This window comes from Actinokineospora auranticolor, assembly GCF_002934265.1.
Lineage (GTDB): Bacteria > Actinomycetota > Actinomycetes > Mycobacteriales > Pseudonocardiaceae > Actinokineospora > Actinokineospora auranticolor.
Window position 1 is genome coordinate 1 of sequence record NZ_PTIX01000013.1, and the last position, 57,671, is coordinate 57,671.

Here is a 57,671-nt window from a genome sequence, read left to right on the forward strand (position 1 = left end):
TGAAATAGAAGACCAACCGAGCAGGCAATGCGCGGGTCCGCTGTTCCCGACGCCAATACTGGTCAATGACCCGATCGACCAACTCCACCGGAAACATCCGAGTCAGCACACCAACCGCAGCTCGGTCGGCCAGACCGCCGCCCTCGCGCACACCCAACCCAAGATCCACCACCGCAGGCTACAGCCCCGCCATAACCTAACCGACCGGCATTGCGCCTAGTCCCACAGGCCGAGGATGTCCCCCAGGAACGCGCGCGCCTCCGGCAGCGTCGTGAACCGCCGACCCTGACGAACGCTCACCGGGACGCCGCGGTCGATCAGCACGGTCGCGTCCGGACGGCGGCAAGCGAACTTCACGAACATCGTCACCACCGGCACGCCGATGGGCACGACCCGGCGCGGCACCCGCGCGTCGGTCGCGTACCCGCTACCGCGGGCGACGCGGTACGCGCCGATCCCGCGCGCGGAGGCGGTGCCGACGTGGTCGAGCAGGTAGGGCTCGGCGAAGGTCGCGGGCAGGCGGTCGGTGTAGCGGTCCGCCGCCGTGCCCTGCACGATCTCGTACAGCTCGACCACCAGCGAGCCCGTGCACGACGGTGGAGACGAAGTCGAACCGGTGGTCGTGGATGTCCTCGCGCTCCCCCAGCGGCTCCGGCCAGTAGTTCATCCGGATCTGGAACGCCGCGTTCGACATGACCAGCACCTTCAGGAACCCGAGCGGGTGCCACTGCGACCGCCGCGCGCACCGGGCGAGCAACCGGTCGTCGGCCACCACCGCCTCGACCATGTCCCGCGCCGCGCCACGCACCGGGCCCTTGATCAGTTCGGTCAACTCGAATGCCCGTGGGAGCGGGTCATCGCCGAGGAACGGCTCGAGGAGGTCGCGCTGCGGGCCAGGGTCGCCTCGGCCGGCCAGGGCAGGGTCCGGGACCGGAAGTAGGAGGCCGTGTGGGCGCGGACGCGCCACTCGCGCGCGGTGGCCGCCTCGGCGCGGATCAACGGCTCGATCTCGCGCGGCTCCACGACGTCGGACTCCGGGACGCGGTCGTCCGCGGGCAGCAACCACACCAGCAGGGCAGCGATGAACGTCCCGGCCACCGTCGCGGCGATCAGCGACTCCAGGATCTGCGCGGTCACGCTCCGCGCCGGTGAGCCCGTACCCGGAACCACCACCTCACCGACCACGAAGAACCTCAGCACGAGCAGGAGCAGGAGCGCAGCGAGCAAACCCGGAAGTACCACCGCCGCAGGTAGCGCGTCTTCGCCGGGTGCGTGACCACTCCCTCACGTCCAACCGACCGGGCGTGTCGCCCTTGGCAGATCGGCGAGTGCGAACCAAGGGTGGATCACGCGGCCACCCCGCGACAGCCCGAAGGCCCCGCACGAGGTGTGCGGGGCCTTCGGGTGACTGCGTGCTAGGAGCTAGCCGACGATCAGACGCCGCCGGAGAGCTTCTCGCGGAGGGCGGCCAGCTGCTCGTCGCTGGCCAGGGTGCCACCGCTCTGGGCGGGCTTGTCGCCGCCGCCGGTGGACGAGTAGTTCTGCTCCCCGCCGCCCGCGGCACCGGCCGCGGCACCCTCGGCCTCGGCGGCCGCGTCGGCCTCCGCTGCCTTGGCGATCTGCTTCATGTGCTGCTCGTAGCGGGTGAGCGCCTCCGCGTACTGGCGCTCCCACTCCTCGCGCTGCTTCTCGAAGCCTTCCTGCCATTCCTGGGTGTCCGGGTCGAAGCCCTCGGGGTAGATGTAGTTCCCCTCGGTGTCGTACTCGGCGGCCATGCCGTACTGGGTCGGGTCGAACTCGGTCTCCGTGGTGAAGCCCTCGTTCGCCTGCTTCAGCGACAGCGAGATCCGGCGCCGGTCGAGGTCGATGTCGATGACCTTGACCATGACGTCGTTGCCGACCTGCACGACCTGCTCCGGGATCTCCACGTGGCGCTCGGCCAGCTCGGAGATGTGGACCAGGCCCTCGATGCCCTCGTCCACCCGGACGAACGCGCCGAACGGAACCAGCTTGGTGACCTTGCCCGGCACGATCTGGCCGATCGCGTGGGTGCGGGCGAACTGGCGCCACGGGTCTTCCTGGGTCGCCTTCAGCGACAGGGAGACGCGCTCGCGCTCCATGTCGACGTCGAGGACCTCGACCGTGACCTCCTGGCCGACCTCGACGACCTCGGAGGGGTGGTCGATGTGCTTCCAGGACAGCTCGGAGACGTGCACCAGGCCGTCGACGCCACCCAGGTCCACGAAGGCACCGAAGTTGACGATGGAGGACACGACGCCCTTGCGGACCTGGCCCTTCTGCAGCTGGTTGAGGAACTCGCTGCGGACCTCGGACTGGGTCTGCTCCAGCCAGGCGCGCCGGGAGAGAACCACGTTGTTGCGGTTCTTGTCCAGCTCTATGATCTTGGCCTCGAGCTCGCGGCCCACGTACGGCTGCAGGTCGCGCACGCGGCGCATCTCGACCAGCGAGGCGGGGAGGAAGCCGCGCAGACCGATGTCCAGGATGAGACCACCCTTGACAACCTCGATGACCGTGCCCTTGACCGGCTCGTCCGACTCCTTGAGTGCCTCGATCGTGCCCCAGGCCCGCTCGTACTGAGCGCGCTTCTTGGACAGGATCAGGCGGCCCTCCTTGTCCTCCTTCTGCAGGACGAGGGCCTCGACCTCGTCACCGACGCTGACCACGTCGGCGGGGTCGACATCGTGCTTGATCGACAGCTCACGCGAGGGGATGACGCCCTCGGTCTTGTAGCCGATGTCGAGCAGGACCTCGTCCCGGTCGACCTTGACGATCGTGCCCTCAACGATGTCACCGTCGTTGAAGTACTTGATCGTCGCGTCGATCGCGGCGAGGAACTCCTCCTCCGTCCCGATGTCGTTGATGGCGACCTGCTGCTTCGGCGCGGTTGCAGCCGGGACAATGGTGGTGTCGGTGGACATTAGGTAGGTGGCTCCGGTACGGATTGGGGGTCGTTGGGTTCAGTTCTCGGGCGCGGCGGGATCGTGTCGCCGACGGACACCCGAACGAACAGGAACCAACACCGCCAACGCCGCGCGGCCCCCGGGCATTCCCGGTGGTCAGAAACCTGGGGCAGCGCGATACCACTGCGCGGATGTATCCTACGCGGCCCCGCGAGAACCGGGCAAACCCGGGGGTACCCTCCCGGCGCCGGGCGCGCCACCGGGGCTGCCAGGATGGTCCGCGTGAGCGACAGCACGAGCGCTGAGCGGGTCCTCGGCGCGGCGGCGGTGGCGCGGGTCGAGGTCGGGTCCCGGGAGTCGGTGGCGGCGAACATCGCCTGGTGGGACGCCGACGCGGACGACTACCACCGCGAGCACGGCGACTTCCTGGGCGTCAGCGACTTCATGTGGTGCCCGGAGGCGCTGCGCGAGGCGGACGCCGGTCTGCTGGGCGAGGTGGCGGGCAAGGACGTCCTCGAGGTGGGCTGCGGGTCGGCGCCGTGCGCGCGCTGGCTGGCCGACCAAGGCGCGCGGGTCGTCGGGCTGGACCTGTCGACCGGGATGCTGCGGTACGCGGCGGCGGCCAACACCGCGACGGGCACGCCCGTGCCGCTGGTGCGGGCGAACGCGGAGCGGCTGCCGTTCGCGTCGGGCTCGTTCGACCTGGCCTGCTCGGCGTTCGGCGCGGTGCCGTTCGTGGCGGACGTCGGCGCGGTGTTCACCGAGGTGGCGCGGGTGCTGCGGCCGGGCGGGACGTGGACGTTCGCGGTGACCCACCCGATGCGCTGGATCTTCCCGGACGACCCGGGCCCGGACGGGCTGGTCGTGACGGGCTCGTACTTCGACCGGACCCCGTACGTGGAGGTCGACGCGGACGGGACTCCCACGTACGTGGAGCACCACCGCACCCTGGGTGACTACGTGCGCGCGCTGTCCACGGCCGGGTTCACCCTGTTCGACCTGGTGGAGCCGGAGTGGCCGGACGGCCACACGCAGGAGTGGGGGCAGTGGAGCCCGTTGCGCGGTGAGCGCTTCCCGGGCACCGCGATCTTCCGCTGCCGCCGGTGACGGGCCCGCTGGTCCGCGCCCAGTCGGCGCGGTTCGCGGAACTGGACCCCCTGCTGCCCGCCGCGGTGGCACCGCCCCCGGGCGAGGTGCTGGCCGCGGCGCTGCCCGACGGCGAGCGGGTCGCGGGCGTGCTGACGCGGTCGGTGCTGGACCCGGGGACGCCGCAGACGCTGTGGTCGGCGGCGGAGGTGTGGGAGCTGCACCCGCTGGTCGGCGCGACGGGCGGGCTGGGTGTGGAGGCCCTGCTGCGGCGGTGGGCGCGGGCCCGCGTGTCGCCGAGCCGGGACTCGGCGTGCCTGGTCCAGTGGCCCAGCCGGGACGCGGAGGCGTCGGCGGCGTTCCTGGCGCACGGGTTCGTACCGCTGGCGGTGCTGGCGGTGCGGACGACCCCGTTCACGGCGGGTGAGGTCGCGGGGACGCACGTGCGCCGTGCGGGGATGGGCGACCTGGACGCGCTGGTCGAGTCGGCGATGGCGGAGGTCGAGTACTCGGCCCTGGTGGGGGGCGCGATCGTGCGCGCGGGTGCGGCGGGCATCAAGCGGGACGCGCTGCGGCGGCACCTGGCCCAGGGCGACCCGGTGTGGCTGGCCGAGCGCGACGGCATCGCGGTGGGGCACGTCGAGGGGTGGCACACGGCGTCGGGCCCGGGGACGTGGGCGGAGACGCGGGTGCGGCACGGGCGGTGGGGGTATGTGAACTGCCTGTCGGTGCTGCCCTCGGCGCGCGGGGGTGGGGTGGGGCGGGCGTTGATGGAGGTGGCGCACGGAGCTCTGCTGGATCGGGGGACGGTGGGGTCTTTCCTCTACTACAACCCGCCGAACCCGCTTTCCCCTGTCTTCTGGGCCCGCCAGGGCTATCGCCCACTGTGGACGGTCTGGGAAATCCGCCCGGCCAGCGCCTTGCGCTGAAGATCACCTCTTCGCGGATCCCCCCGCCCCAGGACGGCCCTGCCCTTCCCTGCCGGTGGCACACGATCCCCGCCACCCACCCGAAGATCGTCTTTCGAAAACACCCCCGCCGCGCGCAGAGCAGGCCGCCGATGAGCAGTTTGAGCTGTCTGGTCGCGGTCACGGCTCTCGGATGGCGCCCGGTGCCGTCCGGTTCCCGCCGGTAAGACCGGATTCGCTCGATCGGGTTGTGGGGATCACTCCATGTCCCGTTGCGGGTCGACCCGAACAGGCGCACTATTTGAACTGACCAGTCAGTTCAAAGGAGGGCGCATGGAGGTCATGGCCGAGCAGGTCGCGGTGACGGGCGCGCACGGGCCGCTGCTGGCGCCGACCTCGCTGCGCGTGCGGGCGGGTGAGGTGGCCGTAGTGGCCGGTGAGCCCAACGACGGCCACACCGCGTTCGGGCTGGCCCTGACCGGCCGGATAACCCCCTCCGGCGGCACCATCTCCCCCACCGCCGCGCACCTGCGTGAGCACGCCGTCCTCGTCGACGCGCCCGCGGTGACCGCGCCTGAGCCGAACCTGCGGGTGGCCGACGTGCTGGCCGAGGAGTTGGCGCTCAGCGGGGCGCGGTTCCGCCGCGTCCGGGTCACCCGGCTCCTCGACGAGCACGGCTTGGCGCCGCGGACCCGGTTCGAGGACGTCGCGCCCGCGGCCCGCATCGCGCTGCTCACCGGGTTGGCCGCCGAGCGGCCCGGCGCCGAGTTGCTGGTCCTCGACACCCCCGACCGGCACACCTCCGACCCCGAGGACTGGCTGCCGACGGCACTCGCGCAGGCCCGCGAGGGTCGCGCGGTCGTCGTGCTGTGCGGCACCGCCACCGCGCTGCGCCTGCCGCTCACCCCGGCCCGGCTCGGCGAGTCGGACCAGCCCGCGCCGCTGGAGTCCGGGCTGTGAGCGCCCGCGCGGAAGCGAAAGCCCACTCCGAAGCCCCGGTCCGCGAGCCGGGCCCCACCGCCCCGTTGGAGTTCCTGCCGTGAGCGTCATCCGCCTCGCCCGCAACGAGCTGCGCCGGGTCAGCTCCGGCACGCTGCCCAAGCTCGCCGTGCTCGCCCTGGTCCTGGTGCCGCTGCTGTACGGCTCCCTCTACCTCTACGCCAACGCCGACCCCTACAACCGGCTCGACAAGATCCCGGCCGCGGTCGTGGTCGGCGACACCGGCGCCACCGAACCCGACGGCAGCAGGCTCGACGCGGGCCAGAAGGTCGCCGACGAGCTGAAGAGCTCCGGCAAGTTCGACTGGCACGAGGTGAGCGCGGTCGACGCGGAGAACGGCGTGCGCGCAGGCGAGTACACCTTCTCCATCACCCTGCCCGCCGACTTCTCGTCGTCCCTGGCGTCGTCCGCGCAGTTCGCGCCGCGCCAGGGGATGATCACCGTGACCACCAACGACGCCAACAACTACCTCGTCGGCACGATCGCCGACCGGGTCGTCGGCGAGGTGCGGCGGTCGGTGGCCAAGGCCGTCGGCGAGCAGGCGGCGGAGAAGTTCCTGGTCGGTTTCGGCACCGTCTACGACCGCACCCGCCAGGCCGCCGACGGCGCCACCAAGCTCGCCGACGGCGCGACGCAGGCCAACACCGGCGCGACCCAGCTGGCGAGCGGGCAGCGGCAGCTGCTCGACGGCGCCACCCGCCTCGCGGACGGCACGGTCGACGCGGCCGCGGGCGCCGGTCAGCTCTCGACGGGTCTGAACACGTTGCGGGACAAGACGAAGGGCCTGCCCGCGCAGACCGCGCAGCTGGCGCAGGGCGCGCGGCAGGTCGCCGACGGCAACGAGCAGGTCGCGGCGACGGCGGAGAAGCTGGCGAGCGCGACGTCCACCATGACCGGCCAGCTGGGCCAGCTCGACACGGGGCTGACCGAGAAGCTGCGCGAGGCGGGGCTGTCGGACCAGGCGGTCAACGACATCATGGCGCGGGTCCGGCAGCTGCGGACGCCGATCGAGCAGGCGAACACGCAGGTCGGCACGGCGGCGGCGCAGTTGCGGACGCTGGCCGACGGTGCCGACAAGGTCGCCGACGGCAACGCCGCGCTGGCCGCCGCGACCCCGGCGCTGGCCGACGGCATCGGCACCGCCGCGGCGGGCGCGAAAGACCTGGCGAGCGGGACGTCGCAGCTGCGGGACGGCGCGGCGACGCTGCGCGACGGCGAGAAGTCGGCCGTGGACGGCGCGGACCAGCTCGCCACCGGCACGAAGACGCTGGCCGACGGGACGGTGCAGCTGCGGGACGGCCTCACCGCCGGTCTCGACCAGATCCCGCACCCGGACGACGCGACCCGCAGCGCCACGGCGCAGACCATCGGCGACCCGGTGGCGGTGCGGACCGTCGGGGAGAACAGCGCGGGCAGCTACGGGGCCGGTCTGGCGCCGTTCTTCCTCGGCCTGGCCCTGTGGATCGGCGCGTTCGTGCTGTTCCTGCTGATCAAGCCGCTGTCCAACCGGGCACTGGCGGCCGGGCACCCGGCGGCGCGCACCGCGCTGGCCGGGTGGCTGACCCCGGCGATGCTGGGCGTGGCGCAGGTGGTGATCATGTTCGCGGCGGTGACCACGCTGATCGGCATCCACCCGGCCCGACCGCTGGCCACCCTCGGGTTCCTGGTGCTGACGTCGCTGACCTTCGTGTCGATCGTGCACGCGCTCAACGCGTTCCTCGGCCCGGTCGGCAAGTTCGTCGCGCTGGTCGTGCTGATCCTGCAGCTGATCAGCGCGGGCGGCACGTTCCCCTGGCAGACGCTGCCGGACGCGCTGATCCCGCTGCACCGGGCGCTGCCGATGGGGTACGTGGTCGACGGGCTGCGGCACCTGCTCTACGGTGGCCCGGCGTCCGGACTGGCCGCGGACATCGGCGTGCTGGCCGCCTACCTGATCGGAGGACTCGTGGTGTCGACGATCGCCGCGCGCAGGCAGCGGGTGTGGACCCCGGCGCGGCTCAAGCCGGAACTGGTGCTGTGACCGGCCGTCCCGCCCGCACCGGCGCCACCCGGCGCAAGCTGTTCGACGCGACCCTGCGCCTGGCGGGCACCCGCGGCATGGTCGGCCTGACGGTGGACGAGATCGCCGCCGAGGCCGGGGTGGCGAAGGGCACGGTGTACTACAACTTCGGCAGCAAGGACGGCCTGATCGACGCCCTGCTCCGCTTCGGGGTCGACCTGCTCGCCGACCACCTGCGGTCCGCCGACGAAGCGGTCGACGCGGCGGACGCCCTCTCCCGCATGGTCGACGGGATGCTCGTCTTCTTCGCCGAGTACCCGACGTTCGCGCAGCTGCTGGTGAGCGAGCTGTGGCGGACCCCGGGCCAGTGGCAACAGACCCTGACCCTGCTGCGGGAACAGGTGACGACGATCATCCGGGCCCAGCTGTCGAGGTTGGCGGACGCCGGGCAGCTGCCGGACGGGGTGCGGGTGACGACGGCGGCGTCGGCGTTGTTCGGGACGGTGTTGGTGGTCGCGCTGGACTGGCAGGTGTTCGCGCCGGAGCAGACGCGTGAAGAGGTTCGGGACGCGGTGCTGGCGTTGGTGCGGGGGCTGCGGTCAGGTGCCGTGCAGGAGGAAAGAAGGCAAGAGGGCGCCGATTGCGCCTATAGGCAGGGCGAGTAGCGCGTAGAGCGGGATGGGTTTGATACGTCGTCGCCAGAGAAATGCGGCCAGCGCGGCGATGGAGGCAACCGCGATGAGGGTGACCGGGGTAGGGGTGACGAGCACGTACCACCACGAGTCTCCCGCGGGCCCGTTGTGCCCCAACAGGTGCCAGGTCGGGGAGACCTCCTGCACCGCGGCGGCGACCACGCCGAACAGCACCCCCACCGCCAACGCGACTGGCGTCCAAGCCGGGGACAGGCGATCGGGCGTGGAGCGCGTCGCGGATCCGTTCTCGTGGAGGGCGGATCAGCTGTACCAACCGGACTCGCACGGCGGGCACGATCGGCGAAAGTCGCCCAGGACCCGGGTTCGGTGAGACTGAACCGGCTGGCACACCCTGGTCCAGCGCCCCGCACGGTGATCGCATCTCCACGTGATGAACGCAAGGGTTTGCCCGGCTGCTTCGGCTTGTCCACGATTGCGGACCTGGGCCGGGCCATTGCGGAGCAGCCAGGGTTCGAGACGTGCCGCGACGGGCGACCACCCGCCCGCAGGACTCGATTCCCGGGCAGCCCACCGGCTCCGTGAAATGGCGGGACACGGAACCCGGGCTGGTGAACCCGACCAGATCGCGGATCTCGGTGACCATCAGGTTTCGCGTGCGCGAGCAGGTCCATGGCCCACTCCACCCGGCGATGGCCGAGGTACGTGTGGTGCCCGCCGAGGCCGCCAAGTTCAGCGGCTCGGCGTGGTGGGCGTCCGTCAGTTCACGTGTGCGCCGTGGGTGGGCAAGGGCCTCGGCACGGCTTACGCGGTGGGACGACCGGCTCCGGGTCGGCGTCCGGGTCGGTCACTTCCAGGTCGGCGGGCCAGTACTTCTCGACGAACTCGTGGAACAGGTCGCCGGGCTCGGCCTCGAAGTAGTCCCAGGGGAAGCCGGTCAGGCGGTCGCGCATGCCGAGCAGGTGCAGCAGGGTGCGCTGTTCGTGACCGGCGAGACCGAAGACGACGGCGAAGTTGTTGTGCGCGGCGATGGCGCGCGGGTGCGGTTTCTCGGCGCGTAACCACTTGTCGGCGGCGCCCTCGACCATGCTCATCGACTTGGTCAGCGCCTCGCGCTGGAAGCGGCGGCGGTCGCGGCCCGCGTCGTGCTCGCGGCCCTCGTACATCAGGAACTCGGCGATGGCCATGGCGACGACGGCGGTGACCGGGTCGCCCGCCGGGGCCTCGTTGGCCGCTTGGTGGGCGAAGCGCAGCATCTCGTCGTGGGAACCGTTCCACTTCTCGCACAGCAGCCACATGCGGGTCTGGTTGGCGGTCCACAGGGTCGGGCAGCGGCGGTGGACCTCGCCCCACAGCTCGTCGTGCTGCTCGCGCTTGATGCCGAGCAGCACGGCCGTCGACATCAGCTCGGCCCACGGGATGGGGTCGTCGGGCAGTGCCTCGGCGGCGCCGTGCAGGAACGGCAGGGCCTTGCCCGCGGTGGCGCGGACCAGCTGGAACCGCTCCTCCCCCACGGTGCTCGCCCAGCCGCCGCCGCGGATGGCGCCCGCTTCCTGGGCGTAGCAGGAGCCCGCCAGCAGGGCCAGTTCCGGGTCGTGGTGCTCGACTGCCAGCTCGGCGATGTCGTCGGCGCGGCCCAGGGGGATCGCGTTGGTGAGCTTGTCCAGGCGGAGGTCGCGGGTCTCGGGGTCGTCGCGTACCTCGGCGAGGACGGTGATGGCGGCGCTGAGGTGGCCGTCGGTGACCTCGGCGATGGCGGCGTCGAGGATCGGGTCTATCCACGCGTGGCCGGTGATGGGCGTCCGTTTCGCGGGCGCGGTCGAGCGACGTCCCCAGAATTTCATGGTGCCAGGTTAGGGCGTGCTGCTTGGTTCCGGCCAGGAGGTCTTGATCGTCCATAGGGGACGTCGTGGGGTGCTGTCGCCTGCGGGTCGAGTTGGGTTTGTCCGGCTGTTCGCGGAAAAGCTGTGGGGCCTCGATTGGGCGAACTTGCTTTGCGCGGGGCCCCTACGAGCCTGCGGTGGGGAAGAGCGGTGGGGATGGGCAAGCCCACCCCACCCGCGGGCGAGCTTGGCAGGCTCGTCCCCCCACGCAAAGCAAGTCCACCCAATCACGGCGAATGGTGGGGGCGAGTCGCGTCAGGTGGGGGGCTGGACTCAAGCGGCGGTTGTGGGGTGGGTGCGGTGTGGCCAGGTCGCGTTGAGGTGGGGCGGGCACGCGGGCGGCGGTTACGGGGTGGGTGCGGAGAGGGTGAGGGAGGGCGGTGAGGTTGGGTCGGTTGGGAAGAGAGTGAGGCAGGGCGGGAGAAGGTGCTGTGGGGCGGCGGTGCTGGATCACGTGGCGGTCAGGTGGTGGAGTGCGGGGAAGAGGGATGTCACGGCGATCGCCCGCCGAGTCGAGGACTGTGCCGGATGAGTTGAGCACGTCGGGACCAGGCAGATGCCGCGACCGCCACCGGCCCGGAGAGGACGAAGTCGGGTGCGGAGAACGAGGCCAGGCGTGGAAACCGCGTGCCCTTCCCCGCCACGTTGGCGCGGAAGGGCGCGCGGCCATCACCTGCCGAGTCGGGGACGGTGTCAGGAGGGAGCGATGCTCAGTGCGCCGCCTGGTTCCAGGACTTGCCGAAGCCGACCGAGACGTCGAGGGGGACGCGGAGGGTGAAGGCGGCGGCCATCTGGGCTCGGACCAGTTCCTCGACCCGTTCCTGTTCGCCTTCGGCTACCTCCAGGACCAGTTCGTCGTGGACCTGGAGCAGGGTTCGGGTGCGGAGGTCGGCCGTGGTCAGTTCGCGGTGGACGTTGAGCATGGCGACCTTGATGATGTCCGCCGCGCTGCCCTGGATGGGGGCGTTGAGCGCCATCCGCTCCGCCATCTCGCGGCGCTGGCGGTTGTCGCTGGTCAGGTCCGGGAGGTAGCGGCGGCGGCCGAACAGGGTCTCGGTGTAGCCGTCCTTGCGGGCTTGGGCGACAACCTCGTGCAGGTAGTCGCGGACGCCGCCGAAGCCCTCGAAGTAGTCGTCCATCAGGGCGCGGGCTTCTTCGGTGGTGATCCGCAGCTGCTGGGACAGGCCGTAGGCGGAGAGGCCGTACGCCAGGCCGTAGTTCATCGCCTTGATCTTGGCGCGCTGCTCCTGGGTGACCGCGGTCGGCGCTACGGAGAAGACGCGGGCGGCGGTGGCGGCGTGGAAGTCGTGGCCCGAGTTGAACGCCTCGATCAGCGCCGCGTCCTCCGACAGGTGGGCCATGATCCGCATCTCGATCTGGCTGTAGTCGGCGGTGAGCAGGTCGACGAAGCCGTCGCCGACGACGAAGGCGTCGCGGATGGTGCGGCCCGCCTCGGTGCGGATCGGGATGTTCTGCAGGTTCGGCTCGGTGGACGAGAGCCTGCCCGTGGCCGCGATGGTCTGGTTGAACGTGGTGTGCACGCGGCCGTCGTCGGACACCGACTTGATCAGGCCCTCGACGGTGACCCGCAGCCGGGTGGCGTCGCGGTGCTCGAGCATGTGCGCCAGGAACGGGTGCTGGGTCTGCTCGAACAGCGTGGTCAGCGCCTCGGCGTCGGTGGTGTAGCCGGTCTTGGTGCGCTTGGTCTTCGGCATCTGGAGCTCGTCGAAGAGCACGACCTGCAGCTGCTTGGGCGAGCCGAGGTTGATCTCCTTGCCGATCACGTCGAACGCCGACCGCTCGGCGTCGCGGACCCGGGTGGCGAAGTCGGACTCCAGCTCGCCCAGCTTCTCGGTGTCCACGGCGATGCCGACGGACTCCACGTCGGCCAGCACGCGCAGCAGCGGCAGCTCCATGTCGACCAGCAGCGCCGCCTGGCCGGTCTCGGTGAGCGCGGTGTCGAGCGCGTCGGCCAGCTCGGCGATCGCGCGGGCGCGCAGGATCTCCCCCGCCGCGAGCTTGCGCTCGTCGTCGCCCTCGTCGTCGAGCAGGGACAGCTGCTGCTCGCCGTCGCCGTCCTCGACGCGCAGCTCGCGCTGGAGGTAGCGCAGGACGAGGTCGTCGAGGTTGAACGTGCGCTGGCCGGGGCGCACCAGGTACGCGGCGAGCGCGGTGTCGGTGGCCAGCCCGCCCAGCTCCCAGCCGCGGTGGCGCAGGGCGTGCAGGGACCGCTTGACGTCGTGCGCGAGCTTGGGCGCGTCCGGGTCGGCCAGCCAGGCGCGGAACGCGGTCTCGTCGGCCTCGGTCAGCGTGGTGACGTCGACGAACACGCCCTCGCCGCCCGCGGTGGCCAGGGCGACCGACCGCAGCTCGACGGCCTGCCCGGACACGCCGGTGGACACGTCGCGGAAGGACAACCCGATGCGGGTGCCCTTCGGCGCGTGCTCGGCCAGCCAGCCGGGCAACTCGCCCTCGGCGACGGCGCCGCCGCTGACCTCGAAGCCCTCCTCGGCCTCGGGCTCGGCGGTGGACAGGGTGGCGAACAGGCGGTCGCGCAGGACCCGGAACTCCAGCTCGTCGAAGAGCCGGTGCACGGCGTCGCGGTCCCAGTCGCGCACGGCCAGGTCGGTCGGCCCGACCGCCAGCGGCACGTCCCGGACCAGCTCGGTGAGCTGCCGGTTGAGCAGCACGTTGGCCAGGTTGGCGCGCAGCGAGTCGCCGACCTTGCCCTTGACCTCGTCGACCCGGTCGACCAGGTCGCCCAGCGAGCCGAACTGCTGGATCCACTTGGTGATCGTCTTCTCGCCGACCCCGGGGACCTTGGGCAGGTTGTCGCTGGGGTCGCCGCGCAGGGCCGCGAAGTCGGGGTACTGGGCCGCGGTGACGCCGTACTTCGCCAGCACCAGCTCGGGGGTGAAGCGGGCCAGCTCGGAGACGCCCTTGACCGGGTAGAGCACGGTGACGTCGTCGGTCACGAGCTGGAGCGCGTCGCGGTCGCCGGTGCAGATGGCGACCTGGAAGCCCGCGGCGGTGGCCTGCGTGGTGAGGGTGGCGATGAGGTCGTCGGCCTCGTAGTTGTCCAGGGCGAGCTTCTGGATGTTGAGCGTGCCCAGCACGTCCTCGATGAGGCTGACCTGCCCCTTGAACTCGTCGGGGCTGGCCGAGCGGTTGGCCTTGTACTCGGCGTACTGCTCGGTGCGGAAGGTCTTGCGGGAGACGTCGAAGCACACCGCCAGGTGCGTGGGGGCCTCGTCGCGCAGCAGGTTGATGAGCATCGAGGTGAAGCCGTAGACCGCGTTGGTGTGCTGGCCGGTGCCGGTCTGGAAGTTCTCCTTCGGCAGCGCGAAGAACGCCCGGTACGCCATGGAGTGGCCGTCGATGAGCAGCAGCCGCGGGGCAGCCCCGTGGTTTGCCGAGGTCGTGGCACGGGTCTCAGTCTTCGCAGGCACGGTCCGAGTCTAGGGTGGGGCACCGACACCGATCGGAGGACCCATGAGCGGGACGGAGCTGGGCGGCCTGCCCGGCGTGCGGAGCGAGTTCGCGGACGAGCTGCTGACGGACAAGCTCGGCATCCTGTTCACCGACTGGGACCCGAAGCGGCTGGTCGCGACCATGCCGGTGGCGGGCAACCGGCAGCCGTACGGCCTGCTGCACGGCGGCGCCAACGCGGCGCTGGCGGAGACCCTGGGGTCGGTGGCGGCGAGCCTGAACGCGCCGGAGGGGAAGCTGGTGGTGGGGCTGGAGCTGTCCTGCACGCACCACCGGGCGGCGCACGCCGGGCTGGTGACGGGGGTGTGCACGCCGCTGCACCTCGGGCGGAGCACGTCGACCTTCGAGATCGTGATCACCGACGAGGACGACCGCCGCACCTGCACCGCCCGCCTGACCTGCGTCGCGGTGAACCGCCCGCCGGGCCAGTAGTCCCGGGAACCCCGCGTTCCGCTGCCGCGGGCAGGTACGGCAGTCCGAACCCGTTCTCCGCTGCGCACCACCGCGCGACCGGTGTGGGGTTCCAGTGGGTGACGGGTGTGGTCCTCGACAGCGGACCGTGGGTGGATCCGCTTCTCCCACGCCCGGTGACCGCCCGACTGAGCGCATCGTCGTCGCGACCGTTTACGTGTCCACTGTGGCCGGATACCGTCGATTCCCAAGCCGGGTCCGGTCCCCATTCGACCTATGTCGGATACCAGCGCACAGGGACGGTGGAGCACGATGGCTAACAACGTGGCGGTCGACGGCAACGGGTACATGTGGTTCTTCTCGATCGGGGCGGACGGCCTGCCCTGGTACGCCCACCAGAGCCTGCCCGGCGGGCGGTTCAACGGGAGCTGGCACTGGCTCAGCCGCAACCGCACCTCGTTCACCAGCCTGGTCGCGGCCGCCAACGCCGATGGCAGGCTGGAGGTCTTCGGCGTCTCCGGGGACCAGCTGATGCACACCTACCAGGTCTGCGTCGGCGACGCGTTCAGCCCGCTGTCCCGGCTCGGTGACGACATCCAGGGGCGGCAGGACGCGATCCTCGACGGCAACGGGCACCTCCAGGTCGTCACCTGCACCGCCGCCGGTGTCTGCCAGGTCATCCACCAGGACCCCGACAGCGCGACCGGCACCGGTTGGACGGACTGGATCCCGCTGAACCCCGCCAACCCCATCGCGGGCATGACCGACCCGAAGATCTCCACCAACCAGAACGGCTGCCTGCAGGTCTTCGTCGTCGACCAGGCGCGCGGCCGGATCATGACCAGCAGGCAGAGCGCGCCGGGCAGCGACACGTGGACGGCGCTGGTCCAGCTGCCCGGTTTGGACACCGCGGTGCTCGGCGACCTCGCGGTGGCGGTCAACAACGGCAACCTGGCCACCGAGAACCAGTGGATGGAGCTGTTCTACCGGGGCGTCGACGGCCAGGTGAACCACATCCAGCAGGACGGCCCGAACTCCGAGGCCTGGTCGAGCGGGTACGGCATGGGCATCGTCCTGCCGACGGTGCCCGACACCGCCAACCTCCCCGACGGCAAGATCCAGCTCCTCGCGGTCTCGGCGGGCACCATCCACGCGAACCGGCAGTTCGGCTGCGGGTGCGACGGCTGGGTGGGCTGGCGGGCCTTCGACCCGCAACTGCCCGAGTCCAGCCCCGCCCTGGGAGCCGCGCACCTGGCCGTGAACGACGACGGGCGCCTGCAGGCCTTCGCGTTCTGCGACGACCTCCTCAACGCCACCCTCGCGCAGACGCCCCTCGACGGCGACTGGGGCTCGTCCTGGCACGGGTTCGGCATGGGCTGGGGCTACGACGCGACCGGCACCCTCATCCGGCTCCGCGAAGAGGTCACCCACTGACGACCGATGGGCCGCTCCCCTGCCGGGGGGCGGCCCATCGTGGTGGAAACGGTTACGCGTCGCCGAGGTAGGCGGCGCGCACTCGTGGCATCACGCGTCGCCGAGGTAGGCGGCGCGCACTCGTTCGTCGGCCAGCAGGTCGTGGCCGGGGCCCTCCAGGGTGGTGCGGCCCAGGTCGATCACGTAGCCGCGGTCGGACAGCGCCAGCGCGGCCAGCGCGTTCTGCTCGACCAGCAGGATCGTGGTTCCCTGGGACTGCAACTCCTTGATGGTGTCGAAGATCCGCTGCGTCATGATCGGTGACAGGCCCATCGACGGCTCGTCGAGCATCAGCAGGCGCGGCTTGGACATCATCGCCCGGCCGATCGCCAGCATCTGCTGCTCACCGCCGGAGAACAGGCCCGCCTTCTGGTTGCGCCGCTCGCCGAGGACCGGGAACAGCTCGTAGACCCGCTCCATGTCGGCCGCGACCCCCGCGTCCTTGCGGACGTAGGCGCCCAGCTGCAGGTTCTCGGCCACCGTCATGCGGCCGAAGAGCCTGCGGCCCTCGGGGCAGTGCGCGACGCCCAGCTCCAGGATGGTGTGCGCGGCCAGCGACTCGATGGGCTTGCCCTCGAACCGGATCGCACCGGTCAGCGGGCGCAGCAGCCCGGAGATCGTGCGCAGCGTCGTGGTCTTGCCCGCGCCGTTGCTGCCGATCAGGCTGACGATCTGGCCCTCGCCGACGGCGAACGAGATGTCGCGGACAGCCTCGATGGCGCCGTAGGCGACGCTGAGGTTCTCCACCTCCAGCAGAGCGGTCACCGCTTGTCTCCCTCGCTGCCGCCGTCCAACTCGATAACCTGGGTGTGGTCCGCGGTCTCGTCGGCGTAGTGGCGGACCTCGGCCTCCACCTCGTCCGGCGGCTTGCCCAGGTACGCCTCGATGACCCGGGGGTCGCCGCGCACCACGTCGGGCGTGCCCTCGACCAGCAGCTTGCCCTGCACCAGGACCGAGACGTGGTCGCACAACGAGAAGATGAACTTCGTGTCGTGCTCGATGACCACCACGGCCACCCCGGTCTCCCGGATGGCGAAGATGAGCTGCCGGGTCGCCTCGGTCTCCTGCGGGTTCATGCCCGCGGTCGGCTCGTCGAGCAGCAGCACCGACGGGTCGGTGGCCAGCGCCCGGGCGATCTCCAGCCTGCGCTGGTCGCCGTAGGGCAGGTTGCGGGACAGCTCGTCGTGCACGCGACCGAGGCCGACGAACTCCAGCAGCTCCAGGGACCGGTCGCGGGCCGCCTGCTCGCCGCGCCGGTAGGCGGGGCCGTGGAACAGCGAGGCGAGCGGGCCCTGCTTCATCCGCGAGTGCCGTCCCACCACGACGTTCTCCAGCGCGGTCATGCTGGGGAACAGCCGGATGTTCTGGAACGTGCGGGCCACACCGGCCACGGTGACCGCGGCCGGGTCGCTGGGCAGCCGGGTGCCGCGCAGCGTGACCGTGCCCCGGGTCGGGGTGTAGAGACCGGTGAGGCAGTTGAAGAAGGTCGTCTTACCGGCGCCGTTGGGTCCGATCAGGCCGAGGATCTGCCCCTCGTCGAGGGTCAGGTTGACCTCGGAGAGCGCGGTGAGGCCGCCGAAGACCATCGAGACGTCGCGCGCGGCGAGCACGGGGGTACCGGTCATCGGGTCACCGCCGCGCCGCCGCCGGGGGTGCTGTCAGCCACGTTGTGCTCCTGGGAGGGGGCTTCGACGACGCCTTCGTCGGCCAGTTCGGCCCGTCGGTGCCGGTCGGGGATCAGGCCCTGCGGCCGGAACCTCATGATGAGCACCAGCGCCAGGCCGAACAGGAACAACCGCAGGTCCTGGAAGTCGCGCAGCTTCTCCGGCAGCACGATCAGCAGCGCGGAGCCGAGCACCGCGCCGGGGATCGAGGCCATGCCGCCGAGGATGACCGCCGCGAGCAGCGTCACCGACTCGATGAACTGGAAGCTGTCGTAGGCCACCGTGGACGTCTTGTGCGCGAACACCGCGCCCGCCAGACCGGCCAGCGTGGCGCCGATGAGGAAGGCGAGGATCTTGGCCTGGCCGGTCTTGATGCCCATGGCCCGCGCGGCGTCCTCGTCCTCGCGGATGGCGATCCAGGCGCGGCCGATGCGCGAGTCCTTCAGGTTGGCGAAGACCAGCATGACGACCGCGACCAGCACCACGACGAGGATGTAGTACAGCACGCCGGAGGGCAGTTTCACGCCGCCGATCTCCAGCGGTGCGCTGAAGGACTGGCCGAACGCGGAGATCGGCGGGATGTCTGGGATGGCGTTGGCGCCACCGGTGAGCCCCCCGATGTCGTTCTGCGCCGCCTTGCGGAAGATCTCACCGAAGGCCAGCGTCACGATAGCCAGGTAGTCGCCGCGCACCCGCAGGGTCGGGGAGCCGACGATGGCGCCGAAGACGCCCGCCACCACCGCCGCGACGATCGCGGCGGCGAGGAACGGCAGCTTGATGCCGAACGCGGCGGCCGAGGCCTCGGAGAAGTTCGCCGCGACGTACGCGCCGATGCCGAGGAAGGCGATGTAGCCGAGGTCGAGCAGGCCCGCGAGGCCGACGACGATGTTGAGGCCGATGGCGGTCGCCGCGTAGACGCCGATGTTGACCGCGATCGTCATCCAGTAGTCGGTGCCCGCCTCGGTGAACGGCAGCGCGATGGAGCAGCCGAGCAGCACCACGACGCTCCACAGCCGGTGCTTGTCGGAGACGTCGGTCAGCCACTTGGTGAAGCCGAGTCCGTTGAGCGCCAGGATGACGCCGCTGATGAAGAACAGCAGCGAGAGGAAGATCGGGCCCGCGTAGGCGCGCGAGTCGCCGTCGGCGGTGGTGCCCGCGCGCAGCAGCATGGCGACCACCAGCAGCAGCGCGATGAACGCCAGCAGCAGGACCGGGTAGGCCACCGCGCGGGAGACCTTGCTGTTCCACAGCGGGACCTGCTCCAGCGGTCCGGACCGGTGCGCGAACCACACCACCGCGGCCGCGACCAGCCCGACCAGGCCACCGAAGGCGACCACACCGTCCGCGGCGGTGGCCGCACCGATGCCACCGCCGTAGTAGATGATGAAGCCGGTGTTGAACAGCGTGATGCCGAACAGCGCCAGGCCGATGGCGCGGTAGACGCGCCGCTTGGCGGGGATCGGGACGAACGCCAGGACGATCGAGGCGAGGCCGAGCAGCAGGATGAAGCCGCGGAAGCCCGTCACCCCCCAGGGTTCGTCGAAGAACTGCAGCGTCGACAGCTCGGGGTAGACGCCGTCGTTGAGTTCGAAGGTGACCCACGGCAGCAGCGCCGAGAGCAGCGCGAGGACACCGCCGAGCAGTGCCAGCGGGCGCAGGTACGCGGGGCGGTCGGCCAGGTAGGCGGTGCCCCGGCGCTCCCCGAGCCTGCAGAGCCAGATGACCAGGATGATCCCGGCGATGATCAACAGGGCTTGGCCGAGCCACGCCCATCCAGGTGGGATGTTCACGCTCGCACCCTTTCCGGCTCGCCGAACAAGCCCTGCGGGCGGAACACCAGGACCAGGATCAGCAGGACGAAGATCCACACCAGGTCGTAGGCGGTGCCACCGGGCAGGTACTGGCCACCGACGGTCTTGATGACGCCGATGATGAAGCCGCCGATGACGGCGCCCTTGATGCTGCCGACGCCGCCGAGCACCGCGGCGGTGAAGGCGAAGATGCCGGTGAGGAAGCCCGCGTCGGTGTCGACGTTGTTGAGGTGGACGCCGTACAGCACGCCCGCGACACCGGCGAGCGCGCCGCCGATGACGAAGGTCAGCACGATGGTGCGGTTGGGGTCGACGCCCATCAGCCGCGCGGTGTCCGGGTCCTGCGCGGTGGCGCGCATCGCGCGGCCCATGCGGGACCGGGAGATGTAGACCTGCAGCAGGACAGCGCCGACGATGGCGACCACGATGACCAGCAGCCCGGTCGAGCCGATGACCACGGTCCCGCCGGGCACCTTGAAGGTGATCGGCTCGTCCCAGAACGCCCGCGGCACGTGCACCGCGGCGGTCGCGCCGGGGAAGGAGAGCCGCACGATTTCCTTGAGCATCACCGAAACGCCCAGCGCCGTGATCAACGGCGCCAGTCGCGGGGCGTTGCGCAACGGCCGGTAGGCGAAGCGCTCCATGAGCACCGCGAGCACGACGGCGACGACCACGGCTCCCACGAGCATGGCCAGCAGCGCGAGCGGCCAGGTCTGCTGCCAGCTCTCGGGGATGAACCAATTGTAGGTGGCGAGCGCGCCGAACACGCTCACCATGAACACCTCGCCGTGCGCGAAGTTGATCAACTGGATGATGCCGTACACCATCGTGTAGCCGAGTGCGATGAGCGCGATCTGCCCACCGAGCACCAGGCCGCTTATGAGCTGCTGTAGCAGCGTGGCCACATCTGCCTCCAAGAGCAGCGGGGGCGGCCGTGATGCCCGCCCCCGCCACGTCCGATCAGTCGGGACTAGTCGATCCGGCTCAGCCGCCGAAGGTGCCGGTCTCGTCCGGGTTCCACTTGCCGCCGGACACCTTGTAGACGGTCATCAGCTTGTTGGTGCTGTCGCCGTACTGGTCGAACTTGAGCTCACCGGTGGCACCCGGCGCGGAGAAGGACCCGACGTTGGTGATCAGGGCCGCGCGCTGGCTCTCGCTCCAGTCGCCGCTCTTCACCGTCTGCGCGAGGGCGCCGATGATGACGTTGGCGGCGTCGTAGGAGAAGGCGCCGTACGCACCGAGCTCGTCCTTGTACTTCTTGGCCTTGTACGCGTCGACGAACGCCTTCGCGGTGTCGAGGCTGTCGACGGGGGCGCCGACCGAGGTGGCCAGGTCACCCTCCTTGCCGCCGAGCTCGATGAACTTCGGGTCGTAGACGCCGTCGCCGCCCATCACCGGGACGTTGAGGCCCAGGTCCTTGGCCTGCTTGGACAGCGGGCCCGCCTGCGGGTACTCGCCGCCGTAGTAGATGGCGTCCGGGTTGGCGCCGCGGACGGCGTTGATGACGGTGGAGAAGTCGGTGTCCTTCTCGCCGACCTTCTCGGTGGCGACGATCTTCGCGCCGTCCTTCTCGGCCTGCTTCTTGAACTCCGAGGCCAGGCCCTCACCGTAGGTCTTGCCGTCGGTGATGATGGCGATGCTCTTCTTGCCCGCCTTGCCCACGAGGTACTTGGCCGCGAACGGGCCCTGCACGTCGTCGGTGGCGCAGACGCGGAAGTAGTTGTCGTACTTGCGCTTCGGGTTGTTCAGGAAGTCGTCGCCGCGGGTGAGCGACGGGCTGGTGTTCGCGGGCGACACCTGCACGATCTTCTTGGCCTGCAGCACCGGCTGCACGCTCTGCGCGACCGACGAGTTCAGGGTGCCGATGACGCCGATGACCTTGGCGTTGGAGGAGAGCCGGGTCGCGGCCTGCGCTCCGACCTGCGGAGTCGCCTGGTCGTCCTCGGTCTGGACCTTGAGCTTGTAGCCCGGCACGGCGCACTTCTCGTTGGCCTGCTCGACCGCGAGCTCCGCCGAGTTGCGGATGCCGAGACCGAGCGCGGACAGACCACCGGACTGCGGCGCGATGACGCCGATGACAAGGGTGTCCTTGCTCTGGTCGCAACCCTGCTGGGTGTTGCTGCTGTTGTTACCCCCGCTGGAGCCCGACTCCGTCTTGTTCGTGCCACAGGCTGCGAGCAACAACGCGCTGGCGACCAGCACCGCGGCCTTCACCGTCTGGTTACGCACGTGATGTCCCTTCTCCGCTTTCGTCCGGACAATGCGTGTAAGCATGCCGAACCCCGCCCTCATACCTGTTGGAGGGTTGCGCCGGAACGTAGTGACCGATTGCGACGTAGTCACGTGCCTGGGCTCCTCGTGACCAGACTGCAACGAAAGGGCGCGGTGGTGTCCGCAGTCCGGACATCCGGTACCTGATCGGGATTACCGGGCGGCGTCTCAAGTTCACAACAACGGGTTACGGTGGGTCACGCCGGGCCGTAGGGTTTTCCCGGTGCGGGTTCGCAAACGGGCGCTGGCCTGGGGATCGTGCGTGCTCCTGATCGGTGTGGCGGTCGTGCTGCTCCGCGCTCCCGATGACTCTCCGCGTCCAGGCGAGGAGTCACCTCACCCGGCGCCTCCTCCGGAACGGGTGAACAGGTATGCGGCGGATGACGTTGTGCTCCCGGAGAAAGGACCGCCGCCGGATACTCCGCGCGACATTAGGGCCCGACCGGCGCCCGGCAGGCTCGTCGTCACGTGGAACGCGAGCGAACGGGCTACCGGATACCGGATCCGGTGGGCCGATCGGACCAGACTGGTCGCCACCCCGGACACCCAACTGGACGATTTGCGCGACGGCGAACAGTACCGGGTCGAGGTGCGCGCGGTGGACGCGTACGGCCAGGTGTCGGAACCCGGTCGGGCCGTCGGCACCCCCGGCCCCGAGCCGCGGTGGCAGGACGGCCTGACCGGCCTGCTCGACGAGTTCCCCGACGACCGCACCCTGCTCGCCGACCGCCCGGGCTCGCGCTGGCACCTGTCCGGCTACCGGGGCTGCGTGGGCCTGGGCAGAAGCGTCGAGGGGGAAGTGGGGCTGCCGATCGACCTGGGCTGCGGCGCCGACGAGGCCGTCCTGCGGGCACGCGCTCCCCTGCGCCTGGGCCCCGACGGCGTCCTGGGGCGCTTCGCGGTCCTGACCGACGCTGCGGGCCCGGGCGGGCGGCTGACGATGGACCTGGTGCCGGGCCCGGCGGACCGGATCGGGTCGGGGCGGCGGGACGACCCGGCGCTGCTGCCCGCGGGGACCGTGCGCACGGTGGTGGACGACGTCGGGGCGCGGGTGGTGGCGGGGTCGGGGCTGGACGTGCTGCCGGGGGCGCCGTCGGGGGTGCGGCCGGGTCCGCGCGGGGCGGGGGCGCTGCACCTGGTGGAGGTGCTCGTGACGACCGGCGGGGTGCGGGTGCGCCAGGACGGGGTGGAGGTGGCGTCGGCGCCGGTGGTGCCCCGGTGGCGGGAGGCGTACGCGCTTGTCGGGATACACGCGCCCCCGGGGCGGCGGGCGCGGGTGCACGTGGCGGGGGCGGGGTTCAGCGGCGCGGCGTCGGCGGACCCGCGGGTGCTGGAGACGCCGGTGAACCTGTCGACGAGGCAGGTCCTGGACCCGGCGGCGGAGGCGCCGTCGGTCGGGACCGTCCGGCGGCCGCTGGCGACGGCCGAGAGCGCCCGGTTCGTGGTGACGATGGTGATGTCGGCGGGGATGGACGTGGCGGGCGCCCGGGTGCAGGTGGGGACGTGGACGCTGCCCGCCCGGCAGGCGGTGCCGGGGCCGCCGCCCGCACCGGGCGCGGCGGTGACGGTGGTGGCGGACGTACCGCCGGAGTTGCTGGGTCCTTCCGGTCCGGATCCCTTGACCCCCTTGGTGGTCCGCGCGCCGGGTGCGGGTGAGGGGGCGCTGGTCCAGGAGAGCTACCTGGAGGTCGTCCCGATCCCCGCGGCCCCGACCCCCATGACCACAACGCAACCCGCCCGGACGGACCGCCCCCGCGCCACCACGGACGCGATGCCCACGGCCACCGTGACCCTGGGCGATTCGGTGGGGCGACCGTTACCCACAACGACGGTCACCCCACAGGGCCGTCTGCTACTTCTGGTGACCCTCAACGGATCCACGGCGCAGTGGGACACGGGTGGGTTGGAGGGGGTGCAGGGTTTCCAACTGTGGCTGGACGGCCGCCTGGCCGCGTCGCTGCCGACGTCGACCGCCACCGGGGCGCCTGGCGGCACCTACCCCATCCCGGTCGGGCTGACCGGACGCGCTAGAGGCGAACACACCGTGGAAGTGCGCGTTGTGGGGACGACGGGCACGACCTCGTCCACCCTCACCCACTTCACCACGGAGTAGCACTCCCCCGTCGGCGCCGGCCCGTGTCGCCGTCGGTCGACCCGCCCCGGCGGCGCACCGGGTGTTCGAGGTGCCGGGCACTGGCGCGCGACGCGTTCGAGAACGAACCCGCTGTGGTCAAACGACTCTTGTCACGGCTGACCGGTCCGCCAACCCATTCCGGTGTCACCGCTCATCAACCGCACCGCGAGCCGATCCGCCCTGCGCGCTCCACAGGCGGGTATGCCCGCACGACGCGCAGGGCCACGTGGTCTCCGGTCGACGCCGATCCGCGACCGAACCACCCGGTGCCCACAAGCCGGCCCGCGACACCGCCGACCAACCGCTCTCGAGAACCGTTCCTACCCGCCGGGAGCCACACGGCTCCACATCACCCACTCAGGTGATGTTCTCCACGACCGCCTCGGCCACGGCCTTCATCGTCGTCCGCCGGTCCATCGCCGTCCGCTGGATCCAGCGGAACGCCTCGGGCTCGGACAGCCCCTGCTTGGTCATCAGCAGCCCCTTGGCCCGCTCGATGACCTTGCGCGTCTCCAACCGCTCGGTCAGCCCGGCCACCTCGTTCTCCAGGGCCTGCAACTCCGAGAACCGGCTCACCGCCAACTCGATGGCGGGCACCAGGTCGTGCTTCGCGAACGGCTTGACCAGGTAGGCCATCGCCCCGGCGTCGCGCGCCCGCTCCACCAGTTCCCGCTGCGAGAACGCCGTCAGCATCACCACCGGCGCGATCCGCTCCCCCGCGATCATCGTCGCCGCGTCGATGCCGTCCATTTTGGGCATCTTGACGTCCAGGATCACCAGATCGGGCCGCAACTCCCCGGCCAGCCGAACGGCCTCCTCGCCGTCCCCGGCCTCCCCGGCGACCTCGTACCCCTCTTCCCGCAACATCTCGACCAGGTCGAGCCTGATCAACGCCTCGTCCTCAGCCACAAGCACACGCCGCGGGGTGGGCCGGGCCTCGGCAGCCGTACCGGTCACCGGGGTCCTCCTGTCAGTAGCCTGCGAAAACGGAGCCTGAAGCCTACCGCCGCCCCGCCCACCCCCACCTCCCCGACGCGCGTGATCGCGCTGACACCCCACCTCCGAACACACCCGACCACCTGATCGCGTACAGTTGCGCCCCGACGCCCCTGTAGCCCAACCGGCAGAGGCAACGGACTCAAAACCCGTCCAGTGTGCGTTCGAATCGCACCAGGGGCACGTCTCACCACCGCCAAGATCGGCCCATGACCTGCGGAAGCACGGTCGTGGGCCGATCTTGTACGGCACTCTCCGCCCGACGGCACCGACCTGCCCGGTTGGGCGCAACGGGCTCGTACTCGTTGATCCAGGCGCCGAGGACCGGCTGGCGACGAAGTGGACGGTGTCGGACTCGGTGGTGGCGGATCAGGGGTGTTGGCACGGGAAGGCGGCCAGTTCGCCTGCGTGGGAGACACCTCCGGTGCGGCACGCTCCGCGCGATCGCTCGGCCACGAGGTGCGCTGGTGGCGTTGGCACACTGGATCACATGACAGGGTTGACCGCCGCGCTCGTGGTCGAGGGTCGCGTCCCGCGGGCCCCTGCTCTCGCGCCGAACGGGCGCCTGCTCTGCTACGTCCTCGCTCCCACCGGTCGAATGGGCGACCACCTCGACACCGCGCTCTGGCTGGCCGACGTCGAGGGCGGCGGTGTGTGCAGACGGGTGACCGCCGACAGCGCGACGGAGTCCCGCGCCCGTTGGTCGGTGGACTCGCGTGCGTTGTATTTCCTGTCCGACCGCGCTGAGCGGGGCACTCCGCAGTTGCACCGCCTTGGTCTCGGCGATGGCGTGGTGGTCGCGGTGACCGGTTGGCGCGCGGGCATCATCGACCACCTGCCGCTGGCCGACCCCGACCTGGTCGCTCTGCTCGCCGAAGACGAGCCCACCGAGCGGGAGTCGCGCCGCGTCCGGGACCGCGACGACGCCATTGTCGTCGGTGAGCGTGAACCGCGGGCCCGGTTGCGGCTGCTCGACTCGCGTACCGGCCGGGTCGACACCCCGAGCGGGTTCGGTGACCGGCACGTCGTGGCACTGCGGCAGCGGCCCGACGGTGGTCCGCTCGCCGTGCTCACGCAGGCAAGCGCGGACGTGGACTACGGCCCCCGCACCTGCCGGTTGCACCTGTTCGACACCGCGACGGGAGCCGTGGAGGACCTCGGACCGGTCGAGGCCTGCGCGTCTTCTCCGGCCTGGTGGCCGGGCGAGGACGGGTGGCACCTCGGTTACGTCGCCCTCACCCCGCCGCTCCTCCAAGCCGGCACCGCGGTGTTCGACCTGGCCCTGAGCAGTCGCGTCCGCCGCAACCGCACGGCGGGCCTTCCGATGTGCCCCACCGAGTTGTGCCAGACCGGCGCTGCCCCTCTGGTGGCTTACCGCGCCGCCGACGGCCTCGAATTGGACGGTCTACTCGTATCGCCCGTCGGAGAATCCGCTTCGGACGGCCCGTTTCCACTAGTCACGCTCGTGCACGGCGGACCCTACGACCGGTACGCCGATCGACTCCAACTGTTCTGGTTCCCCAGCGCGCAGTGGCTGGCCACCGCGGGCTACGCCGTGTTCCTGCCCAACCCGCGCGGCGGCCAAGGCCACGGTCACGGGTTCGCCGCCCGCGTCGCGGGCAGGGTGGGCCGGGAGGAGTGGACCGACACCCTGACCGGGATCGACCTGCTCATCGCCGAGGGCGTCGCGGACCCCGATCGGCTGGGCATCGCCGGTGGGAGCCACGGCGGATTCATGGCCGCCTGGGCGATCGGGCAGACCGACCGGTTCCGGGCCGCGCTGGTCAGTTCCGGCGTCACGGATTGGGGGATGCTCGCCGCGATCGGGGAGAACGGCCAGTTCGAGGCCGCGCTCGGGGGCAGTACCGGATGGGACGGGATCGGCCCACACCCGCATGACGCGCTCAGCCCGGTTCCTTCGCCCGCCGCGTCCGCACCCCGGTGCTCATCCTGCACGGCGCGGAGGACACCAACGTCCCCCTCGGCCAAGCCGTGTACTTCCACCGGGCACTGCGCCACTTCGGCGCCGAGCACGAGTTCGTGGTCTACCCGCGGGAAAGCCACTCGATCCGGGAACGCAACCACCAACTCGACGTGCTGCGCCGCACGCGTGCCTGGTTCGACCGCTGGCTCCGGCCCTGACCGGGGATGCCTGTTGCGGCGTCGGCGTTCCCGGGCGTCGACGAGCGAACGCGTCCTTGAGCTGTGTCGCGAGGTGGCCTGCCGGTTGGTCGCCCAAGTCCCGGTCGAACGGTGAGACCGCGCGGGTGGGCGAGGCGGGAGCGGTGCTGGATGACCGGCGGGGATGACGACGAGGCGCTCGACGCGGGCTGCGGTTCCGTCGAGCGGTCCCCGGGCGGGACCGCCGGTAGCCGACCAGCCGGTCCGGAACGGCCACGCCCGCTGGATAGGGCGGCGGTTCGGGCGGCGTGACGACCGTCCACCAAAGAATTGCTTTGTGGAAATGTACGGCAAACGGACTCAGGTACCAATACCGGTACGCCCGCCGACAAACGGCTACCGCGAATCTCGATCACGTCACGCCATAGGTTGTGACCTGGGAATCTCTTCACCCGAACGGCGGTCTTGAATGCTTTCCCCAATTGATCCGAATGGATGTCGTTGACACCTTCGGCGCTTTATGCCAGCCTCGAAGAGATCGGTCGTCGCGTCCGGAATCGACGGATCCGGTCATCGGAAGCAGTCCACGATCAACACATGGGAGGCGTGGCATGTTCCAGGTCGAGACGCTCGAGGTGCGGCTGTCGGAGATCTCCGAAGAGGCCGTGATGTACGACTCCTCCGAGGCGATCGAGCTCGAGGACTAGGTGTTCCGGCGGCGGGCGCTCCTTTCCGGGCGTCCGCCGCCCCCTTTTTCCCACCCGCAGCGGACCGGACCCTGGGGAGCGCCACCCGTGCCCGAGCTCAAGCCACTGATCAAGCGGTCGCACCACGTCGTGGTGTCCGACGCCGGGCACGTCGCCATCGGCGAGATCCCGGGCCTGTCCAGCATTCTGCGCGACCCGCCGCCGTGGGTCCCGGTGGCGTTGCGGCGGTTCGACGGCGCGCACACCGTGCAGCGCGTGTTGAAGGAAGTGCACATCACGCACCCCGACGTGCGCATCGAGGAGGTCGAGGCGCTCGCGGCGGCGCTCGACGCGGCCCACCTGCTGGAGCGGATCGACGACGACCTCACCGAACTCACCCCCCGCGAGCAGGAGCGCTACGACCGGCAGATGCTCCAGTACACGCTCTTCGACCGGGCGGGCGTGCCCGGCACCGGCTACCAGACCCGGCTCAAGCGGACCACGGCCACCGTGTTCGGCATGGGCGGCTGGGGCACCTGGCTGTCGCTGCACCTGGCCCTCAACGGGTTCGGCGGGCTGCGGGTCGTCGACGGCGACACCGTCGAGCGCTCCAACCTCAACCGGCAGGTGCTCTACAGCGAGGACCAGCTCGGCCACTACAAGGTGGACGCGGCGCGGGAGGCGCTCGCGCGGATCAACCCGCACGTCGCGGTCGACGGTTTCCCCGAGTTCGCCACCAACGACGAGGCGCGGCTGCGCGAGTTCATCACCGGCGCGGGCATCGTGTTCATCGCGTGGGCGAGCCTCGGTTTCTACCGCAAGGACACGATCGCCGAGAAGATCCACCTGATCGCCGAGGAACTGCGCGTGCCGGTGTGCGAACTCGGCGGCGACCCGCTGGAGATCTCCGTCGGCCCCATTTTCCCGTACGACCGGGGAACGGTCGCGTACGCGACGGTCAAGGCGAAGAACCGCGGCCAGATCTACGACGGCGACGACGTCGTGCGCGACCTGCAACGGGCGCGGATGAAGAACCAGTTCGACAACGGGAACCGCACGGTCAACGCGTGGCAGAGCTCGCCGTCGTTGTCCGTGATGGCGGGGCTGCTGGTCGACCAGGCGGTCAAGTACGTGACCGGGTACGGTGAGTCGACGCTCGTCGGCCGCAAGTTCGTGCTGGACATGGGAACGCTGCGGACCCGGACCGTGGAGGTGTTGTGAGCGCGCCGTTCGCCGCCACCGGGCACGCCCAGGTGCGCGACGAGACCACCGTCGCCCTGTGCGCCGAGGTCGCCGACCTGGTCGACGCCTGCCCCGACGAGGCGTGGACGCAGGTCGTGCGCTGCCGGGGCGAACTGGCGGACTACCCGCTCTTCCCCCGCGACCCGCGGCTGGACGAGGTGCACCGGGAGACGCGCGCGGAGAAGGAGCGCGGTCTGTTCTGCTACTCGTTCGCCCGCGTCGCCGACAGCGCGGAGAACGCCGACCGGGTGCCGTGGGACCGGATCAAGGCGCTGCTGCTGGCCCCCGACATCGTCGGCCTCATCGCCGAGCGCACCGGGCGGACCGTGACGTCAGTCGACCTGGCGTACGTCAACTGCTTCCGCCGCGGCGACTTCCTCACCACGCACACCGACAAGGCCGAACCGTCCACGATCGCGGCCGCGTTCAGCCTGACCCCGAACTGGGACGCGGGGGACGGCGGCTGCACGTACGTGCTGGACCGGGACCGGGAGACCGTGGTCGACCAGGTCAGCCCGCGGTTGGGGGCGTTGCTGCTGCTGGACACGCTGGCGGTCGAGGTGCCGCACTACGTGTCCGAGGTGACCGGCGACGTCGGCGACGGGTTCGTCCGCAAGTCCCTCATCGCGAGGTATTCGTGACCGTTCCCGGCACAGCCGTGCCACCCTGGTGGCGGCGGCTGGCGCTCGGCCTGTACGGACCGGCGCCCACGGGCCCGGTGCGCGCGGTCGTGGTGATCACCCTGGTCTCCTACATCGGGCTGGGGTTGTGGTTCGGCTCGTTCGTGCTGTTCCTGACCCGTTCGGTGGGGCTGCCCGCGCCGCAGGTCGGTGTGGGGGCGCTCATCGCGGGGCTCGCCGCCGTGCTCGCGGCCACGCCCGCCGGGGTGCTGGCGGACCGGTTCGGGTACCGGGGGGTGCTGTTCGCGCTGTACACGGCCGGGGCGGTCGCCACGGTGGGGTACGCGTTCGTGCGCGGGTTCTGGCCGTTCGTGCTGGCCGCGTGCGTGGTGGCGGTGGCGATGGAGAGCAGCGGCGGGGTGCGGACCGCGCTGACGACCGTGCTGGCCGACGACGACGAACGCCTGCGCTGCCTCGCCCAGTGCCGGGTGATGTCCCAGCTGGGCCTGGCGCTCGGGGCGGCGGGGTCCGCGGTCGTCATCCAGCTCGACACCCGCCCGGCGTACCTGGCGATGCTGGGCGTGACCGCGTCGGCGTACTTCGCGTGCGCGTGGCTGGTGACGCGCCTGCCCGCGACCGAGGTGCCCGCCCGGGAACGGGTCGGCCGCGCGTCCGTGCTGCGGGACCGGCCGTACCTGCTGATCACCGCGCTGATCGCCGTGCTGACGGTGAACTGGGGCATGCTCACCACCGGCATCCCGCTCTGGATCGCGCACCACACGACCGCTCCCCGCTGGGTGTCCGCGGCCATCCTCGTGCTGAACACCGTCTGCATCGCCCTGTTGCAGGTCCGGTTCTCCGCCAAGGCCGAGACCACCGTCGACGCGACCCGCGCCGCTCGCCGCGCGGGCCTGCTGCTGGCGGCGTCCTGCCTCATCCTGGCGACCACCGCGGGCTCCGGCGGCGCCCTCGTGATCGCCGTCCTGCTGAGTGGCGCCTTGGTCCACACCTTCGGCGAACTCCTCTACGTGGCCGCGGGATGGGGGTTGTCGATCTCCCTCATGTCGCCCACCGCCCGCGGCGAGTACCAGGGCATGAGCGCGGCGGGGCTCGCGGTGGCCCAGGCGGTGACACCCCTGGTCATGACGACCCTGATCGCCGAGTGGGGCACGCCGGGGTGGCTGGTGTTGGGGGTGGCGTTCGCCGGGGCGGGGTTGTGCCTGACGCCCGCTTCGCGGTGGGCGGAGCGGAACCGCCCTTGGGCCACCACCTGAGTGGTGGTTCCGCGTGGGCGTGCCGTGGTTGGGGATGTGCGGTGAGGCCGCGGAGTCGATGGTGGGGGCCGCTTCGCGAGCGGTCGCTTCGCGGATCGGCTTGGCCTCGCCGAAGGCGGCGACGCGTGCGGTCACCCCTAGACGCGGAGGCGGGCGAGGAAGCGGTAGAGGGCCTCGGTGCCTTGGCGGAGGGCATCGGTGTTGACGCGTTCGTTGTTGCCGTGCATGCGGGTGGCGGTGTCGCCGTCCACGGCGTAGGGGTACAGGCCGTAGACGGGGATGCCCTTCTCCCGCCACGGGCGGGCGCTGGTGCTGGCCTCGAACTGGGACGGGGCGGTGCGCAGGCCCGGGTAGACCTCGCGCGTGGCCGCGTCCCAGTGGCGGTACACATCGGTGTCCACTGAGGACGCCGGGAGGGACAGGTCCGACGTCAACCTGGCCAGGATCTGGGTGTCGGTGTCGCCTTCGCGGCCGATGAGGCGGAGGGTGGCGCCCTGGGCGGACAGCAGGGTGCGGACGTCGTCGATGAACCGGGTCGGGTCGTCGCCGTCGGGGACGAAGCCGATGCGGACCTCGGCGACGGCCGTGGACGGCACGATGCTCGAGTAGTACCCGCCGCGCTGGCCGACGAAGGAGAAGGTCGTGCGCAGCAACGAGTTGTGGATCCACGGGTGGTCGCTGAGGCGGACGACCACGGCGCCCCAGTGGTCCCGGTCGGCCTGCGCCTCGGCGCGCAGGAGGTGGCGGATGGCGGTGGCGAAGCGGGTGTCGGGGGTGGCTTGGCCGAGTGCGGTGAAGTAGTCGCGGACCAGCGCGGGCAGGCGCACGGCGGGCTTGTAGCGGGACAGCGCGGTCAGGGCCGCGCCGAGCCGGGTGATGGCCGGGCCGTCGTCGGGGTGCGAGGAGTGGGTGGCCGCCCCCGTGGCGCTCACCTCGGTCAGGATGGACGTCCTGTCCCGAGTGGACAGTGAGGCGAGCATCGGCGCCATACCGTCGGGACCGGTGAGCAGCCAGCCGCCCTCGGTGATGGCGGCGCCGGCGGCGACCTTGTCGTAGTGGTTGTCGACCAGCCAGCGCGCGCCGTACGCGCCGCCCTCCTCGTCGGCGTCGGCGAGGTAGAGGATGTCGCGGTCGAACGTGGCGCCTTCCTTGACGTGCCGCAGGATCGCGGCCATGAACGCCGCGCCCGCGCCCTTCATGTCGATGGCGCCGCGGCCGTGCAGCCAGCCGTCGACGATGGCGCCGCCGTACGGGTCCTGCTGCCAGTTCTCCCGTTCCACGGTGACGACGTCCGAGTGCGACATGAACAGCAGCGGCGGTTTCCCGCCCTGGCCCGGCACCCGGGCGACCAGGTGGGCGTTGTCGGCCTTGGGCGTCGGGATGATCTGCGTCGACACCCCCGCCGCGGTCCACTTCGCCCGCAGCGCCTCGGCGAACGGCAGCGTGACGCCGCCCTGGCCGGTGTGCGAGGTGTCGAACCGCAGCATCTCCTGCGCCAGCACCACGGGATCGGTGCCGTCACCGCCCTCGGCGACCGCGGGGCGCACCACCCCCGCCGCCGCCGCGATCCCCGTCACTGCGGCACCGGCACGCAGAACTCCCCGTCGAGAAACCGAACCCATCGCGCGTCGAACCTCCCCAGACCCAGTTCGCGTTCTCCGCACGCTACCAGCGACCCCATACGCCGTACCACTGTCAAACGGGGGAACCGGGGTCCCGGTCCGCGCACACATTCCGCCACGGTCGCCCGCGCGTGCCGCCCCGGACTCGGCGGTGGCGCTCAGTCCGGGGTCGCCGTCGAGCGGGGGTATGGCGTGGTCGAGCCACGGCTGGGCCGCCTGGCGCGCGGGCCGGCCCGTGCCGTGTGGCGGATGCCAGGCGCGCACGGCTGGTTGGTCGCCCGCGGGCGACGCGGCGGAAGCCCGCGATCACCTTGTTCGGCAACCGCTGACCGGCCGCCGAAAGAGGCGGACCTCACCGGCGTGGAAACCGACCACGCGGGTCGTCGATCGGCAACCGCGATGACCGGGACAAGTCCACAAAGGTCTCCCGGTACCCGTCGCGCGAGTCCCGTGTGGATGTGGCAGGCGTGGCGCGGGATCACATTTCTGGTCATCGGGTGCTCGTGGTCCCCTGCGGCAGGAATCGGCGGACGAGGGCGGCGACGGCGGTGGGTTGGGTCGCGACCATGTCGTGGGCGCCGTCGACCTCTGTGACGGTGAGGTTCGGGTTCGCCGCGGCCGCGGCCAGCAGGTCACGTTCCACGCCACGGCGGCCGGCGGCCATCAGGTCTTCGAAGCCCTGTGCCTGCTGGAGGTTCCTCGTCGCCAGCAGCACCAGGGTCGGGCATCTCGCCTTGGCGAAGGCGTCGATGGTGTCGTCGGCGCGGAAGGCGTCGAGCACGGTGGACAGGAACGGGGTCTGGGCCTGTGCCGCGAACGCCGCCCGCGGTGCGGCCAGGTCCGCGTCGAGGCGGGCGGGTGCCATGCCCGGGTAGTTGTCCGCCCGTCTGGTGAGGGCGCCGCGGTGGCCGTCGACGCTGACCGCGGCGGGGCACTCCGGGTGTCGAGCCGCCCAGCGGCCCGCGATCATGCCGCCGAAGGACATGCCGACCACGGCCGGGTTGTCCAGGCCGAGTGCCTCGATGTCCGCCAGGGCGATGTCCCACGACCAGGGCAGGTCCGCGCGCAGGTCGACGGCGAGCACGTGGTGGGTGTCGGTCAGGTGGTCGGCGAACTCGCGCCATTCCCGCGCGTTGCCGCCCAAGCCGTGCAGCAGGAGCAACTGCGGTCCCGATCCGCCGAAGTCGATCACAACAAGCTCCTCATCCGGTTGCCGATGGATTCCGTCGTGACGCCGCCGTCCGGGTGGCGGTCGAGCTTTCCCCTGGTCACGAGGTCGTGCACGCCCTGCCGGGTGACGCCGAGCATGGCGCCCGCGACGCTGTAGGAGACGTGGTCCACGCCCGGGTAGCCCGCGCGCAGTGCGACGACCCGCCCGAACGGCGTGCCCCACCAGCCCGCGGGGGGCGCGAAGTGGTCGCCCGGGTAGAGCGCGGCGATCAGGCGGGCGACGCACCCCACCGCGGCGGCTTGGTCCGCGCCGAGCAGCCGCGCCGCCCACTCCTCGGCCGCCGCTCGAACCCGATCGGTCGGCTGGTCGATACCCAGCAGGATCTCCAGCGGGTCGAGCAATCGCTGCCGCACCACCGCGACCAACTGCTCGACCAGAGCTGCGTGCGAAACCGGCACCCGGCCACCTCCTTGACGCCAAGTGCCAAGTACTTGACAGGTGGTGTCAAGTAGCGGTCGCCGGGAGCGGGCGGGCGTCCTTTTGCGACTCACGGAACCGTCCGCGTGCGTCATTTCCATTACAACCGTTTGACGGTGCCCAGCCCGGCAAACGCGCGTCCGTGCTCCGGACTTCCATTCCGAGCAGTTTCAACCATATTTGAAAACCTGGCAGCGACCTGCCGGTCGATCGTACTTTTGAGAGGCGGGGGTGATACCCGTCATCCTCAGCAGAACAGTGCGCGACTGGAGGAACCAGAATGCCCGTCACCACCTTGGCCCACGCGGAAAACGACTTGACGCTCGTCGAGTTGACGGACCTCGAGGTCACCCGTTTCGTCGAGGACAGCTCCGTCGTCGGCGCGCCGACCTCGTTCGAGGCGCGTCCGACGGTCCGGCCCATCCGCCGGACGTCGCCGGGCGTCAAGCACACCGCCTGATCCCCGCCCGGCTGGTGTGAGGACTCCATGCGGATCTTCGACGTCGACCACTCGGCGGCCAAGCACTTCCAGCACGGAACCCATCGAACCCGTTCGCCACGCGCGACGCTCGACGCTTTCGTGCCCAGGATGCGCGAGTTCGGGATCACCCGGCTCGCCGACGTGACCGGACTCGACCACATCGGGATCCCGGTGTACATGGCGGTGCGGCCGAACGCGCGCAGCCTGGCGGTCGCCCAGGGGAAAGGCATCGACCACGACTCTGCCAAGGCCTCCGCGCTGATGGAGGCGATCGAGTCGTGGCACGCGGAGAACATCGAGGCACCACTGCGTTACGAGTCCTTCGCCAGGCTGCACCGGTCGGCGCGCGTCATCGACGTGACGCGGCTGCCGGTGCGGCGCGGTGGGGCGCTGGAACCGAACTCGCCGTGCCTGTGGATCGAGGGGTACGACCTGATCCGGGGCGAGTCGACGTGGGTGCCGTTCGAGTCCGTCATGACCAACTTCGTCCGCCCCGAGCGGGCGATGACCGCGTTCGTCACCGGCTCGAACGGGCTGGCCTCCGGCAACCACCTGCTGGAGGCCGTGGAACACGCGCTGTGCGAGGTGATCGAGCGCGATGCCTGCACGGTGTGGAACAGCAGGGGCGGACGCTCGCTCGTGGACACCCGGGTCGACCTCGACACGGTCACCGATCCCGCGGTGCGGCGCGTGCTGGAGCGGCTGGCGGGGGCCGGATTCGTGGTCGGGGCGTGGGAAGTCACGTCCGACACCGGGATCCCCGCGTACGACGCCCTCATCCTGGAGGACCCGGACCAGCCGCGGTGGGCGTTGAAGGGCACCTTCGGTGGGCACGGTTGCCACCTCGACCCGGGCGTCGCGCTGCTGCGAGCGGTGACGGAGGCCGTGCAGTCCCGGCTCACGCTCATCGCGGGCAGCCGCGACGACATGTACGAGTACGCGACCGAGGCGAACCCGGACGACCTGCGGATCATCATGGACCTGGTCACCGGTTCGCCCGGCGGGCGCGCCTTCCCGTCCGGCCGATCCCAGGCGACGGACACCTTCGAGGGCGACATCGCGGTGCTGCTCGCCGCGCTGCGGGGCATCGGCGTCGAGAACGCGGTGGTCGTCGACCTCACCCGGCCGGACATCGGTGTGCCGGTGGTCAAGGTCGTCGTCCCCGTCCTCGAACCGGACGACGCGCACTTCGACTACCTACCGGGACCACGCGCCCGGGCCGCGGCGGTGACCCGGACATGAGCGTCTACATCTTCCTCGGCCCCAGTCTCCCGCTCGATCGGGCGCGCCACGAGTTCGACGCGGCCGTCTACCTCCCGCCCGTGCGCCGTGGTGACGTCTACCGGCTCGTGGCGGCGGAGCGACCGCGTGTGATCGGGATCGTCGACGGCCTCTTCGACACCGTCCCGGCCGTGGTGCATAAGGAAATCCTGTTCGCCATCTCGCGGGGCGTGCGGGTGCTCGGCGCGGCGAGCATGGGGGCGTTGCGCGCGGCCGAGCTGTGGGAGTTCGGCATGGAGGGGGTCGGGCGGGTCTTCGAGAAGTACCGGTCCGGCGAGTGGGAGGCCGACGACGAGGTCGCGGTGCTGCACGGACCCGCGGAGGTGGGGTTCCGGGCCGCCTCGGTCGCCCTGGCGACGATCCGCTTCGGTCTCGCCGAGGCGCGCGACCGCGGCATCGTCAGCGCGCGCACGGCCGACGTGCTGGTCTCCGCGGCCAGGGAGCAGTTCTACCCCAACCGGTCCTGGCAGTTCCTGTACGAGGCCGGTGCGCGGGCCGGGCTGCCGCCGGTCGAGCTGACCGCGTTGCGCGCCTTCGTCGACGCCGAGCAGCCTGACGCCAAGCGGGATGACGCCTTGGCGCTGCTACGCCGTGTTCGGTACACGCACACCACCGATGGACCGCCACCGCACGATTTCGACTTCGAGGAGAACATCTTCTGGGAGCGGCTGACCGCCGAGACCGGGTCTGTCACAACGGCGCGGCCCGAGGAACAGGCTGTGACGAACAGCGATGTGCTCCGGCACCTGTGGGTGCAGCGGGACGGGCAGGACCGGTTGCGCGGCACCGCTCTGCTGCACCTGCTCGACCACTACGCCGCCACACTCCACCTGCGACCGTCCGATCAGGACATCAAGGCGGCCCTCGCCAGGTTCCGACGCCGCCGCGGACTGCTGTCGGCGGAGCAAACCCGGCAGTGGCTCACCACCAACGACATCACCGAGGACCAACTGCTGACGCTGCTCCGGCTCGAGGTCGTCCTCGACGTGGTACTCGCCAGGAACGACCAGGCCATCGGCACCCTGCTGCCCCTGGAACTCAAACGGCGCGGCGAGTTCGGCGGGACCGTCCGCGCCGTCGAGCGGAAGGCGCGGGTGCTCCGGGATCGCGGTGTCCGCAACCTGTCGCTGGAGGACGCGGGCGTCGGCTTCACCGAACTCATGGACTGGTACCAGTCCGACCGCGAGTCGCTGAACGGCACCGTCAAGGAGCACGCGGAGGCGCTGGGCTTTGAGTCCCCCCGGGAGTTCCTCTCCGAGGTCCTGCTGGAGTACGCGATCGCCGAGACGGGTCGGGAGCGACCGTGACCGAACCCGTGATCGGCGACGCCCTCGGCGAGGTCCTCCACGCCTGCTGGGCGGGCGGGGGCGCGCCCGGTGTCGCGTACGAGGTGGTCGAGCGGGACGACGGGTACGTCTTCGCCAGGGACGCGTACCACTACTTCGGCCTGCCCGGCGAATGGACCGAACTGGAGCGGCTGGCGTGCCGCCGGGCGGGCGGGCGGGTGCTGGACGTCGGTTGCGGTGCGGGTCGGCACGCGGTCGTCCTCGCCGCCGAGGGGACCGCCGTCGTGGGGATCGACATCTCCCCCGGCGCCGTCGCGGTCACCCGGGAACGCGGCGTCCAGGCGGAGTGCGGTGACGTCGCGCGACTCGGCGGCGACCTCGGCCGCTTCGACACCTTTCTCCTGCTGGACAACAACCTCGGTCTGCTCGGCTCGGCGGAGCACGCTCCCGTGGTGCTCGCGGAACTGGCCCGGCACGCGGCACCCGGCGCGCGCCTGTACGGGACCGGCGCGGATCCGTACGTCGCGATCCCCTCCGAGATCGCGTACCAGGACCGGAACCGGCGCCTGGGACGCATGCCCGGGCAAGCCCGACTGCGGGTCCGCGCGGGGCACCTGGCGACCGGCTGGTTCGACTACCTCGGCATGACGCCGGACGAGCTGGCACAGGTGATCGACGGAACGGGGTGGGCACTCACCGACGTCACCACCGAGGACATGTCCTACTTGGCCGAACTGACCTTCACCGCACGGATTTGAGCACCCCGGCGCACGTCCCCACCGACTCCACGCTCATCGACTCGGCGTGTTGGGCCAAGGGGTTGTTGTCCTGCCTCGGACGGGTTCGCGCGTAACGGGTTCCCGTTCGTTACGCCGCCAAACAAGACCTGCGCGGACGCACTCCGTGGTGTGGTGCGCGAGTGTGGCCGGGATCGCGGATCCGCTGGTCGGGAGGGACTGCCGGGTCGGCGGGGTCGCGAAACCAGGTGATACGCCGCCCCTGACTGGTATCGCGTGGTGCGGTGGTGTTCGGCTGGAGTCAGAGCCGGGATCCATCCATCCCGGCGTGGCGGAAGGGGATCGTGATGCGTGGCTTGGTGATCCGCGCCTGCGGACTGGTCGCGGCGGCGCTGCTGGCTCAGGCGGGCGTGGCCCGAGCGCGGACTGGCGCGGAAGCCGACGTCGCGTACTTCGAACTGCAGGCGCCCCCGGGCGCCTCCGGGTTCGTCGTCAACTCACCGACGCGGAGCAGATCGACGACGCCCGCGCGGCGGTGGCGGGCGAGTCCGACAAGACCACGCTCGTCGGACGGATCGTGAAGAACACCGCAGACTACAACCCTAGGTGACCGTTCCACTACGACGCGGACACCGTCCACCTCGTCGAGGTAGCCATCGAGGTCTGTGCCGCCGACATCGACTACGTCGAGGGCCACCTGGACGAAGCCGGGTGGCGCGTTCCTGCCCGGTCTCGTCTGGTGCCCGTGGAACGGCAAACTGACCAATGAGATCCGGCAGCCGTGACCTGGTAGGCGGTTCGCGCACCTCGGCCGGAAGGCGGACCTCCCCTCACCGGCGCCGCGACACCGACGACGTCGAGCGACGCGGGCGCAGTCGTCGGACAGCACCCGGCTCAAGTGGCGCACGGCCAGTTCGCCCGGACGTTCCTTTGCGACGAGCCCGGCGGCGCCGCCTACGGCCCCGCGCTCATCTCGCCGTACCCGTTGACCCAGGTCGGCGACTAACGCTACAAGGTCAACGACGGCGAGGGCCGCGGCTTCACCGTGGTCACCATCGACGTGAGCCGGATCGGCAACATCCTCGTGTACATCACCCACCTGGGTCTCGGCGACGACGTGCAGCGCGCCGAGGTCAAGCGGTCGATGGAGTTCTACGAGGCCGGCGCGCGGAAGCACGAGGCGCAGGGCGCCCTCATCTTCGGCGACTGCAACGCCAAACCTGGCAGCGAGGCCCTGGATCCCATCTGGGCCGCTGGTTTCCGCGATGTCGACGCGAACTGCTACAAGAAGGAATCCATGGCTGCGAGTACACCCACACCAACGAGGACGCCGGCAAGAAGAGCAAGCTCGACTCCATCTAACACAAGGACCTGCGCGTCACCGACCGCCACCTGTCTCGGACGGACCACTCCGACCACGACATCTGACAGATGGTCATCTCCGGCTGACCTGATCCCCGGCAACGGTCGTGGGACGTTCCGGTGACGCCCTGATGCGATCCTGGGCCCGATCACATCCGCACCGGAGGTGCCCAGCCCGCATGCCGCCGCCGCTCGACCGCGCGAAGCGACCCGCGACGACGCCCCAGGCTCCCGCACCGGTGCGGGAGCGGGTGATCCAGCGCAGGCCGTCGACGCCGGTCCCGCGGTCGAACGCGGCCGTGGTGGCCGCCGCGCGGGCGGGTGGACGGGGGCCGGGGGGCGACCCGGCGGCGAGGGAGTTGCAGGACAAGGTCGGCAACGCCGCGGTGGCGGACGGTTTGCGACGAGGTCCGGCGGGAGACCCGAAGTTCGCCGTGTTGAAGCGGGATGTCGCGCAGAAGAAGCGAACCGTCGCGACATCGCACCCTCCGCCGCGCGAGGAGGCCGTTTCCGCGCAGGACGCGGCCGTGCCGCCGAAGGATGACGCGGTGGCGCAGGGCAAGGCGGCCAATGCCGAGAAGATGAACGAGGCCGAGCCCAAGGGGTTCGACAAGGCCGCGTTCATCGAGGCGGTGGCGAAGGCCGTCGCCGACCGGGCCCCGAAGAACCTCAAGGAAGCCGAGAAGTTCCCCGACTCCGAGAAGCCCGCCGAGATCAACACCGAGGTTCGGGGTCGGGTCGGGGAAGGCAAGGCGGAGTCCGCAGAGCAGATCGCCACCACCACGGCGGCCCCGCCCGACACCTCCGCCGCCGTGCCGAAGCAGGTCGTGCCCATGGCGGCCGACCGGCCACCGGGCAGGCCCGGCACCCCCGACCCGAAGCAGGCGGCGCCGGACACACTGCCGCTCGCGGCCACGGACATGTCGGCGGGCCCGGCCGCGGTCGACCGGCAGATGGCCGACGCGCAGGTCACCGAGACCCAGCTGAAGAAGTCGAACGAGCCGACCTTCGCCAACGCCCTCTCCAGCAAGAAGGCGGCCGAACAGCACTCCGATACCGCCCCCGAGCAACTCCGCCGACACGAGGCCGCCCAGCTGCGGCGCACCACCGCGCAGGCCCGACAACTCGGCGCGGCCTCGATGGGCGCCATGGCCGGGGCGCGGGTGCGCACCGGGCAGCTGGTCGGCACGGGCAAGACGGGCGCCAAGACCCGTGACGAGGAGAAGCGCGCCGAGGTCACGGCGCTGTTGCAGAAGGTCTTCGACAAGATGAAGGCCGACGTCGAAGGCATCCTCAGCGGCCTGGACCGGCTGGTGGACGAGCAGTTCACCCGCGAGGAGAAGGCCGCGCGGGACGCGTTCACCGCGGAGCACAAGCGCAAGCTGGCGGACTACAAGGACCGCCGGTACTCCGGCATCAACCGGCTCAAGTGGTTCAAGGACTGGCTGGTCGGTCTGCCGGACGAGGTCAACGCCTTCCTGGAGGAGGCCCGCGCCAACTACGTCCGCCGCATGCGCGGTGTCGTCTCGAACATCGCCGACACCATCGCCCGGGAACTGGCCCGGGCGAAGCGGCGCATCGCCGACGGTCGCGCGGAACTGCGCGCCGCGGTCGAGAAGCTCCCCGAGGACCTGCGGGCCATCGGCCGCGAGGCGGTGTCCGAGTTCGCGGACAAGTTCGACGAGCTCACCCGATCCGTGGACGACAAGGGCACCGAACTGGTCGACGCCCTCGCCACCAAGTACACCGACGCGGTGCGGGCGGTCGACCAGGAGATCGCGGAGCAGAAGGAGGAGAACAAGGGCGCGGTCGACAAGGCCAAGGACGCGATCAAGGGCGTCATCGACGCCATCATGGAGATGAAGCGGCTGCTGCTCGGTGTGCTGCGCAAGGCGGCGACGGCGATCGGCGCGATCCTCGGTGACCCGATCGGCTTCCTGGGCAACCTGGTCACCGGGGTCGGCGGCGGCCTGAAGTTGTTCCTGCGCAACGCCGGGCTACACCTGCGGCAGGGCGTCCTGGCCTGGTTGCTCGGAACCGCCGGGGGCGTCGGGCTCCAGTTGCCCGCGACGTTCGACGTGGTCGGCATCCTCGTGATGATCGCCGGGCTGCTGGGCCTGTCCTGGCCCAACATCCGGTCGCGGCTCACCCGGCGGGTGCCCGAGCAGGCGGTCGCGGCCGCGGAGACCGCGGTCCCGCTGGTGGTGGAGACCAGGAAACGCGGCGTGGCGGGCATGTGGTCCGAGCTGAAGGCCCGGGTCGGGGACCTGAAGGAGACCCTCGTCAAGGACCTGGTGTCCTACCTGCTGCCGACGATCATCATCGCCGGGATCACCTGGATCGTCTCGCTGCTCAACCCCGCGTCGGCGTTCCTGCGCGCCTGCAAGCTGATCGTCGACATCATCCGGTTCATCGTCACCCAGGGCCGCCGGCTCATCGAGTTCGTCAACGCCGTGCTCGACGCGGTGATCGCGATCGCGCGGGGCGGCACCGGCGGCGTGCCCGCGCTCGTCGAACGCGCGCTGGCCAGGTCGATCCCGGTGCTGATCGGGGCGCTGGCGGCGATCCTCGGCATCGGCGGCATCGCGGGCAAGGTCCGGCAGATCTTCCAGAAGCTGGCGGCGCCGGTCAACCGGGCGGTGGACTGGGTGATCGACAAGATCGTCGACCTGGTCAAGAAGCTGTGGGCCAAGCTGAAGGCCGCGCTGGACACACGGCGGCCGAAGGGCAGGCGCGAGCCTGGAGGCACGCGCAGGCCCGTGGCCGGACGGCGTCCGGATCGGAAGCGGCCGGACGACAAGCAGCCGGACGACAAGCAGCCGGACGAGAAGCGGCCGGACGCGGATACCGCGCGCCGCGAGGAGAAGGACCGGGCGGACCGGCTCGACAAGGTCATGGCGGCTGCTCGGCGGGTCATGGCGCGCTACGCCCGCAAGCCCGTCGGTCCGGAGGAGGTGACCGGCCGGTTGGCGGCCGTCCGCCGGAAGTTCCGGGCCCGTCGGGTCGACCTGGTCGACACGGGCCGGGTGTGGGCCGTCGATGCCGAGGTCAACCCGAAGAAGAACGAGAAGACCGACGCACTTGTCGCCGGACCGAAGCGCGGTGACCACATCTTCGCCTTGGCCTTAGGGAAACAGCTCGGACAAGCGCACACGGGGTCGGCGGTCGCCGTCCGGTCGCTCGACCTGAACCGCTCGCCCGCGGCGCGGATCCTGGTCGACGGTCTCGCGTTGGCTCGCGCCAAGGCCGCGGCGATCCCGGAACTGGTCGTGCGCAAGCCGCGGCAGGCGAGTGGTTCGGACGCCCATTCCACGACCTACGGCAACGCCTCGCGCGACGCGTTGCTGGCCATCAACGCCGTCGCCGTCACCGTGGCCCGGTACTACGAGCACCGGGCCGACGCCGATCTGCTGGCGCGGCACCTCGCCGTCAGCGCCGCGCAGGCCCGCCTTGCCGTCAACCACTGGATCGACGCGGTGATCGACCGGGAGTCGGTGCCGTTCGTCCAGGACAAGGGCCGCGAACTGGCGCTGGGGCAACGACTCCTGGAGCAGATCCGCGCCGACCTCGACGCCGTGTTCGCCCGGTTGGCGGGCCGCGTGGTCAACCAATCCGGCGCCGCGGACGACCACGACCTGAACCGCCTGGACGCCGCGCTCCGCGACGCCGGAGCCCTGGTCGCGACCGGTATGCCGGTCGACGAGATCAGGGCCCGCCTGCCCGCTGTCCAACGCCGCCACGGGTTGACCGCGCTGTCCCTTGTCGTGGAACGACTGGCGGGCGACCACTACGTGATCCACTTCGTGGCCACCATCAACCCGTCGAAGACGAGCCGCGCGGAGAACTCGCCGTTGAGCCGGAAGAAGGCGCAAGCGGACTACGGGGTCCTGGTCAAGAACAGCCTGAAGTTCCAGCGCTACGCCGACCAGCACAACCTGATCATCGAGGTGCGGCCCACCAACCCGGACTCGATCCGCCACCTCACGCGCGGCGCCTGGTACAAACCGGTGGACATCAAGGCCAAGACCATCAACTACGCCGACACGTTCCTCAGCGTCGAGCCGGAGAAGAAGGGCCTGGTCGGCTTCTTCCTCAACGCGGTTCCCCTACCGAAGCGCAGGAACCTCGGGAAGAAGGACATCGAAGCGGGTCGGAACCGCTACCGCATGCGGGTCGCGGAGCACCACGAATACGTGGGGAAGATGCGGAAACTCGCGCGCAACCCCGAGGGCCCCGGCCGGTTCGAGGTGATCGGCTACGTCGTCCACGGCTACGACGAGCACAAGGTCCGCCACCCCATCGCGGGCGACCACGACCTCTACGACATCCGGCGGCCGGACGGGACCGAGATCCCGCTGGACGAGTACAATCTCATCATCCAGGACATGGCGAGCCGCAGGTTCGGCGTGATGCACGGGGCCGTCGTGCACTGGGACCCGGACGACCCCCACGAGCGGGAGATGCGCGACAGGCTCGTGCGACAGCACCAGCGGGGAGGCGGTGAGGGCCTGGTGCGGTTCACACCCGGTCAGCCCATGCGGTTCGTGGCGGCGGAGACTCCACTGTGGACAGACCAGCGCGCGTGGGTGCCACCCGCGGGGAGGGCGGACCAGTGAGGTCGAAGGACCCCGCCGCCGTGCGGGCGCGGGTGGTGGAACTGAGCTGGCGGTTGCGCGGCGAGACCTCGCCGGACCCCAACCTCGTCACCGACGTCAACCGCCGGTACCGGGCCCTGCTGCCCGACGTCGGCGTGGCGCGGTGCCCGGACAGCGGCGAACCGGTGCGCTGGCCGATCGACGTGGTCGGCTTCGACGGGCGGTTTTGGGACTACCTGACGTCGATCCGCCGCACACCGGAGGAGATGCCCCCCGGCTGGCTGGCGATGACCGGCGCGGTACGGCTGGCGGGCAAACCGGAGCACCCGCCGTTCGCGGTCGTCCCAGGGCCGGACGTGCCGTTCGTGGTGCCCCGGATCCTCGACAACCCGGGCGTGCGGGCCGTGATCGCCGAGGTGCGCATCGGCGCGCACACCGGGTGGGCGATCAGCTACTTCGGCCCCAAGCCCGAAGGCGTCACGCTGGTGAACCTCTGGGGTGAGAACACGTACCCGGTGCGCAGGCAGGGCGGCGGCTGGGGTTGGGCCCAGGACCGGCCGAGGGTGTCGCAGTACGACTTCGACCTCGCGCCGTGGCTCCGGTCGGGCAAGGTGCTGTGGCTCGAACCCGGCGACGAGTCGCTCACCCTGCGGGAGGGCGCGGAGGACTGCCCGTTCGTCGGACTGGACGGTCGTCGGCAGATCACGATCATCTCGACCGGCGAGGTCCGCTGGGTCAACTCGTTCGCCGGCTACGGCGCGGGCTGACGACCGCCGCGCGCGGGCTGTCGAACACCTCGGTGTCCGAGAGCCCGCGCGAGGGTGGGCGGAGCTGCTACTCGATGTCTCGGGAGCGGCTCAGCGGCGCGTCGCCGGTGCACGTGGCTTGGTCGCGGACGGTCAGGGTGCCCGCGTCGGTCATCGCGAAGGAGTACACGCAGCCCTTTCGGTCGACGCCGGTCGCGGGTTGGCCGATCTGCACCGCGCCGAGGTCCGACCAGGTGCCCTGGTAGACGCCGTCCGGGTTGTTCTGCCTGCTCGTGCTCTGGCCGCCGGTCCCGTTGCCGGTGAAGGCCATGATGCGCGCGTCCACGACCGCGGCGGAGTCGGTCCAGGGACCGGGCGAGCCTCGAACAGCTGCGGTTGGTGGTCGTCGCCCAGGCGCCGAGCTCGACCAGGGCGATAGGCCCCTTCACCGCCCGGCACGGGGCGCGCCTCCCCCTGGTCGACATCATCGAGTGCCACCCGTCGGAGGTGTACGACACGCTGCGCGACGAGGCCGCCGACCTCGCCGTCGCCACGATCGCGCCGCCCAGCGGACTGGCGTCGAGGAAGCTGTGCGACATCGGGCTCACGGTGCAGGTGCCCCGGGGCACGAGCTCGACGGGCGGGACGTCGTGGAGGTCCGGGAGCTGGTCCACCACCCGTTGATCCTGATGGACCGGACGTTCTCGGCGCGCACCGCCTTCGACAAGGCCGTCGCCCGCGCGGGCGCGCGCGTCACCGACCCGATCGTGCTGCGCTCGACGGTGCTGGCCCAGGCGCACGCGGTGTCCGGCCGCGGCGCGGCGGTGCTGACCGACACGCCGATCGCGGGCCTGCACGCGGCCAAGGTGACCGTCGACGGCGCGCAGGTCCCGCTGACCCTGTACGGGGCCTGGGAGCGGACGCACTTCGCCGGTGACGCGATCGAGGAGTGGGTCGACCGGTTCGCCACGTGGTTGTCCCACCTGCCGGCTGTCGAGGAACTCAGGAACTCCACGCGCGCCTGAGGAACCCTTGGCGTTGCGGGACTCCGGCCGCTACGCCGTCAGGCCGTCGTGCGGCGGATCCACGCGGACGACGGCCGTCGGGGCTTATCGGCGGATGAAGCCGAGGTCCGTCGCGGTGGCCACGGCGGCGGTGCGGGAGTCGACGCCGAGTTTGGTGTAGCAGCGCGCCAAGTGGGATTTCACGGTGCCTTCGGTGAGGTGCAGGCGCGCGGCGATCGCCCGGTTGGACAGGCCGTCGGCGACCAGGGCGAGGACCTCGACCTCCCGTCGGGTCAACGCGGTGTCGGGCGTCCGCATCCGGTCGAGGAGCCGGTCGGCGACGGTGGGCGCGAGGGTGGTCCGTCCCGCGGCGGCGGTGCGCACGGCGGCCGCGAGGTCCTCGGGGTGCGCGTCCTTGAGGAGGTAGCCGGTGGCGCCCGCCTCGATGGCGGGCAGGGTGTCGGCGTCGGTGTCGTAGGTGGTGACGATCAGGACGCGGGGCGCGCCCGGGCGCGCGGTGATCGCCGCGGTGGCCTCTGCCCCGGTCATCCCGGCGCCGAACCGCAGGTCCATCAGGACGACGTCGATGTCGCCCCGGGCGGCCCGGGCCACGGCGGCCTCGGCGGTGGCGGCCTCGGCGACCACGACGAGCCCGGGTTCGGTCTCCAGCACGGCGCGCAGGCCCGCGCGCACCACGGGGTGGTCGTCGGCCAGCAGCAGGCGGATGTCGGTCACGGGCGGGCCTCGGGTCGGGTGGCGGTGGGCGGCAGCGGGAGTCGGGCGGCCAGCGCGGTGCCGTGGCCGGGGGCCGACTCGATGGTGAGGGAGCCGCCCAGTGCCCGGGCGCGGCTGCGCATGGCGGCCAGTCCGAACCCGCCTTCGCCGGGATCGGGCGCGGGCAGCGTCGCGGGGTCGAAGCCGGTTCCGTCGTCGACGACGTCGAGCGCGACCTCGTCGCCGAGGTGGCTCAGGGTGACCTCGACGGTGGTGGCGCCCGCGTGGCGGACGGTGTTGGCGAGGGCGGCCTGGGCGATGCGCAGCAGGGCGACCTCGTGGGCGGTCGGCAGCGGCACCGGGTCGCCGGTGAGGTGGAAGCGCGCGGTGATCCGGTGGCGGGTGGCGGTGGTGGCGCACAGGCGTTCCAACGCGCCCGCCGGCGTGGTGTCGTCGAGGGCGGGCGGGGTGAGGGCGGCGACGAAGCGGCGGGCCTCGGCGAGGTTGTCCGCGGCGGCTTGGCGGGCCTGGTCCACGTGGCGGGCCGCGGTGCCGGGGGTGTCGGGCAGGGACCGCTCGGCGGCGCGCAGCAGCAGCAGGATGCTGGACAGCCCCTGGGCGAGGGTGTCGTGGATCTCGCGGGCCAGGCGTTCCCGCTCGGCCAGCACCCCGGCCGTGTGCTGGGCCTCGGCCAGGTCGGCACGGGTGGCGGTGAGTTCCTCGATCAGGTGCCTGCGCCGCTCGCTCTCCCGGTACAGGGCCTGGTAGCCCCACACCACCGCGACCGCGACGGCCGCGCCGAGCGCGGGGCCGATGGCGGCGACCGGGCTGAAGGACCCCTGGTGGGCGGCGAAGGCGGCGATCGCGGCCAGCGCGGTGGCGGTCACCGCGGCCAGGCCCGCTCGGCGTGGCAGCAGGTGGAGTTGGAGGAAGTACAGCGGGAAGGCGACCCATACCCCGTCGGCGGTCAACACCACCAGGACCAGCCACACGGCGCCGACGGCGCCCAGCCACCCCGCGGCGACCCGCCGGGACGCGCGGACGCGCGGCAGCAGCGGTCCGGCCGCGTACACCGCCCCGCACAGCACCGCCACCGCGACGACCGCTCCGGCCCGGGCCTGTCCCCCGGCCACCGACCGCGCCGCGGCCAGCACGAGCAGGGCGATGAGCAGCAGGTGCAGGCACCAGGTCAGCACCCGGTTGGTCGGTGTCAGGGCGGGAGCGGCGGCGTTCACAGTGCGTCCAGGCTACGCAGCGCGGGCCGGGCGTCGCCTCTATCGAAAGGTGGAACCGGCGCGCCGCCTTCCGGCTCGTGAAGTGCCATCCCCGGTCGGATGCCCCGCAGGGGTGCGGGCGGTGATCGTGGAGACGTCCCCCGCACCCTCCGGATAGGAGTGATCGAGGCCGTGTTCGTCGCCTGGAGAGACCTGAGATTCGCCAAGGGGCGCTTCGCCGTGATGGGCGCCGTCATCGTGCTGATCACCCTGCTGGTCGGTCTGCTGTCCGGGCTGACCGCCGGGCTCGGCAGGCAGAACACCTCCGCCATCACCGGCCTGCCCGCCGACCGGATCGCCTTCGCCGCGCCCGGCGGGGACCGGGGCCCGTCGTACGCCGACTCGACCGTCACCGAGGCGCAGTGGCGGCGGTGGGCCGCCACACCGGGGGTCACCAGCGCCGAACCGCTGGGCATCACCACCACCAAGGCGACCGCGGGTGATCGGAGCGCCGGGGTCTCGGCCTTCGGCGTCCGGGCCGGGTCCGCCCTCGCCCCGGACAGCGGCGACCTCACCGAGCACACCGTGGTGCTGTCCACCACGGCCGCCGACGAACTGGACGTCCGAGCGGGAGACAGCGTCACCCTGGCCGGGCGACAGCTGACCGTGGCCGCCGTGGCAGGCGAGGCCTCCTTCAGCCACACCCCGGTCATCTGGACCACCCTCGACGTCTGGCGCGCGACCGCGCACTCCACTAGCGACAGTCCTATCGCGACCGTAATCGCGTTGTCCACCACCACCTTCGACGCCACCACCGATCAGGCCATCGGCACCAGGACGGTCACCAAGGACGACTCGCTGTCCGCGATCGGCTCTTACACAGCCGAGAACGGCTCCCTGCAACTGATGCGCGGCTTCCTGTTCGCCATCTCCGCACTCGTCGTCGGCGCCTTCTTCACCGTCTGGACCATCCAGCGCAGCGGTGACATCGCCGTCCTCAAAGCCCTGGGGGCCACCACGGCCGGGTTGCTCAAGGATGCCCTGGGTCAGGCCGTCGTCCTGCTCACCGGCGGGACCCTGATCGGGACCGGACTCGCCGCCGCCCTGGGCGCCGCGCTCGCGGGCTCGGCGATCCCGTTCGTCCTCACGCCCACCACCGTGCTCGCCCCGGCCGCCGTGATGATCCTGCTCGGCGCGTTGGGCGCCGCGCTCGCCATCCGCCGCGTCACGTCCGTCGACCCGCTGACCGCCCTGGGGAGCGCCCGATGAGCCTCAGCCTGACCGATGTCACCCTCACCTACCCCGACGGCGACTCCCGCCTCACCGCGCTCGACCGGGTCACCCTGGAGGTCCCCCGAGGCTGCCTGACCGCCGTGGTCGGCCCTTCCGGCTCCGGCAAATCCAGTCTGCTCGCCGTCGCCGCCACCCTCGTGACCCCCGACCACGGCACCGTCGCCATCGACGGCACACCGACCACCGGCATGACTCGAGGCGAACTCGCCGACCTGCGCCGCCGCGAGATCGGCATCGTCTTCCAACAACCCAACCTGCTGCCCGCCCTGACCGCCGCGGAACAGCTCCAGGTCATGGCCCGGATCGACGGCCGCTCCCCCGCCGAGGCCCGCGACCGCGCCCTGGCACTGCTCGACGCCGTCGACCTCACCCCCCAAGCCGGGCGGCGCCCGCACCAGCTCTCCGGCGGTCAGCGCCAACGCGTCAACATCGCCCGTGCCCTGATGAACGACCCCACCGTCCTCTTGGTCGACGAACCGACCAGCGCCCTCGACCGCGAACGCGGAGCCGCGATCATCGACCTCATCACCCGCCTCACCCACCAGCGGGCCACCGCCACGGTCCTGGTCACCCACGACCCCACCCACCTCACCGCCGCCGACCGGACCGTCGAAGTCCACGACGGCCGCCTGCGCTGAGTTCCCGCAACCACTCACGGAAACGGGCGTCGGACCAAGCCATCCCGGCGCGGATTCCGGTGACCGGCGGGCCACGGTACGGCGTGGGAGCCGTACCGGTCTGCCCGCGACGGGGGGCCGAGCGCGACTGCGCGGCGTGGGCAAGCGGTACGGCAAAGGCGCCCAGGAACTGTCCGATGTGGACGACGGCACGCCTGCACCGCGGTGACCCTTCGCGACCGGTTGATCGCGCGTGGTCCAGTGGACCGGTGAAGGACGCGGTGGACAACGGGCAACCGAGGTCGTCCGGGTACCTGTCGGTGGTCGTGGACGGCGCCGCCGCGCTGGCCGTGGTCATGGCGTTCTGGTTACCGGGGCTGACGACGGCGGGCGGCTGGGCGTGGGTCGGGGTGCTCCCGGTCGCCGTCGTCGCCTGCTCGATGGTCACGCGCTGGCGGTGGCCCGCCGCGGCGACGGCGGGCGCGGCGGCGGTTCCTGCCGCACGAGGCCGGGCTGAGCCTGGTCGGCCTGCCCGCCGACGCCGGGCTGTCCCCCGGTGCCGCCACCGTCGTCCTCGTCTCCTGGGCCGGGTTGGCGCTCGCCTCGGCCGCCCGCGCGCTGTCCCGCCGGGACGGCTGACCCGATCGCGGGGAGGAGTCCCCCACACCGGGACCGCGTTCAGTGTCCAATGGCAGCTGAGCACCCCGCACCCCGGGCCGCACTGGCGGGCAACCGTGCTGGAGGTCCCCGGAGGTCCGGAGGGGGACGTCCGGCTCGGCGGCCGCAGGCAGGCACGCCTCCGTGCCGCGCCAGGCGGGCCTGACCGCCACGCGCCGCGACCGCGACGCGGTGCCGCGCACCCCGACGTCCTTGGGCGTGGCCCTGCCGGACGGGATCGCCGACCCCGTCCCGGCCTGATGGCCGGACGCGCGGACCCCGTGGGCAGGCGGCGGTCGGCGGAACACCGTGGTGGGTCAGCAGTCTTTGCCCGCGTTCGGGTCGTCTGTGGTGGGTAGGCCCGTGAAGACGGTGGTGGCCTTGCCGGATTTGCCGATGTCCATGATGGGGAGGACCACGCCCACCGGGTCGCCGTGGGAGTCCTTTCCGAAGCGGATCGGGCCGGACGCGCCTGGGATCAGGCCGTTCGCGCAGCGGACCTGTTGGAGGATGCCGCGTTGGGAGGAGAAGGGGTCGGCGAGGACGCCCTTGCCCGCGCGGCGGGCGGCGAGGACGGCCAGGGCGACGGCGTCGTGGGCGATCATCGACTGGCCGGTCGCCAGGTCGTCGACCGGGAAGTCCAGAGGGGCGGCGCCGTCGGCCGGGACCGGCTTGTCGGCGTCGCAGTTGGCCTTGCCGGTGAACGCCGCCTCGAAATCGGCGTAGACCTTGCGTTCGTCGCTCGCTTTCCGGTCCGGTCGTGGTGTGGTGTCGCCGTCGGGGCAGGAGCCCCACTTGTCCGGGCTGGCCAGGGCGGTGTACTGGACCTTGACCTGGCCGGTGGCCACCGCTTCGAGCACGCGGTGGTCGACGGTCGCCTCCAGGGCGTCGTCGCCGGTCAGCAGGTGCAGCGGTTTGTTCGCGCAGGTGCCGGAGTGGGCCCAGCTGGTCACGAAGGTGCCGATGTCCGCGCCGCGACCCGCGAAGTACACCAGCCGCGGTGGTTGCTTGCACAGGAGCGTGTCCATGTAGCCGAACTGGCCCTTGAGGCTGTCGTCCCGCCGCTGGACCGGGTCGGACGCGGCGGGCGAGGTGAATGGGTAGGGCGTGGCGCCGGGCATCCGGCTGTGCGCGGCCTTGATGAGCGTCGCGATGTAGTCGTCGTCCGCCGTGTTGTCCTCGACGATGGCCACGTCCTTGAAGTCGATGCGCAGCTGGTTGGCGATGTAGGAGGTGGCGGCCACGACGGTCCCGGTGTTCGTCGGCGCGATCCGGTAGAAGCCGTCGAGGTAGCGGCTCTCGTCGCGCACGTCGAGGTTCATCCGGTCCCCGGTGACCGACGCGCCGATCACCGGGATGCCGGTGCCGGTGATCAGCTTCGCGACGGCCTGCCGGGTCGGCGTGGTGCTCTGGCTCAGCCCGGTGACGGCCGTGATGTGGTTGTCCTCCTTGGCTTTGGCGATCTGGTCCACCGTGGCCTCCCAGTCCGCGTTCTCGCTGCCGGTGTTGGCCAGCAGCAGCTTGATCGCGGGTACCGGGTCGGTGTCGCCCGGCAGGGTCTGGCTGAAGGTCGACATGTGGTTGGCGCGCCACACGGCGGTGAGCGCGCCCTCGACGTTGCGGTAGACGTCGTCGACGGTGGCGGTGTCCACACCGGCCACCGGCGACATGTTCAGCATCAGGACGATGGACACGTAGTTGTCGCCGGTCACCGCGTCGTTGTTCGCCTGGACGCGGTTCACCAGGCCGGTCAACCGTTCTGGCTGGTCGTCGCTGAACCGGTCGCCGGACAGGTTCACGCCGACGCAGGCATCGGTCTTGTCACCGCCGACCATCCCGTCACCGCAACTGAGCGAGCGCACCAGGAACACCACCCCGACCACCACCGACGCGATGATGACCACCACCGCGACACCGGTCAGCACCGGGTGTCGACGGTTCCAGGGCGCGACATCGACTGGGGACACGGTGCTCCTCCACGAGTAGGGGTCGGGCTCAGAACCGGCGGGCCGCTTCCTCCAGCGCGTCGGTGTCGGCACGCGCCGAGTTGTTGCCCAACCGGCGGAAGTCGGCGCGTACGCGGGCGTACCAGCGTTCGTCGACCGCGGTGCGCGGGTCGCGCAGTAGCCAGAGCAGCGCGGTCAGGTCCGCCACCGCGACCTCGGTCGGGCCGCGGTCGGCCACGTACTCGGGGACCAGCCGCCGGTACGAGTCGGCGAGGGCCTCGGTCTCGGGCAGCCTGCACGGCGCGCCCGTGGCGGCGTCGAGCAGCCGGACCCACGACCCGTGGTCGATCTTGTCGAACCGGTCGACCAGGCTCGCCACGACGTCGTCGAACCGGCCCAGGGCGAGGTCGTGGTACAGCAGGTCACCGGGTTCGCGGTCGTCCCTGGCGCCGAGCACGTCCGCGAACAGCTTGTCCCACAAGGCGGGGTCCTCTTGGGACAGACCGGCGAGCAGGCAGCGCGCCAGCCACGGGTGCATGGCCGCCGGACGTGGTGCCTGCTCCTGGCCGATCCCCCACAGCGGCGACGGCGGAGCCGAGAACGTGCTGATCCACAGGTTGTGCCGCAGACCGCGCAGCGTCTGGGCGGCGATCGGGAACAGGGCGGGATCCAGGTCTTCCGCGTCGGCGCGTCCGTCGAGGCGCACCGCGAGCGCCACCGCGGCCGGGACGGACGGCCAGGGACGAACCGGTGGCACCAGGTTCTCCGGTCGGCAGGCGCGCAAGACCTTCTCCCACAACGGCGCGTCGCCGTCGACCGGGGCCGTCAGCACCGAGACCGGCGCGCCGCCGCGGCCGTCGGGCAACTCGGCGACCCGGGCCCGGATGTCCGACTCGGCCCGCGGGTGGCCCGCCGCCAACCTGGACACCAGCGCGCGCGTCTCGTCGCCGTCCCAGCTCGCGGCGATGGGGCCCAGCAGGCGGTCGTCGACCGGTGTGTCCAGCCAGACCGGGTACCAGCTCGGCTCGTCCACACGGGCGACGTGCGCGAGCCAGTCCCCGCGGGTCGCCCGCGACCACGTCGGGATGGTCGGTCGCCCCAACGCGGCCGGGCCGCTGTGCCAGGGTTCGCACCAGCCGGTCCACGAGGTGTCCCACCGGTCCGCGGCGGACACGACGAGCAGCGGGTCGCGGCCGGGCTTCCCGTCCTGACCGTCGTCCACGCGCTCCCGCCGGGCCCTGACCAGCGCGGCGAGGAACTGCGCGGCCACCTCGGTGCGCGGGTGGTCGACCAGCAGGACCCAGGCGTGGTCGTGCCGGTCGCGCAGCGCCCGCGGGGCCCGGCAGTCGCACTTGCCCCGGGCGGCGGGGTGCTGCCGGTCGAAGGCGTCGATGTCGGCCAGCAGGGCCTTCACCACGTGGACCAGGGCCTGCCCCCGGTCGCGGGTGCTCAACCGGACCAACCAGTCCACCGCGCCCGCCGCCTCGGCCTCGGGCAGCGCGCTGTGCCAGCGTTTCGCCTTGCGCAGCGAGAGACCGGACAGTCCGCGCAGCAGGGCGCCGATGACCGGTTTGCTCTGCTGGTTGAGCACCTCGGTGGTCCGCGTGTCCGCGATGCCGCCGACGGCGGCGGCCACCTGGGCGGCGTTGAACAGCAGGTCCGGCACACCGCCGGTCGCCCGGCCCACCCGGGTTCGCTTGGCGTACTCGGTGATCCGCGCCTGGATCTGCTCCTCGGCGACGCGGCGGTCGTGGTCGAGCGGCTCGTTGAGCGCGAGCAGGGCCAGGCCGAGCCGGTGGAACGTCGGTCGCACCCGCAGGTTCGTCCAGTCCCGCATCAACAGGAAGGCCGCGAACGCCGCCGCGGCGATCGGGTCGGCCAGGTCCCGTTCGGCGAAGTCCAGCGTGGCGTGCACGACCGTGCCGCCGCATTCGCGCGAGACCGCGGTGAGCACCGTGCTCTTGCCCGCGCCTCGCGGGCCGAGGAGCGCCACCACCGGTTCCGGCTGGTCCGCGTCCCGTTCGCGCCACAGCATGTTCCCCAGGAAGAGCCGGGCGCCCGAGGCCGGGCCGGTCGCGGCCATGCGCGCTCCTCCTCGCGATCGACGATGCCTGTACGTCGACCGCGTGGCCGTACATGTTACGTCACTCGATCGTGTCAGCCGCCGGCGATCGCGCCCGCCCCGCGCCGCGGCACGGGGCGGGCGCGGCGGTTCGTGGTCATGGACCGAACCAGGTGAGGCACCACCTGTCGTTCTCCCTGGCCAGCCCCATCTGGGTCTGCCGCGACGAGTCGGTGAACCTGATGGTGACGTCCGCGACCGCCTCGTCGGGGCTCGCCAGCCGCACGTCACCCAGGTCGGCGCCCACCATCGGGGACGGCGCGGGCAACTCCAGCGGGTGCGCGGCGCCGGGACACGAAACGGCGGCGAGCGCCTGCTTGTCCTTGTCGCCGAACGCTTCGACGATCGCCTCGGCCGCGCCCTTCGGCGTACTGGTGTCCGGTGCTCTGGTGAGCACGAGAACGAGGGTCACGACCGCGGCGAGCACGACGACGACAGCACCCGAGAGCAACCACATCTTCTTCGTCACGGCGAAGATCGTCCCAGCTCGCCCGCCCGAGCCGGGGCAGCCGAACGGAATTCGGCCGGTTGGCCGACGCCGACCGGGTTTCGCCTGGCGGGAGACGAGTGCCGCTCACCGGGTGTCGCACCCGGGGTAGCTCGTGGGGCATGCCGTGTAGCGGATGGGGTGGGTGTCGACCATCGCGGCGATGGTGGGCCAGTTGTTCGTCGGCCTGCCGACCAGGTAGGTCCACATGAGGTGGCTGGCGTGCAGGTAGTCCTCGCCGTTGTGGTAGATGTCGAGCGGGGTGAAGGGCGCGCCCGCGCCCTGGAACTGGGTGCCGAGCAGCTCGGGTTCGTCGACGTTCTGGATCACGGCGATGCTGCCGGTCAGGTTGGCGCACCCCGTCCCGGGGTAGCCCGTGACGCACTGCTGTCCCCAGGTCAGTTCCTTGGGCGGCGAGGTCTTGTCGGCCGCCGTCTTGCCCAACAGGTCCGGCCCGCTCTCCGCGACCCGGTGCGAGTTCTGGAACAGGACCAGCGCGCTGGTGTTGGGCTGGTTGCCCAGGAAGTTGTTCTCGATGACGACGTTGGTGTTGGGGAACGCGGCCGTGGCGGCGGTCAGGGTGCGTTCCAGTTGGCTCAGCAGGGTGTTGTCGTTGTAGCCGCCGCCTTCGCCCACCTGGGAAGCGGTTTCGGTCAACACGACGCCCTCGACGTCGGGGTTGCTGTTGTAGCGCGCGCCCAGTGCCTGGAGCAGTGCGATGACGCGGTCGGTCACCGCCTGGCGCCAGACGGCGGCGGTGATGGCGAACCCGCTGCCGCCGTACCACCAGCCGTTGGTGCCTGCTTTCGGGGCGGAACCGTAGGTGGTGTCGGTGGTCAGGTAGCTCGGGAGCACGGCGTTGAGGAAGCCGCCGGGGTCCTGGTCGTGCGTGCGCAGGAAGCCGCTGGAGGAGAGCCCGATGATGAGCTTCTTGCGGGGCACCGGGTTCCCCTGGTTGAGCCGCGCCAACTCCGCGTCGATGACCGAGAAGTCGTACACCCCTTTGCCGGTCTCGAGCGCGGCCCAGTAGTAGTTGCCCTTCCAGCCCCTCAGGTTCGGCGAGGTGTTGACCACCTGCAACTCGCTGCTCGCCATGCTCGCCGGAGTACCGGCGTTGTGCCACCAGTCGCTCGTGATGTAGTGCCCTGGGTGCCATTTCACCGCCGAACCGGCGGCGGTGGCGGTGGCGGTGGCGGTGGCGGAGGAGGTTGTGCTCGCGAGGAGACAACCAACGGCCAGGATGACCGCGGAAACGGTGAAGCGCCCCACTCTCGCTCTGCGACTCATCGCAATATCCCTTCCCGGAGGTAGGCCGACACCCGCGGTTCGGACGACACCGCGGGGCTCGCCACGGGGATACGCGCCGGGGTTACACCCAACGGCGCCGTTTTACGCGATGCTCCAACGTTCGGCGCAACGGACAGGTGCAATCAGTCGGGGCGTCCCGGGAGCAAACGCCTGCCAAACCGCCTTGAACCGCGTTCGCCTGAGATGTGTTGGCGCGAGCGGAGGAGTCCGGTGATCGCGACGGATACCATCCGTCCCGCCATACCCGCTCGCACATAGGTGGACTCATGAGACTTTTCGCTGCCTGCACCGCGGAGTTCGCACACGGTCTCGTCATCGCGCGCGCCCCAGGCAGCTCGGACACCCACGACGACTGAAACCCTGGAACCCAAGCAGTGCACGGCGGACGCGACTCATTGCACGTCCTGGTCCGTCAAGCCGCCTGCGGTCTCGCGACGGTGCGGTGCGTGCAGGGGCCCTACCGGCCGGAGGGCAAGGTGCTCATGTACTCCGACCGGCTCACGCTACCCGCTGCTTCCCTTGTTATCGCGGACCCCGACGAAACGGTACGCCTGATCATCCCGGTCCCCAATGTCGAGAACGAGGTCGAGGTCTTCGGAGACGGCTCCAGGGAGCCCGATGACGTGACCATCGTCCTGCAAGGCGATGAATCCTGGTGACTCCGGAGGTCACCAGGCGTCCGTGGTCGGGTCGCGCGGCTGCCGCGGAGGTAGGCAGAGCAGGGGTTCTCTCGACAGTGACGACACCGAAGCGAGCTCAACCGGTGTGAAGACTGGTTGGTGGTGAAGCGGATCGCGGTTGGTCCCGGATAACGATCGGCCTACCTCGCCGCCGACTCCCGACGCCGGGGCGCGGGAGCGGTCATCCTGGTGGGGTGACCGCTGAGACACGGCCGGAGCAGCGTTTCGACTGGCTGCCGTTGGTGTGGGTGTTGCTGTTCTTCGCCTGGCTGTTCGGTGTCCCGCTGCTGTTCTTGCGGGCGGTGTTCGCCATGCCGTTCACCGGGATGGCCAGTGCGGCCGAGGTCGCCCGACGCGACTCGATGGTGATGTGGACCGAGATCGTCGCTGTCGCGCTTCCGTTGGTGGGTGTGCTGTTGGCCGCGGTCACCCGGCGGAAGGTGCCCGCGGTTGTCTTCGGGATCGCCTTGTTCCTGAGCGTGTCCGTTGTCGGGTACGAAAGGACGCTCAACGCCCGTCACCACCCGCCGCCGGAGCCCACGAGCGACTGGCCGGTCTGCCAGGAACACAGCGGTGGCGATAACGAATGCCCTGGCGGTTAGTTTACGCGGGCTCCAAGGCTTTCTCCGGTACGCTGTGGAAGCCGCCAGGCACGGCGCCTGGTTGCCGGCCCGCGACGCGGTCCTCGACGACCCGGATCGGGTGTCCCTTGTGGACGAGTCGGCAGTAGACCGAGTCAGGCCCGCCCGGTTCCCCGGAGGGCGATCCGTTCGGTCACCCACGATCCCAGCTCGTGCTGGGCGCCGCCGCCGAGGACCCAGACCCGGGTCTCCCCCGCCCTCGCGACATGGAACGACAACGCGACGAGCGCCATCCTCAGCTCGAAGTCACCGATGGCGGAGAACGGCGCGCACCACCGGTGGAAGGGGGTGCCCGGCGCGGGCGACCAGCACTTGTCCCGAATGGACGCGAAAGGCTCCGCACCGCTCATCACCAGCGCCGCGCCGACCTCGCCCGCGATGAGAGCGTCCACGAACCCGGGGACGTCGGTCACGGTGTCCACCGTCGCCGCCTCCGGGGTCAGGACCGCCCGCAGCCTCCCGACGAGGTCACCGGGCACCGCGGTGAGCGGCGGGGCGCCCAGGAACCGCTCGGCGATCGTCGTGAGGAGGTCGAGCCGGGGGGCGCCGAGCAGGTTCTCCGCGTGGTCGATCCCCATGAGGATCTCAAGGC

General features: G+C 71.2%; 49 protein-coding genes, 1 tRNA gene and 1 pseudogene (1 of these 51 running past the window's edge). 28 read left to right on the forward strand and 23 right to left on the reverse strand.

What is annotated here, in order from left to right; translation table 11 throughout:
• From CLV40_RS40605 to rpsA, 4 genes are all read right to left on the reverse strand, one after another.
• Nucleotides 1–172: transposase domain-containing protein (locus CLV40_RS40605; protein ID WP_342752298.1), on the reverse strand; the 172-nt coding region annotated here is incomplete at its 3' end.
• Between the two features lie 44 nt (nt 173–216).
• Nucleotides 217–576 carry a hypothetical protein gene (locus CLV40_RS22485; protein ID WP_104480962.1) on the reverse strand — a complete coding sequence of 120 codons (360 nt, stop codon included), beginning with the start codon at nt 574–576 and terminating at the stop codon, nt 217–219.
• Between the two features lie 252 nt (nt 577–828).
• Nucleotides 829–1,227, reverse strand: coding sequence for a hypothetical protein (locus CLV40_RS22490; protein ID WP_104480963.1), 399 nt, complete (start codon nt 1,225–1,227; stop codon nt 829–831).
• Nucleotides 1,228–1,433: 206 nt separating this feature from the next.
• Nucleotides 1,434–2,939 carry a 30S ribosomal protein S1 gene (gene rpsA, locus CLV40_RS22495; RefSeq protein WP_104480964.1) on the reverse strand — a complete coding sequence of 502 codons (1,506 nt, stop codon included), beginning with the start codon at nt 2,937–2,939 and terminating at the stop codon, nt 1,434–1,436.
• Nucleotides 2,940–3,194: 255 nt separating this feature from the next.
• Here rpsA and CLV40_RS22500 point away from each other — a divergent pair, with 255 nt between their 5' ends.
• The 5 genes from CLV40_RS22500 to CLV40_RS22520 all read left to right on the forward strand — a co-directional run bounded on the left by CLV40_RS22500 (nt 3,195) and on the right by CLV40_RS22520 (nt 8,578).
• The gene (locus CLV40_RS22500) at nt 3,195–4,028 is read left to right on the forward strand and encodes a class I SAM-dependent methyltransferase (protein ID WP_104480965.1); all 834 of its coding nucleotides are present in this window, start codon (nt 3,195–3,197) and stop codon (nt 4,026–4,028) included.
• The gene (locus CLV40_RS22505; RefSeq protein ID WP_104480966.1) at nt 4,025–4,936 is read left to right on the forward strand and encodes a GNAT family N-acetyltransferase; all 912 of its coding nucleotides are present in this window, start codon (nt 4,025–4,027) and stop codon (nt 4,934–4,936) included. Before CLV40_RS22500 ends, CLV40_RS22505 begins: the two co-directional genes overlap by 4 nt.
• Before the next feature lie 312 nt (nt 4,937–5,248).
• Nucleotides 5,249–5,875 (forward strand): hypothetical protein, encoded by a 627-nt coding sequence (locus CLV40_RS22510; RefSeq protein WP_104480967.1) that lies wholly within the window; start codon nt 5,249–5,251, stop codon nt 5,873–5,875.
• A gap of 79 nt (nt 5,876–5,954) precedes the next feature.
• Nucleotides 5,955–7,934 (forward strand): YhgE/Pip domain-containing protein, encoded by a 1,980-nt coding sequence (locus CLV40_RS22515; RefSeq protein WP_104480968.1) that lies wholly within the window; start codon nt 5,955–5,957, stop codon nt 7,932–7,934.
• Nucleotides 7,931–8,578 (forward strand): TetR/AcrR family transcriptional regulator, encoded by a 648-nt coding sequence (locus tag CLV40_RS22520; protein ID WP_245931480.1) that lies wholly within the window; start codon nt 7,931–7,933, stop codon nt 8,576–8,578. The genes CLV40_RS22515 and CLV40_RS22520 overlap by 4 nt, the downstream gene beginning before the upstream one ends.
• A gap of 749 nt (nt 8,579–9,327) precedes the next feature.
• Here CLV40_RS22520 and CLV40_RS22530 read toward each other — a convergent pair.
• A complete protein-coding gene (locus CLV40_RS22530) occupies nt 9,328–10,407 on the reverse strand; it encodes a hypothetical protein (protein WP_104480971.1) in 1,080 nt (359 codons plus the stop codon).
• Nucleotides 10,408–11,156: 749 nt separating this feature from the next.
• Nucleotides 11,157–13,895: a DNA polymerase I gene (gene polA / locus CLV40_RS22535; protein ID WP_181043662.1), complete on the reverse strand. Its 2,739-nt coding sequence runs from the start codon at nt 13,893–13,895 to the stop codon at nt 11,157–11,159.
• A gap of 43 nt (nt 13,896–13,938) precedes the next feature.
• On the opposite strand from polA, the gene CLV40_RS22540 reads away from it, so the two are divergent.
• On the forward strand, nt 13,939–14,367 hold the full coding sequence (locus CLV40_RS22540; protein WP_104480972.1) for a hotdog fold thioesterase: 429 nt from the start codon (nt 13,939–13,941) through the stop codon (nt 14,365–14,367).
• A gap of 291 nt (nt 14,368–14,658) precedes the next feature.
• The gene (locus tag CLV40_RS22545; RefSeq protein ID WP_146108177.1) at nt 14,659–15,780 is read left to right on the forward strand and encodes a DUF8189 domain-containing protein; all 1,122 of its coding nucleotides are present in this window, start codon (nt 14,659–14,661) and stop codon (nt 15,778–15,780) included.
• Between the two features lie 90 nt (nt 15,781–15,870).
• Here the strand turns inward: CLV40_RS22545 and CLV40_RS22550 are convergent, their stop codons facing one another.
• From CLV40_RS22550 to CLV40_RS22570, 5 genes are all read right to left on the reverse strand, one after another.
• Entirely contained in the window at nt 15,871–16,584 is a 714-nt protein-coding gene (locus CLV40_RS22550) for an ABC transporter ATP-binding protein (protein WP_104480974.1), read from the reverse strand.
• Entirely contained in the window at nt 16,581–17,444 is an 864-nt protein-coding gene (locus CLV40_RS22555; protein ID WP_104480975.1) for an ABC transporter ATP-binding protein, read from the reverse strand. The genes CLV40_RS22550 and CLV40_RS22555 overlap by 4 nt, the downstream gene beginning before the upstream one ends.
• Nucleotides 17,441–19,273 carry a branched-chain amino acid ABC transporter permease gene (locus tag CLV40_RS22560; RefSeq protein WP_146108178.1) on the reverse strand — a complete coding sequence of 611 codons (1,833 nt, stop codon included), beginning with the start codon at nt 19,271–19,273 and terminating at the stop codon, nt 17,441–17,443. The genes CLV40_RS22555 and CLV40_RS22560 overlap by 4 nt, the downstream gene beginning before the upstream one ends.
• Nucleotides 19,270–20,199 (reverse strand): branched-chain amino acid ABC transporter permease, encoded by a 930-nt coding sequence (locus tag CLV40_RS22565; protein WP_104480977.1) that lies wholly within the window; start codon nt 20,197–20,199, stop codon nt 19,270–19,272. Before CLV40_RS22565 ends, CLV40_RS22560 begins: the two co-directional genes overlap by 4 nt.
• Before the next feature lie 79 nt (nt 20,200–20,278).
• Complete coding sequence (locus CLV40_RS22570; protein ID WP_245931482.1) at nt 20,279–21,523, reverse strand: branched-chain amino acid ABC transporter substrate-binding protein; 1,245 nt, start codon at nt 21,521–21,523, stop codon at nt 20,279–20,281.
• 430 nt (nt 21,524–21,953) lie between these two features.
• Here CLV40_RS22570 and CLV40_RS22575 point away from each other — a divergent pair, with 430 nt between their 5' ends.
• Entirely contained in the window at nt 21,954–23,678 is a 1,725-nt protein-coding gene (locus CLV40_RS22575) for a fibronectin type III domain-containing protein (protein WP_374065077.1), read from the forward strand.
• 378 nt (nt 23,679–24,056) lie between these two features.
• Here CLV40_RS22575 and CLV40_RS22580 read toward each other — a convergent pair whose 3' ends face one another.
• Nucleotides 24,057–24,656 carry an ANTAR domain-containing response regulator gene (locus CLV40_RS22580; RefSeq protein ID WP_104480980.1) on the reverse strand — a complete coding sequence of 200 codons (600 nt, stop codon included), beginning with the start codon at nt 24,654–24,656 and terminating at the stop codon, nt 24,057–24,059.
• A 148-nt stretch (nt 24,657–24,804) separates the two neighbouring features.
• Between CLV40_RS22580 and CLV40_RS22585 the strand changes: the two genes are divergently transcribed.
• From CLV40_RS22585 to CLV40_RS22605, 5 genes are all read left to right on the forward strand, one after another.
• A tRNA-Leu gene (locus CLV40_RS22585) sits at nt 24,805–24,878 on the forward strand.
• A 307-nt stretch (nt 24,879–25,185) separates the two neighbouring features.
• Entirely contained in the window at nt 25,186–26,952 is a 1,767-nt protein-coding gene (locus CLV40_RS40850; protein WP_425428243.1) for a S9 family peptidase, read from the forward strand.
• Between the two features lie 658 nt (nt 26,953–27,610).
• Nucleotides 27,611–28,723: a HesA/MoeB/ThiF family protein gene (locus CLV40_RS22595; protein ID WP_104480981.1), complete on the forward strand. Its 1,113-nt coding sequence runs from the start codon at nt 27,611–27,613 to the stop codon at nt 28,721–28,723.
• Nucleotides 28,720–29,385 (forward strand): 2OG-Fe(II) oxygenase family protein, encoded by a 666-nt coding sequence (locus CLV40_RS22600; protein ID WP_104480982.1) that lies wholly within the window; start codon nt 28,720–28,722, stop codon nt 29,383–29,385. Before CLV40_RS22595 ends, CLV40_RS22600 begins: the two co-directional genes overlap by 4 nt.
• Entirely contained in the window at nt 29,382–30,638 is a 1,257-nt protein-coding gene (locus CLV40_RS22605) for an MFS transporter (protein WP_104480983.1), read from the forward strand. Before CLV40_RS22600 ends, CLV40_RS22605 begins: the two co-directional genes overlap by 4 nt.
• A gap of 137 nt (nt 30,639–30,775) precedes the next feature.
• Here CLV40_RS22605 and CLV40_RS22610 read toward each other — a convergent pair whose 3' ends face one another.
• The 3 genes from CLV40_RS22610 to CLV40_RS22625 form a co-directional block, all read right to left on the reverse strand.
• Entirely contained in the window at nt 30,776–32,215 is a 1,440-nt protein-coding gene (locus CLV40_RS22610) for a M20/M25/M40 family metallo-hydrolase (RefSeq protein ID WP_181043664.1), read from the reverse strand.
• 535 nt (nt 32,216–32,750) lie between these two features.
• A complete protein-coding gene (locus CLV40_RS22620; protein WP_104480985.1) occupies nt 32,751–33,452 on the reverse strand; it encodes an alpha/beta fold hydrolase in 702 nt (233 codons plus the stop codon).
• Nucleotides 33,449–33,889, reverse strand: a complete 441-nt coding sequence (locus CLV40_RS22625) for a hypothetical protein (protein WP_104480986.1) — start codon at nt 33,887–33,889, stop codon at nt 33,449–33,451. Before CLV40_RS22625 ends, CLV40_RS22620 begins: the two co-directional genes overlap by 4 nt.
• Before the next feature lie 299 nt (nt 33,890–34,188).
• Here CLV40_RS22625 and CLV40_RS22630 point away from each other — a divergent pair, with 299 nt between their 5' ends.
• From CLV40_RS22630 to CLV40_RS22660, 9 genes and pseudogenes are all read left to right on the forward strand, one after another.
• Nucleotides 34,189–34,368 carry a hypothetical protein gene (locus CLV40_RS22630; protein ID WP_104480987.1) on the forward strand — a complete coding sequence of 60 codons (180 nt, stop codon included), beginning with the start codon at nt 34,189–34,191 and terminating at the stop codon, nt 34,366–34,368.
• A 27-nt stretch (nt 34,369–34,395) separates the two neighbouring features.
• Entirely contained in the window at nt 34,396–35,631 is a 1,236-nt protein-coding gene (locus CLV40_RS22635; RefSeq protein WP_104480988.1) for a YcaO-like family protein, read from the forward strand.
• Nucleotides 35,628–36,977, forward strand: coding sequence for a TfuA-like protein (locus CLV40_RS22640; protein WP_104480989.1), 1,350 nt, complete (start codon nt 35,628–35,630; stop codon nt 36,975–36,977). The genes CLV40_RS22635 and CLV40_RS22640 overlap by 4 nt, the downstream gene beginning before the upstream one ends.
• Nucleotides 36,974–37,714 carry a class I SAM-dependent methyltransferase gene (locus CLV40_RS22645; RefSeq protein WP_104480990.1) on the forward strand — a complete coding sequence of 247 codons (741 nt, stop codon included), beginning with the start codon at nt 36,974–36,976 and terminating at the stop codon, nt 37,712–37,714. Before CLV40_RS22640 ends, CLV40_RS22645 begins: the two co-directional genes overlap by 4 nt.
• A 326-nt stretch (nt 37,715–38,040) precedes the next feature.
• On the forward strand, nt 38,041–38,274 hold the full coding sequence (locus CLV40_RS38210) for a hypothetical protein (RefSeq protein ID WP_181043665.1): 234 nt from the start codon (nt 38,041–38,043) through the stop codon (nt 38,272–38,274).
• A pseudogene (locus CLV40_RS40855) lies at nt 38,229–38,462 on the forward strand (BP74-related protein). Before CLV40_RS38210 ends, CLV40_RS40855 begins: the two are co-directional and overlap by 46 nt.
• 276 nt (nt 38,463–38,738) lie before the next feature.
• Nucleotides 38,739–39,179: a hypothetical protein gene (locus tag CLV40_RS37385; RefSeq protein ID WP_146108179.1), complete on the forward strand. Its 441-nt coding sequence runs from the start codon at nt 38,739–38,741 to the stop codon at nt 39,177–39,179.
• Between the two features lie 55 nt (nt 39,180–39,234).
• The gene (locus CLV40_RS38215; RefSeq protein ID WP_104480991.1) at nt 39,235–43,671 is read left to right on the forward strand and encodes a phage tail protein; all 4,437 of its coding nucleotides are present in this window, start codon (nt 39,235–39,237) and stop codon (nt 43,669–43,671) included.
• Nucleotides 43,668–44,417 (forward strand): hypothetical protein, encoded by a 750-nt coding sequence (locus CLV40_RS22660; RefSeq protein ID WP_146108180.1) that lies wholly within the window; start codon nt 43,668–43,670, stop codon nt 44,415–44,417. Before CLV40_RS38215 ends, CLV40_RS22660 begins: the two co-directional genes overlap by 4 nt.
• A 67-nt stretch (nt 44,418–44,484) precedes the next feature.
• On the opposite strand, the gene CLV40_RS22665 is transcribed toward CLV40_RS22660, so the two are convergent.
• Nucleotides 44,485–44,742, reverse strand: a complete 258-nt coding sequence (locus CLV40_RS22665; RefSeq protein WP_146108181.1) for a hypothetical protein — start codon at nt 44,740–44,742, stop codon at nt 44,485–44,487.
• A gap of 53 nt (nt 44,743–44,795) precedes the next feature.
• Here CLV40_RS22665 and CLV40_RS38220 point away from each other — a divergent pair, with 53 nt between their 5' ends.
• Entirely contained in the window at nt 44,796–45,080 is a 285-nt protein-coding gene (locus CLV40_RS38220; RefSeq protein ID WP_181043666.1) for a hypothetical protein, read from the forward strand.
• Nucleotides 45,047–45,421, forward strand: a complete 375-nt coding sequence (locus CLV40_RS38225) for a LysR substrate-binding domain-containing protein (protein ID WP_245931483.1) — start codon at nt 45,047–45,049, stop codon at nt 45,419–45,421. The genes CLV40_RS38220 and CLV40_RS38225 overlap by 34 nt, the downstream gene beginning before the upstream one ends.
• A gap of 84 nt (nt 45,422–45,505) precedes the next feature.
• Here the strand turns inward: CLV40_RS38225 and CLV40_RS22675 are convergent, their stop codons facing one another.
• Both CLV40_RS22675 and CLV40_RS22680 read right to left on the reverse strand, forming a co-directional pair.
• The gene (locus CLV40_RS22675) at nt 45,506–46,135 is read right to left on the reverse strand and encodes a response regulator (protein ID WP_104480995.1); all 630 of its coding nucleotides are present in this window, start codon (nt 46,133–46,135) and stop codon (nt 45,506–45,508) included.
• Nucleotides 46,132–47,349, reverse strand: a complete 1,218-nt coding sequence (locus tag CLV40_RS22680; protein ID WP_104480996.1) for a sensor histidine kinase — start codon at nt 47,347–47,349, stop codon at nt 46,132–46,134. The genes CLV40_RS22675 and CLV40_RS22680 overlap by 4 nt, the downstream gene beginning before the upstream one ends.
• A gap of 171 nt (nt 47,350–47,520) precedes the next feature.
• Between CLV40_RS22680 and CLV40_RS22685 the strand changes: the two genes are divergently transcribed.
• Nucleotides 47,521–48,597: an ABC transporter permease gene (locus tag CLV40_RS22685; RefSeq protein WP_104481112.1), complete on the forward strand. Its 1,077-nt coding sequence runs from the start codon at nt 47,521–47,523 to the stop codon at nt 48,595–48,597.
• Nucleotides 48,594–49,259, forward strand: coding sequence for an ABC transporter ATP-binding protein (locus CLV40_RS22690; RefSeq protein WP_104480997.1), 666 nt, complete (start codon nt 48,594–48,596; stop codon nt 49,257–49,259). The genes CLV40_RS22685 and CLV40_RS22690 overlap by 4 nt, the downstream gene beginning before the upstream one ends.
• Before the next feature lie 953 nt (nt 49,260–50,212).
• On the opposite strand, the gene CLV40_RS22695 is transcribed toward CLV40_RS22690, so the two are convergent.
• The 4 genes from CLV40_RS22695 to CLV40_RS22710 all read right to left on the reverse strand — a co-directional run bounded on the left by CLV40_RS22695 (nt 50,213) and on the right by CLV40_RS22710 (nt 55,545).
• Complete coding sequence (locus CLV40_RS22695; protein ID WP_146108182.1) at nt 50,213–51,862, reverse strand: ABC transporter substrate-binding protein; 1,650 nt, start codon at nt 51,860–51,862, stop codon at nt 50,213–50,215.
• Between the two features lie 28 nt (nt 51,863–51,890).
• Entirely contained in the window at nt 51,891–53,924 is a 2,034-nt protein-coding gene (locus CLV40_RS22700) for a hypothetical protein (RefSeq protein ID WP_104480999.1), read from the reverse strand.
• A gap of 136 nt (nt 53,925–54,060) precedes the next feature.
• On the reverse strand, nt 54,061–54,432 hold the full coding sequence (locus tag CLV40_RS22705; protein WP_104481000.1) for a hypothetical protein: 372 nt from the start codon (nt 54,430–54,432) through the stop codon (nt 54,061–54,063).
• Between the two features lie 105 nt (nt 54,433–54,537).
• Nucleotides 54,538–55,545, reverse strand: coding sequence for a hypothetical protein (locus CLV40_RS22710; RefSeq protein WP_181043668.1), 1,008 nt, complete (start codon nt 55,543–55,545; stop codon nt 54,538–54,540).
• A 659-nt stretch (nt 55,546–56,204) separates the two neighbouring features.
• On the opposite strand from CLV40_RS22710, the gene CLV40_RS22715 reads away from it, so the two are divergent.
• Both CLV40_RS22715 and CLV40_RS22720 read left to right on the forward strand, forming a co-directional pair.
• On the forward strand, nt 56,205–56,417 hold the full coding sequence (locus tag CLV40_RS22715) for a hypothetical protein (protein WP_146108184.1): 213 nt from the start codon (nt 56,205–56,207) through the stop codon (nt 56,415–56,417).
• A gap of 215 nt (nt 56,418–56,632) precedes the next feature.
• A complete protein-coding gene (locus CLV40_RS22720; RefSeq protein ID WP_104481003.1) occupies nt 56,633–57,040 on the forward strand; it encodes a hypothetical protein in 408 nt (135 codons plus the stop codon).
• A 134-nt stretch (nt 57,041–57,174) separates the two neighbouring features.
• Here the strand turns inward: CLV40_RS22720 and CLV40_RS22725 are convergent, their stop codons facing one another.
• Nucleotides 57,175–57,671 carry the end of a M48 family metalloprotease gene (locus CLV40_RS22725; protein ID WP_104481004.1) on the reverse strand. The gene runs 1,138 nt beyond the window's last position, so 497 of the gene's 1,635 nt are visible here — the last part of the coding sequence; its start codon lies off the right edge, out of view; the stop codon is at nt 57,175–57,177.

Coding starts and splice junctions, on each gene's coding strand:
- CLV40_RS22690 (WP_104480997.1), top strand. CDS start 48,594: ATGAGCCTCAGCCTGACCGATGTCACCCTCACCTACCCCGACGGCGAC.
- CLV40_RS22710 (WP_181043668.1), bottom strand. CDS start 55,545: ATGGCGAGCAGCGAGTTGCAGGTGGTCAACACCTCGCCGAACCTGAGG.
- CLV40_RS22640 (WP_104480989.1), top strand. CDS start 35,628: ATGAGCGTCTACATCTTCCTCGGCCCCAGTCTCCCGCTCGATCGGGCG.
- CLV40_RS38215 (WP_104480991.1), top strand. CDS start 39,235: ATGCCGCCGCCGCTCGACCGCGCGAAGCGACCCGCGACGACGCCCCAG.
- CLV40_RS22630 (WP_104480987.1), top strand. CDS start 34,189: ATGCCCGTCACCACCTTGGCCCACGCGGAAAACGACTTGACGCTCGTC.
- CLV40_RS22510 (WP_104480967.1), top strand. CDS start 5,249: ATGGAGGTCATGGCCGAGCAGGTCGCGGTGACGGGCGCGCACGGGCCG.
- CLV40_RS40850 (WP_425428243.1), top strand. CDS start 25,186: ATGACAGGGTTGACCGCCGCGCTCGTGGTCGAGGGTCGCGTCCCGCGG.
- CLV40_RS22540 (WP_104480972.1), top strand. CDS start 13,939: ATGAGCGGGACGGAGCTGGGCGGCCTGCCCGGCGTGCGGAGCGAGTTC.
- CLV40_RS22635 (WP_104480988.1), top strand. CDS start 34,396: ATGCGGATCTTCGACGTCGACCACTCGGCGGCCAAGCACTTCCAGCAC.
- CLV40_RS22545 (WP_146108177.1), top strand. CDS start 14,659: ATGGCTAACAACGTGGCGGTCGACGGCAACGGGTACATGTGGTTCTTC.
- rpsA (WP_104480964.1), bottom strand. CDS start 2,939: ATGTCCACCGACACCACCATTGTCCCGGCTGCAACCGCGCCGAAGCAG.
- CLV40_RS22555 (WP_104480975.1), bottom strand. CDS start 17,444: ATGACCGGTACCCCCGTGCTCGCCGCGCGCGACGTCTCGATGGTCTTC.
- CLV40_RS22530 (WP_104480971.1), bottom strand. CDS start 10,407: ATGAAATTCTGGGGACGTCGCTCGACCGCGCCCGCGAAACGGACGCCC.
- CLV40_RS22500 (WP_104480965.1), top strand. CDS start 3,195: ATGGTCCGCGTGAGCGACAGCACGAGCGCTGAGCGGGTCCTCGGCGCG.
- CLV40_RS22700 (WP_104480999.1), bottom strand. CDS start 53,924: ATGGCCGCGACCGGCCCGGCCTCGGGCGCCCGGCTCTTCCTGGGGAAC.
- CLV40_RS38210 (WP_181043665.1), top strand. CDS start 38,041: ATGCGTGGCTTGGTGATCCGCGCCTGCGGACTGGTCGCGGCGGCGCTG.